The organism is Afifella sp. IM 167, assembly GCF_020144925.1.
In the GTDB taxonomy this organism is placed as follows: Bacteria; Pseudomonadota; Alphaproteobacteria; order Rhizobiales; family Afifellaceae; genus Afifella.
Genome location: NZ_NSLC01000005.1, coordinates 334,811 through 392,006, shown reverse-complemented (window position 1 = coordinate 392,006; position 57,196 = coordinate 334,811). Strand labels below are relative to the sequence as shown.

The following is a 57,196-nucleotide window of genomic DNA, read 5'->3' as shown; positions in this document are numbered from 1 at the left end:
CTGAGCGTTTCGCCGCGCCGGCCTTCCGCTCGGATTTTCCGCGCATTTGCGCCAAAATCCGGCAAGATTTCGGAACACGCTCCGCCAAAATACATTGAACATGCGCGCCGCAGGCGTGTTCGGTTGACGGAGAAGCGGGCGCCCGTACCGCGACGAAAACAGGGTTTGGCAGCACCCATGAACAGCTTTTTTCCGAAACATTTTGTCGCCTGGCTCGGCCCCATCTTCGCCGCCTACGTGGCGGGCGCGATCGTCGCGGGGATCATCGTCGTCAGCGGCGCGGTGAATCTTGCCGCCTCGATCCCGCATCCGGAAGGCTGGGCGAACCTCCTCCACTATTCCTTCGAGCGCTCGGTCGCGACGCATGCGGGCGAACTTACCAAGCCCGACGATTTCGACGCCGACTGGCGGGTCGCGCAGGGCGCGGCGCATTACGGGCATGTGTGCATCACCTGCCACGGCGCGCCGCAGACCGGGCAGAACGTCGTGGCGCTGCAGATGCGCCCCCAGCCGCAATACCTGCCGGCCGTCGTCAAGCAGTTCAGCGACAACGAGCTTGCCTGGATCGTCCTGCACGGCGTGAAATATACCGGCATGCCTTCGTGGAGCGACGCGAGCCGGGCGGACGAGGCCTGGTCGATGGCGGCGTTCCTGAGGAAGCTGCCGGAGCTCGACTATGAGGGCTTCAGGAAACTCGCCTACGGCAATGACGGCAAGCTGATCGACGCCAAGTTGCCGGCCGAATATGCCGGCTTCCAGCCGAGCCCGACCGAGACGGCAACGCCCGATGCCGAAACGCACGACACCAGCGAGCCGGCGACCGGATTTTCCGACTTCGCCATGAACAACAACATCCTGTCGATGTGCGGGCGCTGCCACGGGGCCGATGGTGTGGGGCGCGGCATCGGCGCCTTCCCGAACCTTTCGATCCAGGATCGCGAATATCTCCGCCGCACGCTGAAGGCCTTCGCCGCCGGCGAGCGCCACAGCGGCTTCATGCGGCCGATAGCGGCCCAGCTCACCGACGAGCAGATCATGGCGGTCTCCGCCTATTACGCCATGCAGGAGAAGAAGCAGTCGCCGGGGGCGGACAAGCTCGATCCGCAGATGATTGCGGCCGGCAGGGAGATCGCCGAGAACGGCATTCCCGATCGCAAGGTCACGGCCTGCCTTTCCTGCCACGAGCAGACCAAGTTCACCTCGCGGCTCTTCCCGCATCTCGACGGGCAGTACGCGATCTATATCGAGAACCAGCTGAAGCTCTTCCAGCACGGCGAGCGCGGCTATGCGGGCGATTACGACCCGATGGACCGGCTGGCGCATCAGCTCACCCCTGACGAAATGAAAGCGGTCGCGGCCTATTTCAACGCCGAGCAGCCCGCCGTGCTCGACAATACGCCGGCGGACGGCGGCCCCAATGCCAGCGCGGATGCCCCCGGCACGGGCGAGCCTCCCGCCTCCGCATCGCCCGCTGCCACGAACACGGGCGCAACCGCCAACTGATCGCCGACGAGAGAAGGCGGCTGCCCGGGCGAGCGACACGCCGCGCTAGTTGCGGCGGAAGACCACGCCGGCGATCCAGCCGGTGAGAACGGCGATCATCACCGCGAAGAGACCGTAGAAGAGGGGCTGCTGCGCGGCGAAGCGCGCGATGCGGTCGGAGAAGCCGCTCTTCTCGACAAGAAGGCTCTGCACCTGGGCGGCGATCAGCTTTTCCTGGCGGAAGAGATAGACGGAGACGTGATAGGTGCCGACCGGGATCGCCGACGGCAGGCCGAAGGAGGTGCGGAAGACCGTCGGAGAAAGGAACTCCACGGCATTCTCACGCCGCGCGTAGAGCTGCTCGCGTTCCTTGATGTCTACCAGCGCGGCGGCGAAGGCCTGATCCTCCGGCTTGTAGCTGGCGCCGCGGGCAAAGCCGAGATCGGAAAAATCGAGCTTGTAGCGGGCGAGAAGATCGCGGCTCGCGGAGTTCGACAGATTCTCGCTCAGATGGATGACGTAGAAGCTCGGCACGCTGTAGAAATCGCGCGAGCCCGTGTTGATCCAGAACCCCGCGACACGGCCCTTCTTGCGCACCGTGAGCGGCAGGTCCGGGCCGGCAACGACGATGGCAACCTGGTATTCGCCCTCCTTGACGAAACGATCGCTGTCCTCCTCCACGGCGCCGAAGACGGTGATGTGGGAGCCGGTGAAGTTGGACGTGATCTCGACGGAATCGTTGGACAGCGTGGAGACGAGCTTTTCGGCCGAGGCGGGGCCTGCGAACAGAAGCAGCGCGAGGGCAAGGAGCGCGCCCATCAGGCGAGCCCGCGCAGCAGCGTGATGGAATAAAGGTCGTCCGGCGTCAAAAAGAGGTTCAGCAGGAACCGGATCGCGACGCCGAGAACGAGGAGCGCCAGGAACAGGCGAAGCTGCTCGCCCTTCATCGCCTGACCCAGCTGGGCGCCGAACTGGGCGCCAATGACGCCTCCGATCATCAGCAGGAACGCCAGCATCAGGTCGACCGAGCCGTTGGCGACCGCATGCAGCACCGTCGCCAGCGCCATGGTGAAGAGGATGTAGCCGAGCGAGGTGCCGATGACGACGTTGGTCGGCATGCGCAGGAGATAGATCAGCGCCGGGACCATGATGAAGCCGCCGCCGATGCCGAGCACGGTGCCGAGGAAGCCGATCGACAGGCCGAGGCCGATCACCGGCACGATGCTGACATAGAGCTTGGAGCGGCGGAAGCGCACCTTGAGCGGCAGGCCGGAAATCCAGAGATGGTGGGTGCCGCTGCGCGCCGGCCGGCCGCGCTTGGCACGGAAGTAGGTGCGCAGCGCCTCGCGCAGCATCAGCCCGCCAATCAGGCCGAGGAAGGTGACGTAGGAGAGCGAGATGATGAGATCGAGCTGGCCGAGCGAGCGCAGCATGCGGAAAACCACAACACCGAGCGCCGAGCCCGTCATGCCCCCGAAGAGCAGGAAGAGCGTCATCTTCGGATCGATCATCCCCCGCCGCCAGTAGGAGATGGCGGCCGAGGTGGAGGAAGCGACGATCTGCGGCGTCACGGTTGCGACCGCCACCGCCGGCGCGATGCCCGAGAAGATGAGGAGAGGCGTGAGAAGAAAGCCGCCGCCGACGCCGAACATGCCGGATATGAAGCCCACGGCCGCACCCATCCCCAGATACAGGAAGATGTTGACCGTCAGTTCGGCGATCGGAAGGTAAAGCTGCACGCAGGGTCAGTCCCGGTGGCGGTAGCGGGGCGATCGGCGGCGCTGCCGAGTGCCCTGTCAAACACCGGGCACCGCCGAAGCGCAAGGCGGAAGTTACATATCCTTGTTCTGAAGCGCCTTGATTAGGCCAGTATCGATCTCTCCGCTGACCTCCAGGCCGTTGTCACGCTGAAAATCGCCGATCGCCTGACGCGTCTTCTCGCCGAAAACGCCGTCGGCGGGGCCGGGATCGTAGCCATGGGCGATCAGGAGGTCCTGGGCGCGCTGGACGAGGCCGGGCGCGCCGACATGCAGCGTCTCGCCCGTCGTCTCTTCCCAGCCGCCCTCGGGGGCGAAAACCATATTGGCCTGCGGATCGACCGGCAAGGGCTTGAACGCGGAGGCGGCGGTGCGTGCCTTGGGCAGAAGCTCGGGCGGCAGGGCCTTCTCGATCTCGTCCTGGCGCTGCCTGGACTGCTGGTCGCCGGAGCGGGCCGAGACCGCGAACCACTTATAGGCCTGGACAAGATCCTGCGGCACGCCGAGGCCGCGCGCATAAAGGACGCCGATATTGAACTGGCTGTCGCGCACGCCGCGCTCGGCGGCGCGCTCGAAGAGGTTCGCGGCCTTTTCGAGGTCGGGAGAGCCCGCCGCGCCCTCGGCGTAAAGGACGGCGAGGTTGTGCATCGCCTTCACGTTCCCGGCGTCGGAGGCCTTCTTGTACCATTCGAAAGCGCGGTCGATGTCCTTGGGGACACCGCGTCCCTTCTCGTAGATGGAGCCGAGGCGGTACTGCGCCGGGGCAAGGTCGGAGCGGGCCGCGCGCTCGTACCAGCGGACCGCCTCGGCCGGATTGCGCACGACGCCGCGTCCCTCGGCATAGCGGGAGGCGATCTCGAACTGCGCCTCGGCGACACCGGTCTCGGCAGCGCGGCGCAGCTTGTCGGAGCCGATGGCGAGCGGCAGCATGGAATCGGCGGAAGGCGCGTCGCCGGACGAGACGGCTGCCGGCGTCGCCGGGGCGCTCGCCGTCTCGATCGCCTCCTCGCCGCGTAGCGCTCCATCGGAAGGCGTGGCCATAGACGCCGAGGGCGAAGCCGACGGGGAAGCGGAGGGAGAAATCGCGTCCGTTCGGCTCTCCATGTCGGACGAGGCGGCAGGCTGGGCCGGCTTGCCGGGGGCCGGCGCATTTCCGAGGGGGGCGAGCGTGGTGAGGGAATTAGAGAAGGCGGTCGTGCGGTCGGGAGCCGGCATCGGAGCCGCAGCGCCGCCCGTTCCGGAAGTCGGCTCGACAAGGCTCATGCCGGAGGAAGTATCCGTGCCGGCCGGAGCCTCCATCTCGATCGCCGGGCGATTGTCAGCCGTGACGGGTTCGGAGCCACGCTGCTTGATGAACTGCACAGCCGCGAAGGCGACGGCCAGCGCCACGGCGCCGGCAAGAAGCATGCGGCGGCGGGCCTTCAGGAAATCGAGGACCGAGGTGGAGCCCCCTGCCCTGGCGTCCTCTGCATCGCGCTCGGCCGCGGCGGCTTCCTCCGCGGCAGCGCGGGCGGCACGGCGGGCGGCATTGAGGAAGTCGCCGGAACCGGCATCTCCTGAGCGTCCCTGCGTGCGGAAATCCTCGTAGGCACGGGCAAGGGCGGCCTCGGAGGTCGGACGGCGCCGGTCGCCGCGCGCGGAGGCGGCGCTCGCATAGGCGCTGGCCGAGGTCGGGGCGCCGGAAAGATCGGAATTGAGCGGCTCGCCTGTTCCGGGCTCCAGAAGCGAATCAATGCCGGCGTCCGTCTCTTCGATCTGCGGGGAGAAGGATTCGGCGCGCCCGCCCGTGGCCCGCTTCAGGAGCTGCGAGGCCGAGATCCGGCCAAGCAGGCCGGAACCGGCAGAACCCTCCGTCTGCTGCGGCTGCGTCGGCCGGCTCTCCGGCGCGGGCGACCAGGACGAGGGCACGGGGCCCTCTTCGACACGGGGCAGACGGTCGGCGGATGCCGGCTGCGCACTGCCCGCCGTCATCGCCGCGTGCGAGGCGCCAGCCAGGCCGCCGGTATCGCCCGGGCCGGAAGCATGCCGGTCGCGCTCCAGGAAGGCCATGCGCTTGACGACCGCCTCGAGCGTGCCGTGCACGGCCTCCAGCGACTGGCGGGTTCGCTCCTCGGCGGCCTGTGCGCCGGATTTGAGCTCGCCGAGGTCGTTCTGCAGGGCGCTGGCGAGACGCATCAGCGCTTCGGAGCCGCTTCCTTCGCCCTCTTCCCCGGAGCCGGCGGCCTGCCAGGTCGCCGCCTTGAGATGCTGCTCCTGCGCGTCCAGACGCGCGGTGATGCCGATAAGCGCCGTCTCCAGACGGCCGAGCGTCTCCGATTCGGCAGCGGGCCGATCGAGCATCGTCGAGATGCGGCCGATCTGGGCCTCCAGCTCGCGATTGAAGGTCGCCGGCTCCGCGGGCAGACGGTCGAGGCGCTCGCGGATCTCGCGGATCGCCGGCTGCAGGGTGCGCAGGGCCCCTTCCGGTGTCGGCGGTGCATGGCGGATATCGGCGCGCAGCTCGGCGATCTCGGTCCTGAGATTGACGATGTCTTCGACGAAGCTTCCGTCGTCATGCTGGCCGAAGTTATCGCCGAGACTGGAGATTTTCTCTTCCAGCGCGCTGAGGCGCTCCGAGGGCGCATCGGCGACGGAAGCCTCCATGCGCTCCACGATGGCCGACAATTGATCAAGGTCGACGCGTCCCGCATCGAAGCGCTCGTCGAGGGCGGAAAGCCGGTCGAGAACCGGCTGAAGCGATGCCCCCCGCTCGCCCTCCGCCAGAAAGCCGGAGATCTCGCCCGCAAGCCGATCGAGCCGGTCGGTGATCTCGGAAGGGTCGAACGGGGCAGGCTGCGCCTGAATGCTCTCGCTGATCGCCGCAAGGCGGCTGTTGATCTCCGTCGTGTCGAAGCTGGGCGGCTGCACCGAAAGGTTCTCGGTGAGCGCGGCAAGGCGCTCCTCCAGCACCGCGAACTGGGCGCCGGTGTCGGTGGATTCCTCCAGCCGGCCGGCGATTTCGGCCAGACGCTCTTCCAGCGGGGAGAGGTCGACGGCCGGCATGGTGCCGGCCTGCTCGATGCGGGCGGCGAGGCGATCGAGCTGGCGGGCCAGCTCGCCGACGGCGCCGGAGCGGTTCTCCCGGATGCGCTCCACGGCGTCGCCCAGAATGTCGAGCCGGCTTTCGAGGCGCGAGAGGATCTCCGTATCGGCGGAGGGTTCGGCCATGCGGTCGAAGCGACGGCCGAGCTCGGCGATGCGATTCTCGATCTCCCGCAGCCCGCGGCCGGAGGTAAGGCTTTCCAGGCCATGACGGATGGCGGCGATCTCGCCGATCAATTCCTGCGGCGGCTCGCGCCGCTCCGAAAGGTCCTGATGCAGCCAGCGCAGCCGCTCGTCGATGTCGCTCACACGGTGCTGGATGGCCGAGATGCCTTCGCCGGAACGGTGCATGCCGTCGACGCGGCCACGCAGGTCGCGCACCTCCGACAGCACGTCGGCAATGAGGCTTTCCAGACCGGCCGTCGAAAAGGCCGGCGGGGGAGCGGCCGGTGCGATCGGCTCCGGTTCCGGCTCGCGGCGGCCGCCGCCAAGCTCACGGGCGAAATCGGCAAGGCCGCCGGCAAAGGGCGCCTGGCGCTTCGGTGCGGCGCGCGGCGGCTGAAAGGTGCGGTTGTCCGCCGGTCGGGGATGCGGGGCCTGCGCGCGGGCGCTGCCGGAGCGGCTCATGGCCTCCAGCCGGCTTTCCAGCACGTCGAGACGATCGAGGAGCTCGCTTGCCGGATCCTTCCGGGGGGCGCTCTCGCGCGCCGGGGATTTGGGTGATCTGGGCTGCTGCGTTCTGGGCTGGGGCGCTCTGGTCTGGGTCTGGGGGAAACCTTCTTCCGGCGCACGCGATTCGGCTGCCTCGATCCGCTCGGCAAGGGCCTCTACCGCGGCCTGCAGATGCTCCTTCGACATTTCGGGTTCGTCATGCGCATGCGCGGCAGCCTCATCGGCGTAATGCGGCGCGTGAATGATATTCCCTTGCTCGTCGAAGCGCGCATTCATCAGCGCGCGCAATGCGTCCTCGTCTCCGCCCGGCGTGGTGCCGGCGGAACCATATCTGCCTCTCCAGGACGTGCGGGCTTTCATTTATTCTCCTCGGAGATGAAGAGGAACTTCGACCTGCCCTCGCGAAAGGTCGAACCGCTTTGGCCATCCGGAAAAGGTTAACGGCGCTTATGGTAAACATGTCGTTAACTCTGCCTTGATTTTGTCTTCTTCTTCTGGTGATCGGGCTCCAGAAGCGGCTGGACAGCGGCGTCGATGTGTACAAGCCTCGGCTGTGACACGACGCCACCGGTGGGCTAGCGATAGCCGGACCTTATATTCCTGTCCGAAGAGCTGCGTTTTCATCCCCGTGGATAGTCTTTCTGCCACCCGGGCTCGCATGCCCGCAATCGTGGCCGATGACGGAAAGTGGACGCAAATGACATACAGCATCGGAGACTTGTCGCGTGAGTTCGGCGTAACGCTGAGGACACTGCGATTTTATGAGGACAAGGGGCTCCTGGGCCCGCGGCGCGAGGGCCTCAACCGAATCTATTCCAGGCGCGATCGCGCGCGCCTCAAGCTCGTGCTGCTTGGCAAGAAGGTCGGTTTCTCCCTCGTGGAGATCAAGGAAATGATCGACCTCTACGACCTGAAGGACGGACAGATCCGCCAGATGGAGGTCGCGCTCGACAAGTTCGAGAACCAGGTCGCGGTGCTGAAGCGCCAGCGCGACGAGATCGACCAGGCGATCAGCGAGCTGAACGGCACGATGCAGATCGTCCGCGGCATGCTGAACGAAAAGCAGATGAAAGAGCGCGCCGGCGAGCCGGTCGCGTAAGCAGCGGCGAAAGCATCGCGGACCAGCGGCCCCGGGTGCGTGCCCGGCCGCTTCCGCGGGAGCTTTGCCGCGGTGTGCCTTGCCTCTCCTCGACGGGCAAAGCAGCCGGCCAGCTTGAAAAAAGCGGCAACCGACGGTAGACCGGCATCAACAAACATGCCGCTTACGTTAAGGTAAGGTCGAGGAAATGCCTGACTATCATCCGCCCGTGCGGGATACGCTTTTCGTGCTCCACGAGCTTCTCGGCGTGGAGCGCCTTTCCAATCTTCCCGGCTTTGCCGAGGCGAGCCCGGAGACCGTCGAAGCGGTGCTCGAAGAGGGCGCCCGCTTCTGCCGCGAGGTGCTGACGCCGCTCAACCGCGTCGGCGACCGGCAAGGCTGCACACGCCATGCGGACGGGCAGGTTACGACGCCTTCCGGCTTCAAGGACGCCTACAGGCTTTACGCGGAGGGCGGATGGGTCGGACTTTCGGCCGATCCGGAACATGGCGGCCAGGGCCTTCCCTTCTTTCTCGCCGCGGCGATGAACGAATTTGCCGCCACCGCCAACATGGCCTGGGCGATGTATCCGGGCCTGGCGCAGGGCGCGATCGCCGCGCTCACGGTGCATGGCGGCGAGATGCACAAGAGGGACTACCTTCCGCGCATCGTCTCCGGCGAATGGCTCGCCACGATGAACCTGACGGAACCGCATTGCGGCACCGATCTCGGCCTCATCCGCACCAGGGCGGCGCCAGCCGAGGATGGAAGCTACCGGATCACCGGCCAGAAGATCTTCATTTCCGGCGGCGAGCACGACCTCACCGACAACATCATCCATCTCGTCCTTGCCCGCATCGAGGGCGCGCCGGCCGGCGTGAAGGGCATCTCCCTCTTCCTCGTGCCGAAGCGGCTGCCCGATGCGGCCGGCGCACCCGGCGAGGCGAACGGCGTCTCCTGCGGGGCGCTGGAAGAGAAGATGGGCATCCACGGCAATGCCACCTGCGTGATGAACTACGAAGAGGCGAAGGGTTGGCTCGTCGGCGAGCCGCACAAGGGGCTCAAAGCCATGTTCACGATGATGAACGAGGCGCGGCTCGGCGTCGGCATCCAGGGCCTTGCCCAGTCGGAGGTCGCCTACCAGAACGCCGTGGCCTATGCGCGCGAGCGGCGCCAGGGCCGCCCTCTCCATGCCAAAGCGGAGGCGAACGGCGCCGCCCCGGCCCCCGCGCCGATCATCGTCCATCCCGACATCCGGCGCACGCTGATGGGCATCCGCTCCTTCAACGAGGCGGCGCGCGCCCTCGTGCTGACGGCGGCGCTCACCGGCGACATCGCCGCCCGCTCGCCCGACGCGGCGGCGCGCGAGCAGGCGGAGGACTGGCTGGCGCTCATCACCCCGGTCATCAAGGGCGTCCTCACGGACAGGGGCTTTGAGAATACGGTCGCGGCGCAGCAGGTGTTCGGCGGGCATGGCTACATCGCCGAGCACGGCATGGAGCAGTTCGTGCGCGATGCGCGCATCGCGATGATCTACGAGGGCGCCAACGGCATCCAGGCGCTCGACCTCGTCGGCCGCAAGCTCGCCATGAACAACGGGCGCGCCGTGCAGGCCTATTTCGCCGAGCTTGCCGGCTTTGTCTCAGAGAACGAAGAGAACGAGGCGCTGGCGCCGCTCCTCGCCCCGCTCAAGGAAGGCATCGAGCACCTGCAGAAGGCGACGATGTGGCTCGCCAAAAACGGCGCGGCGGACCCGAACGATGCCGGCGCCGGCGCCAGCGACTACATGCATCTTTTCGGCCTCGTCGCCCTCGGCCATATCTGGGCGAAGATGGCGAAGGTCGCGGCCGAAAAGCTCTCCGAAGGGGCGGGCGAGACATCTTTCTACGAGACGAAACTCGCCCTTGCCCGCTACTACATGGAGCGCACCATGCCGGAGACCGGCATGCGGCTGAAACGGATCGCAACCGGCGCGGGCGCGACGATGGCGCTGCCGGCGGAGGCTTTCTGATCCGTCACACCGGCGCCACGGACGGCGCCCAAGAAACACGGACGGACGGGCCCGGGCCCTCCGCCAGGGAACGGGCAGGAGACCTTTATGCCTGAGGCATTCATCTACGACCATGTGAGGACGCCGCGCGGGCGCGGCAAGAAGGACGGGGCGCTGCACACCGTGCCGACCGTGCGGCTGGCCGCGACCGTGCTGGAAGCGACGGCCGAGCGCAACGGCCTCGACACGGGGCTCGTCGACGACGTCATCCTCGGCTGCGTCGACCCGGTCGGCGAGGCGGGCGGCAACGTGGCGCGCGCCGCCGTCTTCGCCGCCGGCTGGCACAATTCGGTTCCCGGCATGCAGATCAACCGCTTCTGCGCCTCCGGCCTCGACGCGGTGAACATCGCCGCCGGCCAGGTGGAAACGGGCCACCACCATCTCGTCGTCGCGGGCGGGGTGGAATCGATGTCGCGCGTCGGCATCGGATCATCGGGCGGAGCGTGGCCGGTCGATCCGGAAGTCGCCGTGCCAGCCTATTTCATGCCGCAGGGCGTCTCGGCCGACCTCATCGCCACCAAATACGGCTTCTCGCGCGACGATTGCGACGCCTATGCGGTCGAAAGCCAGAAGCGCACCGCCGAGGCCTGGGCCGAGGGCCGCTTTGCCCCCTCCATCGCGCCGGTGCGCGATCCGAATGGCCTGCCGCTGCTGGAGCGCGACGAGCATCCGCGCGCCGACACCAACATGCAGTCGCTCGCGGCGCTGAAGCCTTCCTTCGCCATGGTGGGCGAGATGGGCGGCTTCGACGCCGTCGCCATCCAGGCGCATCCGGAAGTCGAGCGGGTCAACCACGTGCACCATGCCGGCAATTCCTCGGGCATCGTCGACGGGGCGGCGGCGATCCTCATCGGCAACAAGAAGGGCGGCAAGGCGGCAGGCCTGAAGCCGCGGGCCCGCATCCGCGCTTTCGCCAATATCGGCTCGGAGCCGGCGCTGATGCTGACGGGGCCGGTGGACGTGACGAAGAAGCTCCTGAAGCGCGCCAAGATGAAGATGTCGGACATTGACCTCATCGAGATCAACGAGGCCTTCGCCTCCGTCGTCCTGCGCTACCAACAGGCTTTCGAACTCGATCCGGCACGGGTCAACGTCAATGGCGGGGCGATCGCCATGGGCCACCCGCTCGGCGCGACCGGCGCCATGATCCTCGGTACGGTGCTCGACGAGCTGGAGCGGCGCGACCTCAACACGGCTCTGGTGACTTTGTGCATCGGCGCCGGCATGGGGACGGCCACCATCATCGAAAGGGTCTGATGATGCCGAAGCTCGATCTGGCCGCGATCCCGGAAGACAATTCCTGCTCCTATCCCGCGCCCTTCAACGAGATCGCCAGGGGCCGCTTCCGCAAGAAGCTCGGCGATGCGGGCGGGCTGACGCAGTTCGGCGTCAGTCTCTGCCGGCTTGAGAGCGGCTCGGCCTCCTCGCAGCGCCACTGGCACGAGAGGGAAGAGGAGATGGTCTACATCCTCGACGGCGAGGTCGTTCTCGTGGAGGACGAGGGCGAGACGATCCTGCGGCCCGGCGATGCCGCCGTCTTCAAGCCCGGCGTCGCCAATGGCCACCACCTGGTCAATCGCTCCGGCAGGGATGCGCTCTTCCTGGAGATCGGCACGCGGCCGCAGACCGAGGTCGTGCACTATTGCGACATCGATCTCCTCAATATCGACGAGGGCGACGGCGACCGCTTCACCCGGCGCGACGGCACCCCCTACTGACGGACCAGTTTCAGGCGCGCCGCCGGCGCGGGCGCCCAAAGAATTCGGAGAACGCCATGAGCGAGACGAATTTCCACTTCGAGACCGACGGCGAGGGCTTCGCCATCATCACCTGGGACATGCCCGGCCGTTCGATGAACCTCATCTCTCTTGCGGCTATGGAGGAGCTGGCTGAGGCCGTCGAGCGCGTCGCCTCCGACGAGAGCATCAAGGGCGCGATCATCACCAGCGCCAAGAAGGATTTCACCGGCGGGGCCGACATCACGATGCTCGCCTCGCTCTTCGGCGCCTACGAGGAAAAGTTCGCCGCCGACGAGAAGGCGGCGCGCGCCGAGCTTCTGGGACAGTCTTCCAGGCTGTCGCGCATCTTCCGGCGGCTGGAAACCTGCGGAAAGCCCTTCGTCGCGGCGGTCAAAGGCACCTCGATGGGTGGCGGCACGGAGCTGATGCTCGCCTGCCACGGCCGCGTCGTCGCCGACAAGGGCACCAAGATCGGCCTGCCGGAGGTGAAGATCGGAATCTTTCCCGGCGCCGGCGGCACGCAGCGCGTCATGCGCATGGTCGATGCGCAGGCCGGCCTGCAATTCCTCCTGCAGGGCCGCACGCTGGACGCTGCCAAGGCGAAGGCGATGGGCCTCGTCGACGAGGTCGTGGCCGAGGAGGACCTTCTGGCCTGCGCCAGGGAAATGCTGCGCGGCGGCCTCTCGCCGGTGAAGCCCTGGGACGAAGAAAAATACCGCCTCAAGGGCCCGGCCGCGATCTTCACGCCGGCCGGCTTCCAGTTCTGGCCGGCGGCGAACGCCCTCTACCGCAAGGAGACGCAGGACAATTACCCGGCGGCACGGCTGATCATGCAATCGGTCTTCGAGGGCCTGCAGTTGCCCATGGACCAGGCGCTCGACGTGGAAAGCCGCTACTTCGCCAAGGTGCTGACGACGAAGGAGGCGCGGGCGATGATCCGCTCGCTCTTCGTCTCGCTGCAGGAGCTCAACAAGGGCGCCCGCCGGCCCGAAGGCGTGCCGCCGACGCAGTTTTCCAAGATCGGCGTCATCGGCGCCGGCTTCATGGGTGCGGGCATCGCCTATGTCTCGGCGCGCGCCGGCATGGAAGTCGTCCTCATCGACCGCGAGATGGAGGCGGCCGAAAAGGGCAAGGCGCATTGCGAAAGCCTCCTTGCGAAGGAGGTCGAGCGCGGACGCATGAGCGAGGCGGCGGCCGGCGAGGTGCTGGCGCGCATTCACACGACGACGGAATATTCCGCGCTCGCGGAGGCCGAACTCGTCATTGAGGCCGTCTTCGAGAACCGGCAGGTGAAGGCGGACGTGACCCAAGGCGTCGCCAACCATCTCGGCGAGAACGGCATCATGGCCTCCAACACCTCGACACTGCCGATCACCTCGCTCGCCGAGGCGTACCGCGAGCCGGCCGAGTTCGTCGGCATCCATTTCTTCTCGCCGGTCGACAAGATGCTGCTCGTCGAAGTGATCCTCGGCGAGAAGACGGGCGAGAAGGCGCTCGCCGTCGCGCTCGATTATGTGCGCGCGATCCGGAAGACGCCGATCGTCGTCAACGATTCGCGCGGCTTCTACGCCAATCGCTGCGTCACGGCCTATCTCCTGGAAGGCCATCTGATGCTGACGGAAGGCGTGCCGGCGGCGATGATCGAAAATGCCGGGAAGATGGCCGGCATGCCGGTCGGGCCCCTTTCCCTCAACGACGAGGTCGGCCTCGATCTCGGCTGGAAGATCGTCCAGGCGACGGAAGCCGATCTCGGCCCGGAGGCCGTGTCGGCCGAGCAGAAGGCGCTTCTTGAAGAACTCGTCGAAAGGCGCCAGCGCTTCGGGCGCAAGAACGGCAAGGGCTTTTACGACTACGAGGGCCGGGAAAAGCGGCTCTGGCCGGGCCTTGCCGATATCGCGGCGCCGAGAAACGCGGAAAAGTTCGACATCGCCGAACTGAAGCAGCGCCTCCTCGTCACGCAGGCGCTGGAAGCGGCGCGCACGGTGGAGGAAGGCGTCATCACCGATCCGCGCGAGGCCGATCTCGGCTCCATTCTCGGCTTCGGCTTTGCCCCGTTCACCGGCGGCACGCTCTCCTATATCGACTTCATGGGGGTGGGCGCCTTCGTGAAGCTCGCCGAGAAGCTGGCCGAAAAGCACGGGCCCCGCTTCAAGCCGAACAAGCTGCTGCGCGAGATGGCGAAGAAGGGCGAGACCTTCTACGGCCGCTTCGGGGCGGACGAGAGCAAAGCCGCCTGAACGATGTATGTCTGGGGACGCATCCTGGCGCTCGCCGCCGCGGCCAGGTCGCGCACGCCGCTCGATGCGCCCTTCGGCGTCTCGGAACTCTCCTTCCGCGCCTGGCCATGGGACTGCGACAACAACCTGCACATCACCAACGGCCGCTACCTGATGCTGGCCGATATCGGCCGCTTCGACCTTTTCCTGCGCTTCGGCCTCTGGTCGGAGGCGATGAAGCGCGGCTGGGCGCCGATGCTGGGCGGCGTCAACATCGTCTTCCGCAAGGAAATCCGCCTGTGGCAGACCTTCCGGCTGAAATCGCGCCTCGTCACATGGCAGGAGACGAGCGTCGTCGGCGAGCATCTCTTCCTGGCGGAGAAGAACGGCGAGGAGGTCGTCGCCGCGCAGGCGCTGACCTGGGGCGGCATCTACGACCGGAAGGGGCGCCGCTTCGTTTCGCCGGAGGAGATTTTCGCCATCCTCGGCATTTCGGCCGAAGCGCCGGAGCCCGACGCGGACGTCGCCGCGTTCCTCGCCGCCCAGGGCGCGGTGCGCGATCGGGCCAAGGCAATGGAAGCCGGCGCGCGCCCAACTTTCTGATCGGTCGCGCCTGCCGGGCGCCTCCCGACACTTTGGGGGGAAGAAAGGTGCGACCGGTTGTCTTCTCCCGGCTTTCAGGACTATATTCCTTGATCTGACAGAGGGCGGGGATGCCGCTCGGATATGTCCTGGACCCATTCCACCGTCTGGAGCGCCATCGACGCGCTCGCCAGCCGCTACGGGCTCACCGCCTCGGCGCTCGCCCGCAAGGCAGGGCTCGACCCGACGGCGTTCAACCGCTCCAAGCGGCTTTCCGCCGACGGGCGGCCACGCTGGCCATCGACGGAATCGGTGGCCAAGATCCTCAATGCGACCGGCGCTTCGCTCGACGAATTCATCTCGCTGGTGGATGCGCGGGCACGCGAGGCCGGCGCGCCTTCGGGCAGTCTGCTCGGTGCGGAACTGGAAGGGCGCCTGCCAGCCCCGGCACAGGTGCCGCTCCTCGGCCTTGCCCAGGCGGGGGCGGGCGGCTTCTTCGACGATGGCGGCTTTCCCGTCGGCCAGGGCCTGGATGAAATTCCGCTCCCCTCGGCCCATGCCGAGGGCTCCTATGCGCTGGAGGTGAGCGGGGATTCCATGCTGCCGGTCTACCGCGACGGCGACGTCATCATCGTCGCCCCCGGCGCGCAGCTGCGGCGCGGCGACCGTGTTGTCGTCAGGACGGTGGACGGGGAGGTGATGGCCAAGGTGCTGAAGCGGCAGACGACGAAGGCCGTGGAACTCGTCTCGCTCAATCCCGAGCATCCCGACCGCACGCTCCCGCTCACCGAGATCGAATGGATCGCAAGGATCATCTGGGCCAGCCAGTGACCACGAAAGTCACCTGATGCGGATCGTCGCCCTGGCCGCCATTGCCCTGGTCGCGGCCGGCCTCGCCGCCTTTCTCCTGTTGCCGAGCGGGCCGCGGGTGAGCGAGCCGACGCCCCCCGCCGAAATGACGGCGACGGAGGCGGGCGGCAAGGTGGCGCGCGAGACGCCTTCCGAAGTGCCCCCCGAGCCGACCATTGCCGCAGGTGGCGAAGGCCCTTCGCCTGGCGATCCGTCCGCCCTTCCCGCTTCCGGCAATCTCCTCGACGGCCAGGAGGTGCCGCCCGCCGCACGCGACGTGACCCCGCGCGGCTTCACCCGCGGGCCGGAGGTGACGGGGCCCCTGACGCGCGTCGTGCCGCCCGCCCCTCCTGCCCCGCCGGAGCCGGAGGCCCCGAAGGAGGCGCGCACCGAAAAGCTCTTCCGCCCGGTGGCGGTATCTGCCGGCAGGCTGAAGGCACGCGAAGCGGAGGTGGCGCTCGCAGGCATCGACGCGCCGGCGCCGGAGGCCACCTGCGGCGACGACAATTGGCCGTGCGGGCAGATGGCGCGCGCGGCGCTCCGCCGCCTCATCCGCGCCCGCGCCGTCGACTGCGTCGTGCCGGCCGGCGAGCGGAAACTGCCGGCGGCGACCGAATGCCGGCTCGGCGAGACGGAGCTCGGAGAATGGCTGGTGCGCCGCGGCTGGGCGCGCGCCGCGGCCGAGCGCTACCGCAAGGCCGAAGACGACGCCCGCCAGGAAAAGCTCGGCATCTGGAGCCCGACGCGGCCCGGGCCCATCGGCACGAGCCCCGAGATTTCGGCGCCGGCGCCGATCGGGCCGATTGGCGTAACGCGCGAGACGCCCCAAGAACCGGAGCCTGTGCCCCTGCCCGCCGCCCCCACGCCCAGCGACCCCGCAGCCGGCACTCCTCAACCGAACCTCGTGCCGGGACTGCCGGCGCAATAGGCGCAAAGCCACGGCGCCAGGCCCCGCCATAAAGAGAAAGAGCGGCGCGTTCGACGCGGAGGGGTTCAGCCTCGAAAATGCTTGGAGAGCTTGAGGGCCTGGCCCTGGTAGTTGGAGCTGAGCCCGGCGCCATAGAGCGCGGTGGGGAGAGCCGCCATCTTCTCGTAGACGAGGCGCCCGACCGTCTGGCCATGCTCCAGGATGAAGGGCACTTCGCGGCTTCTCACTTCCAGCACCGCGCGGCTGCCCGAACCGCCGGCCGCGACATGGCCGAAGCCCGGATCGAAGAAGCCGGCATAGTGGACGCGAAACTCGCCGACGAGCGGATCGAAGGGCACCATTTCAGCCGCCGTCTCTGGCGGGACACTGACCGCTTCGCGCGAGGCGAGGATGTAGAACTGGTCCGGATCGAGGATGAGGCCGGCATCGGCGCTCGGCCTCAGCTCTTCCCAGAAATCGGCGACGGCGTAGGCGCCCGGCTTGTCGACATCGATGACGCCGGTGTGGCGCTTGGCGCGGTAGCCGATCAGGCTTCCCCCCTCGCCGGCAAGATCGATGGAGACCGGCAGACCGCCGGCAAAACGCGGCTCGCCCGTCGTCACCGGCGTGCGGGCATGCAGTTCGGCGAGCTCGCCGTCGGAGAGCCGGGTGCGCCCGCGCCGGAAGCGGATCTGCGACAGGCGCGAGCCGGTGCGCACCAGGATCGGGAAGGTTCGCGGCGAGATCTCCAGATAGAGCGGGCCCTGATAGCCGGGCGGCACCTGATCGAAGGCGCGAGCCCGGTCGGCGATGACGCGGGTGAAGACGTCGAGCCGGCCCGTGGAGCTCTTCGGATTGGCGCTCGCCTCGATCTCGGCCGGCAAAGCGAGGCTTTCCAGCAGCGGCACGATATAGACGCAGCCGGTCTCCAGCACGGCGCCCTCGGAGAGGTCGAAGGCATGCAGGGCGAAGCGCTCCAGTTTTTCGGAGACGCTGTGCGCCGGGCCCGGCAGGAAGCTGGCGCGCACGCGGAAGGCGCGCGTGCCGAGGCGAAGGTCGAGGCTCGCCGGCTGCACCTGGTTCTCGGCGGGCGGGCGGGCAAGCGCGATCGCGCCGGCCTCCATAAGACGGCCGATCCCTTCGTCGGGCAGAATGCCCTCCGCCCCGCTGTCGCTGATGCCCCACGCGTCCATCCTGAATGCGTTAGCCGATGGCGGCATTGACGCCAAGGCGGCTCGGAGGTAAGCGCTTCGATATCCCGTGGTGATTTGGCCGGCCGGCTTGCAGCCACGTTAAACAACTCGCTAAAAGGTCGGGGTGTGTTCACCCGGTCTGGCGGCGGCCCGGCCGGGTTTTTTGTTGCGAGCGAGAATGCACCGATGACCGAGAACGACAAGCTCCGCCCCGCCACCCGCCTCGTCCATGGAGGCACGACGCGCTCTCCCTTTGGCGAGACGTCGGAGGCGCTCTTCCTGACCCAGGGTTTCGTCTATCCGAGCGCGGAGGCCGCCGAGGCCCGCTTCAACGGCGAGGATCCCGGCTTCGTCTATTCGCGCTACGCCAATCCGACCGTGGCGATGTTCGAGGAGCGCATGGCGCTGCTGGAGGGCGCGGAGGCGGCCAAGGCGACGGCTTCGGGCATGGCCGCGGTGACGGCCGCTCTCATCTGCGACATCGCCGCGGGCGATCATATCGTCGCCGCGCGGGCGCTCTTCGGCTCCTGTCTCTACGTCGTCTCGCAGTTCCTGCCGCGGCTCGGCGTTTCCTGCACGCTGGTGGACGGGCCGGATCTCGACCAGTGGCGCGCCGCCGTGCGGCCGGAGACGAAGGCCTTCTTCCTGGAAAGCCCCGCCAATCCGACGATCGAACTGATCGACATCGCCGGGGTCGCCGAGATCGCCCGGGCGGCGGGCGCCCGGCTCGTCGTCGACAACGTCTTCGCCACCCCCATCCTGCAGAAGCCCCTGGAGCTCGGCGCCCATACCGTCGTCTATTCGGCGACGAAGCATATCGACGGGCACGGACGCTGCCTCGGCGGCGTGGTGCTCTCCAATGCCGAATGGGTGGAGGAGAAGCTCCTGCCCTATCTCAAGCATACCGGGCCGGCGATCAGCCCCTTCAATGCCTGGGTGCTGGTGAAGTCGCTGGAGACGCTGGAGCTGCGCGTCACGCGTCAGGCCGATACGGCCGCGAGCCTTGCGGAGGTCCTCGCCATGCACCCGGCGGTCAAGCGCGTCGCCTATCCCGGCCGGCCCGACCACCCGCAATTCGCCCTCGCCTGCCGGCAGATGCGCTCCGGCGGCACGATGATCGCGATCGAGCTTGCCGGCGGCAAGGAGGCGGCCTTCCGCTTCGCCAACGCGCTTTCCATCATCAAGCTCTCCAACAATCTCGGCGACGCCAAGAGCCTCATCACGCACCCGGCGACGACGACGCATCAGAGCGTCGCCGAAGAGGACCGGATCAAGCTCGGCATCACCGACGGCATGCTCAGGCTTTCGGTGGGGCTCGAAGATCCGGCCGATCTGGCCGAGGACATTGCCGCCGCGCTCGATGCGGTGGCCGCAGAAGCCCCGCCCGCCCGCGCCGCCTCGTAACGAAGCGCTCCCCGCCTTCCCCCCAAGGGGGAGAGAGGGAGAAGCCCTAGAACGTCCGCCAGGCCAGCAGAATGCGGGCGCCGGCGGTGACGAAGCACATCAGCGCGAAGATCAGAGCGAGCGGCGCAAAGGCGCCGGGAAACAGGCAGAAGAGGCAGAAGGCGATGATCGTCTCCACCCCTTCCGCCAGCCCGGTGGTGAAATAGAGCGACTTCTGCCCGCGCCGGTCAGTCGAAAGACCCTTCTTTTCCGCCATCACCGCGTAGGCGAGGAAGCTCGCTCCGTTGACATAGAAGGAGAGCAGGAGGATCGCGGCGGCGGCGGCATTCTCGCCGGGATCGGCAAGCGCGAAGGCCGCCGGGACGAGGCCGTAGAAGGCGAAGTCGAGGGTGATGTCGAGGAAGCCGCCGCGGTCCGTCGGCATCGTGGCGCGCGCCACGGCCCCGTCGAGCCCGTCGGCGAGGCGGCTCATAAGAATGAGGACCAGCGCGAGCGCATAGGCTTCCGCGACGATGGCGAGGCCGGAAAAGAGCGCGATGACGAAAGCGCCGATCGTCACCTGGTCGGCGCCGATACCGAGGCGCACGAGCGCAATACCCAGCCGGTCGAGCGCCGGCTCGATATTCTTCCGGATGACGCCGTCGAGCATGCCTACCCCTTTCAGCCTTCTTCTCGGATTCGCGCCGAACCTAGCCGTTCCCTCCCGGACGCACTATGAACGGTTCTGAGATTCGCCGTGACCGCCCGATGCAAAAGCCGAGAATCCTCTTCCTCCTCAGCCTTCTCGCCCTCGTCGCGGCCGGCATCGCCCGCGCGCAGGAGCCGGTCATTCCCAATTTCTGGGACCCGCGCTCGCGCATCGAGCGGCCCAACACCGACACGATCGGTCCGATCCGCTTTCTGGCCACCAACGATTTTCCGCCCTTTTCCTACCGCGACCGGCGCGGCGCGCTGATCGGCTTCGACATCGACCTCGTCAGGGCCGTCTGCGAGGTGCTGGAGGCCGAATGCGCGATCCAGACCCGCCCCTTCGACACGCTGGAGAAGGCGCTGCGCGACAAGGAGGGCGACGCCGTCATCGCCGGGCTCTCGCCCGACCCCGAGGCGAAGCAGCCGCTGCTCGCCACGCGGCCCTACCTCAAGGTCCCGGCGCGCTTCGTCTCGCTTTCAGATGCCGCCTTCGATCCGGACAAAGCGGAGGGCGATTTCGTGGGGGTGGTCTGCCACAGCGCCCATCAGGCCTATCTGGAGCGTTATTTTCCCGACCTTGCCGTCGCCTGCTACCCGAATCTCGGAGACGCCCTCGCCTCGCTGAAGGAAAAGCGATTGAAGGCCGTCTTCGGCGACGCGCTGCGGCTTTCCTTCTGGATCCACGGCGAAACATCCGGCGCCTGCTGCGCCTTCTCGAGTGGGCCCTATCTCAACGACAATTATTTCGGCGACGGGCTGAAGATCGTCGTCAGGCCTAATGAGAGCGAGCTCAAGAGCGCGCTCGACTACGCCCTGCGCGAGGTCTACCGCAAGGGCACCTATGCGGAACTCTATCTGCGCTATTTCCCGGTGAGCCTTTTCTAGCTTTCAGCTCTCCTCGCGCCAGAGCTCGGGCTGCTCCAGCGTTTGCGCGCAGCGCACCTTCCCCGTCACCTCGCCCAGCAGCCCGTCCTTGAGTGCGACGACCATCCACGCATCTTGAAACTCCGGCAGGATGGGATGGGGCGGCAACAGCCCTTCCGGCATCGCCGGCGAGAAGCCAAAGCGCGGATAATAGCCTGGATGGCCGAGGACGAAGACGAGGCCGGTTCCGGCCGCCCGAAGGCGCTCCAGCCCCTCGCGGATGAGAGCCCCGCCGCAGCCCTTGTTCTCGAATTGCGGCAGCACGGCCAGCGGCGCGAGGACGGCACAGCGTAGCTCGCTTTCCTCCACGCGGCCGGCGCTGAAGAGGATATGACCGACGAGCCGGCCGTCCATCTCGGCTAGGAGCGACAGGCAGGGCGCGGCCGTCGGATCGGCGAGGAGATCGACGACCAGCCTTGCCTCCTCCTCGCGGCCGAAGGCGCGGCGCTCGATATCGAGCACGGCGTCAAAGTCGGCCGAGCCCGTCTCGCGGATCTTCATGTCTCCCCTCCTCTCCGCTCAGGCGCCGCGGCGGAACGGATAGATGAGCGTCCAGAAGAACCGGGACGGCAACTCGTCCTGATGCGCCGAAAGGCCGAGCCGCATGGCCGTCTGTCCCGCCTCCGGGTCTTCCGTATAGACGCGGAAGAGCCGGTCCCAGATGGAGAAGTTGAAGCCGTAATTGCTGTCGGTCTCGCGCCGCTCCACCGAATGGTGGATGCGGTGCATGTCGGGCGTCACGATCAGCCAGCGGAGCGCCCGGTCGACGCTTTCCGGCAGGCGCACATTCGAGTGGTTGAACATCGCCGCGCCGTTCAGGACGATCTCGAAAAGGAGGACGGCCAGAACGGGCGCGCCGAGGAGAACCACGAAGGCCGCCTTCAGGCACATGGAAAGGACGATCTCGATCGGATGGAAGCGCAGCGCCGTCGTCACATCGACATCGACATCGGCGTGATGGACCCGGTGGACGCGCCACAAAAGAGGGATCTTGTGGAAGGCCACATGCTCTGCCCAGACGGAGAAATCGAGCAGGAGGAAAGCAAGGATACCGGCCAGAAGAGGGTCGAGGCCGATGATGCGGAAGAGCCCCCAACCCTGGCTCTCGGCAAAGAGCGCGGCGCCGACCGCCGCCATCGGGAAGAGAACGCGCAGGACCGCGACGTCGAGAAGCAGGATGGCGAGATTCGTTGCCCAACGCCGGCCCTTGAGGGGATGGGCGTCGCGCCGCGGAAAGGCGAGTTCGAAGGCGGCCATGGCGCCGAAGATGCCGAAGAAGGCGAGAAGCCGGATGCCGGCCTCGGTGAAGAGGAAGCCGAAACTCATGCCGTTCCTCTCAGCCTTCCTTCGGCGTCCGCGTCAGGCATGGCGGTAGCGCGCCGTCGCCGATCTCTCCAGAGCCGCGGCGGTCAACTTGTCGATATCGAGCCGGTCGCGCAGGAGCTGGAGAAAGCGCAATTCCTCCTGCGGCAGGTTCCGGTCGGCGATGGCGACCTCCACGGCAAGCGCATAGAGCGTGTCGTGAAGCCGGGCCGGCACGGTGGCCTCAAGGAGCTGGAGCATGTTCTCCAGCCCCGCCTCGTCGGCGAGGATTTCGGCCGCGACGCCCGCCACCTTGGGCAGCAGCGCGCCGTCGTAGTCGGCGAAGACGGGCAGGGTGTCGACAAGCTCGCCGATCGTCTTCAGCTCCGGATCGGCCATTTCGGCATCGGCGGCCGAGACGGTGATCATGGCATAGACGAGGGCGTCCTGGACGGAAACGGAGGGCATTTCGGGCTCCAGCCTTGAGGGCCCCGGCCTTCCGGGGCATCGGTTCATGAGCTAGCTAGGTTCGCCGCCCGGGCACCGCAAGGCTTTGCGCGGTTTTGCGCCCTCTATCGACCTTCACGCCCGGCTGGGCTAGACCGCCGCTGAAAGGGACGCCGCGCCACGGGCTGCCGCGCCCCATGACGATCCGCAACGGGACAAACGACATGGAAAACCTGCCGGAGGAATGGCTGGAAGCCGCACGCGTCTCCAAGGCCTGGCCCTTCGAGGAGGCGCGAAAGCTGATTGCGCGCCTGGAAAAGAGCGGCGGTTCGGAGGTCCTCTTCGAGACCGGCTACGGCCCCTCGGGCCTGCCGCATATCGGCACCTTCGGCGAAGTGGCCCGCACGACGATGGTGCGTCATGCCTTCCGCATCCTGACCAAGGACGCCGTGCCGACCCGGCTCCTGTGCTTTTCGGACGATATGGACGGGCTCCGCAAGGTGCCGGACAACGTGCCGAACAAGGAGATGATGCGAGAAAACCTCGGCAAGCCGCTGACGGAGATCCCCGACCCGTTCGGCTCCGAGCATGGCAGTTTCGGCGCGGCCAACAATGCGCGCCTCAGGGCCTTTCTCGACCGCTTCGGCTTCGAATACGAGTTTGCCTCGGCAACCGACTACTACAAGAGCGGGCGCTTCGACGAAACGCTCCTCAAGATGCTCTCCGTCTACGAGGAGGTGCGCGACATCATCCTGCCGACGCTCGGGCCGGAGCGGCGCGCCACCTATTCGCCCTTCCTGCCGATCTGCCCGCGCACCGGCATCGTCCTGCAGGTGCCGACGATCGCGCGCGACCCTGCGGCCGGCACCATCACCTATATCGATCCGGAGACGGACGAGGAGGTGAGCGTCGCCGTCACGGGCGGTCGGGTGAAGTGCCAGTGGAAGGCCGACTGGGCGATGCGCTGGGCGGCGCTATCCGTCGATTACGAGATGTCCGGCAAGGACCTCATCGATTCGGTCCGCCTTTCCTCGCAGATCTGCCGGGCGCTCGGCGCGCGCCCGCCTGAGGGCTTCAACTACGAGCTCTTCCTCGACGAGAACGGCGAGAAGATCTCGAAGTCGCGCGGCAACGGGCTGACCATCGAGGACTGGCTCGCCTATGCATCGCCGGAGAGCCTTGCGCTCTACATGTACACCAAGCCGAAGTCGGCCAAGCGGCTCTTCTTCGATGTCATTCCGCGGGCGGTGGACGACTATTTCAGCCACCTGACGGCCTATCCCGGACAGGCGGCGGAGCAGAAGATCGTCAATCCGGTCTGGCACATCCATTCCGGCGAGCCGCCCGAACTCGACGTGCCGGTCTCCTTCGGCATGCTGCTCAATCTCGTCTCGGCCTCCAATTCGGAGGATGCGCGCGTGCTGTGGGGCTTCATCTCGAGATACGCGCCGGGGGCGACGGCGGAAAACCATCCCAAGCTCGACGAACTGGTCGGCTACGCGATCCGCTACTACCACGACTTCGTCAGGCCGACGAAAAGCTTCCGAGCGCCCAGCGAGACGGAGAAGGCGGCTCTCGCCGACCTCGATGCGCGGCTTGAAAAGCTGCCGGCGGATGCGGATGGCGAGGCCATCCAGAACGAGGTCTATGCGGTCGGCAAGGAGCACGATTTCGCCAATCTGCGCGACTGGTTCCAGGGGCTCTACCAGGTACTCCTCGGCCAGGATCAGGGACCGCGCTTCGGTTCCTTCGTCGCCCTTTACGGCCTCGAAGAGACCCGCGCGCTGATCAAGACGGCGCTCGACGGCAAGCTCGCCGCCTAGGGACGGGGTGGATGAAGATGTGCGCGGGCCCAAGACAAAAAGTCCGGCCCATGCATCACCGCACAAGCTGCTTGACGAGGCCCCCTCGCCTCGCCACTTTGCCGGACGGCTGCGGGCGTAGTTCAGTGGTAGAACGTCAGCTTCCCAAGCTGAATGTCGTCGGTTCGATCCCGATCGCCCGCTCCATTCCTTTTCCCGTGAAACAGAGCCTCCCGCGCCGCCTTGCGGGATTGTCTCGCGGTCACTTCCAGCCGCCGACCATGTGCGTGGCGAGGCTCCCGGCCTCGTAATAGGCCTCCTTCAGCCTCGAAAAGGCTTCGCCCTTCGGCTGCGAAAGCTTCAACGGGAAGCGATCCTCGGCACCGGTCAGAACCCATTCGGCCGCCGCCTTGCCGAAGAGCGTGCCCGGCCCGATGCCGCGGCCGCTATAGCCGAAGATGGAGACGGCGTTCGGGCCGATCCGCGCCACACGCGGCAGGTGGTCCCCCGTCATGGCAATGCGCCCGCTCCAGGCGAACTGGAAAGACAGCTCGCCAAGGAAGGGGTAGAGCTTCTTCATCTTGCGCCGCGCCCAGCCAAGATGCAGGCCTCGCCCGGCCCATTCCAGGCTTCCAACACCGCCGACGACGAGGCGGCCCGCCGCGTCGAGGCGGATCGACGACATCACCGTCGCCGTATCCCAGCAGCCCTGACGCCCGGGCAGGATTTTCTCCAGTTGATCGGGAGCGAGCGGCGGCGTCGCCGCCTGGAGATAGCTGACGGGCGTGAAGGGGGGCGGGGCAAGCAGGACCGAATAGCCGTTGGTGGCGCGGATCAGATGCCTCGCCACCACCGGGCCCAGAGGCGTTTCCACCACCCATTCGCCGTTCTCGTGCCGCACGGCGAGAGCCGGGCTTTCCTGGTGAAGCCGCGCGCCCGCCGCCTGCGCCGCCCGTGCCAGACCGCGCGCATAGGCGAGCGGCTGGATCGTGCCGGCCCGATTGTCGAGAAGGGCGCCCTCAAAGCTTTCGGAGCCGGTGCGGGCGGCGGTCTGCCTCGCATCCAGAAGCTCGACAGGCGCGCCGCGCTTCACCTGCTGGGCGTGCCGCCGCTCAAGGTCGCGCAGCCCGGCCGGCGAATGCGCCAGATGCAGCGTGCCGGCCCGCACCGCCTCGCAGGCGATGCCGTGCTTCTCCACGAGGCTGAAGACCAGCGAAGGGGCGCTGGCGAGGGCGGCGTTCAGCCTTGCCCCCTCTTCCTTCCCCAGAAGCGCTTCCACCTCGTCGGGCGGGGTCCATAGCCCGGCATTGACGAGGCCGACATTCCGCCCCGAGCCGCCATAGCCGATGCTGCGGGCCTCCAGGAGGCAGGTATCGACGCCTGCCTCCGCCAGATGCAGCGCCGCGCTGAGGCCAGTGAAGCCGCCGCCGACGATGACGGCGCCGGCCCGAACTTCCCCCTCCAGAGGCGGCGCGACGACGGGTGCGCCGGCCGTCGCCTCCCAGAGATTCAGCGCTGGCACCATCGCAGCCTCACACGTCGAACTTGATGCCCTGTGCGAGAGGCAGGGCGCGCGACCAGTTCACCGTGTTGGTCTGGCGGCGCATATAGCCCTTCCAGGCATCCGAGCCGCTCTCACGCCCGCCGCCGGTATCCTTCTCGCCGCCGAAGGCGCCGCCGATCTCTGCGCCCGAGGGGCCGATATTGACATTGGCGATGCCGCAATCCGATCCGATGGCGGACAGGAACTGCTCGCTCTCGCGCACATCGGTGGAGAAGATGCACGAGGAGAGCCCCTGCGGCACGGCATTGTGCATGGCGATCGCCTCGTCCAGCTCGCGATACTTCATGGCGTAGAGGATCGGCGCGAAGGTCTCGTGGTGGACGATGTCGCTCTGCCCCGGCATTTCCACGATGGCCGGATGGACATAGGCCGCTTCCGGCTTCTCGCCCTGAAGCGCGCGGCCGCCGCCGTGCACAACGCCGCCTTCGGCCTTCGCCGTTTCCAGCGCCGCCTGCATGGCCTTCATGGCATCGAGGTCGATGAGCGGTCCGACCAGCGTGCCATCGGCGAGGGGATCGCCGATCGGCAGGCCCTCATAAGCCGCGATCAGCCGCGGGACGAGCTCGTCGTAGACGCTCTCATGGACGATCAGCCGCCGCAGCGAGGTGCAGCGCTGGCCGGCCGTACCGACAGCGGAAAAGACGATGGCGCGCACCGCCATCTCCAGATCGGCCGAGGGGGCGACGATCATGGCGTTGTTGCCGCCGAGCTCCAGGATGCAGCGCCCGAGCCGTTCGGCCATCGCCGCCGCGACCTTCTTGCCCATCGGCACGGAGCCGGTGGCGGAGACGATGGCGACATCCTTCGAAGCGGTCATCGCCTGGCCGAGCTCGGCGCCGCCGACGAGAACCTGGATGAGCCCATCCGGCGCATCGGAGCCGAACTTCTTCATCACCCGCTCGCAGATCGCCTGCACCGCCAGACCGCACAGAGGCGCCTTCTCCGAAGGCTTCCAGAGGATGGGATCGCCGCAGACGAGCGCCAGAGAGGCGTTCCAGCACCAGGGGGCGACCGGGAAGTTGAACGCCGTGATGATGCCGCACACGCCCATCGGATGCCATGTCTCGCGCATGGAATGGCCCGGCCGCTCGCTGGCGATCGTCAGGCCATAGAGCTGGCGCGACAGGCCGACGGCGAAGTCGCAGATGTCGATCATCTCCTGAACTTCGCCGAGCCCTTCCTGATAGATCTTGCCGCATTCGAGGCTGACGAGGCGGCCGAGATTCTCCTTTTCGGCACGCAGCTCCTCGCCGAGGAGGCGGACGAACTCACCCCGCCGGGGCGCGGGCACCTGCCGCCAGGCCCGGAAAGCCTCGGCCGCCTTGCCGATCATCGTCTCGGCGTCTTCTTTCGAATGGGTCTTCAGGCGCGCAATCACCGAGCCGTCGACCGGCGTCGTCACGGCCAGAGCGCCGCCACCGGTCTCTTCCTCCGTCAGGCCGCAGGCCTTCAGGATGTCGCTATAGGTCATGAAATCCTCTCCGTGTGTCGCCGAAGCCTGCAGTCGCGCGCCCCCCTCGCACCCGCAGTCCCGAGTTCCGAGTATGGAGCCGCAGACCGCGCCCCGGCAGAATCACTCTTGTCGCAGACCGCCCCTCAGGGGCAAGCGGGTGTTTGCCCCGCATGCCTGCCCGTCGTCACCGATCAGGCAGGCATGCACAGGCCGCCAGCGGAAGGCCGCGCATGGCACGGCCGCTCAGGCGTAGCGAAGCTCGAGCGTGGAAGCGATCACGCGCAGCCAATTGCGCACGTGCGAGAAGACGAGGAAATCGGCGTGGACGCGCTGCTGCGCGCTGGAACCGAAAGCCTCCCTTTGCGCCTGGTCCTGCAGAAGGCCCTTCAGCGCCGCGGCGATCTCATGCGGGTCCTCCGGGTTCTTGACCAGGCAGCCGTCGAGATCGGGCCGGATCTGCTGGCGAAGGCCCGCCGCCGAGGAGCCGAGGATCGCCGCGTGCTTCCACATCGCCTCCGTCACGGTGAGGCCGAAGCCTTCCTGGATGGAGTTCTGCACGACGACATCTGAGCAGCGCTGCAGCGCATTGACGAGCAGGGCGTTGTTGCGCCTGGAGGCCATCGGCAGGGAGATGATCGCGATCGCCTCGCGAAGATCCGGAGAGAGGGCGCAATAGGCCTCGCGCACCTCCTGGAGCGCGGCAAGCCCCTCCGGATCGTCGGTCACCGATTTCGGATCGGGCCCCGCGAGGACGAGGCGGGCAAGCTCCAGGGGCCGGCGCCTCTCGGGCGAGAGGCCGGCACCGTCGGCCTTCAGCGTCTCCTTCATGGACACAAAAGCCTGCATCAGCGGCAGATAGCCCTTGAGCCGGTCCCAGCGGGAAATCTGCGTGACGATGGGCCGGAAGAGGAGACCGAGATCCTCCGGCTCCGTCGCCGGAGCCCAGCTTCCGTCCGCCTGCATGCGCTCGGCAATCTCCGGATAGGCCTCCGTGACAGTCGGGCTCGAAGTGCGCACCAGCCCGCCATTGGCGAGGATGCCGACGATCTTGCGCACCGACAGGTCGCGGTTCTTGTCTGCGAGCGGGTCGATGGAGGGATGGATGACCGTCGCCCGCCCGGCGAGACAGGCAGGGATATATTCCGGCGCGGTGAAGACGGAATGGTCGTACGGGCCGGCCCATTCCTCCAAAAAGCCCCAGGCGGCGCGGGTCTCATCGGTCTCGTCGTCTAGGCCGATATGGCAGCGCCAGATGGCGGTGATATCCATCTCCTGGCGCAGGAGCGCGCCGGCGCCCATCGGCTGCGGGTCGTGCACGACAAGGATATCGCCGGGCCTCAAATGTTCGCGGATCCGGCCGGCGGCCTTGCGGCTCACCTCCTCGTAAAGGGCGCGCTCGCCGTTTCCGAGGTCGGCATCGCCGTGGCCGTGGATGAGGTTATGGATGCGCTTCGTCAGCGCGAAAAACTCCGGCTCCTCGGCCTGCATGACGAGCCAGTTAGCATCGATGCCGAGGTCGCGCATCAGGGTGATGAGGCCGGGCAGCAGCTCGGCGACGCCGCCGCCCTGGGCGGTGCTGTTGACCATGAAGACGCGACGGCCGCCGAGCCTCGGCAGAAGCGTTTCGGCCTCCGCCTTCATCTCGCGCACGCCGAAGCCGAGATGGGGGATACGCTCGTAATCGTCGAGCGATGCGTGATGGGTGGATTGGACGAGCTGTGCCATGCCCCTCTTTCGGGTTTGCTTGCCGGAGGCGCGCCACAGGGACGCCGGTACGGGCGACCGCCGGCCATCTTCTGTCTCGGGATGGTCCCAGCAAGCGCCGGGCCAAGGCGGGAATACGGCCGGGGATATCCCGGCCGGCGACGGCTGGGTTCTAGCACCCCCCTTTGGAAAGCCTCAACCGCCGGGGCGCTACCGAGGCGGCGCGGCGGCGGCACTGCGGGCAGGATGCGAGCCGGTTCGGCGGGCGCGGGAGAGGCCGTGCTCGGTCTTTTCCCAGAGGAAGGGAGTGCGCAGGAGCTGGAACAGCGCCTGCCACGCGGCGAGCGACATCGCCAGCCAGTAGAGCGGCAGGAGCGGCACCAGCGGCATAAGGTCCGGCCGGCGGATGGCGAGAAGACCGCGCACCGCCATGACGGCCGAAAAAACGACGAGAAGTATGCCGTTGAGCAGGCTGAAGCCCATCAGCGCTCCGACCAGGGGCGTCTCGGGCGGCGGGATCTCGCCGAAGAGCAGGAAGACGATGGCGAGCATGGCGAGGACGAGCGGATAGACGAGAAAGCCGGCAACGCCTGTGCCGAGTATCGCCATGACGGCGAGCGCGTCGGAAAACGTCAGGCGCGGCACGCCGGGACCGGCGGGGCGGAAGGCGACGAGCAGGGTCTGCATCCAGCCCTTCAGCCAGCGGCGGCGCTGCGCCATCCATTGCCGGCGTCCGACCGGAGCTTCCTCGAAAGTGCGCGAGGCAATCGTCTTCGTGTGATAGCCGAAGCGGGCAAGGCGGAGGCCGAGATCGGCATCCTCGGTGACGTTGAAGGGATCCCAGGCGCCGATGCGCTTCAGCACCCGCATCGGAAAATGGTTGGACGTGCCGCCGAGCGGGATCGGCATCCGCCAGGCGGCAAGCGCCGGCAGCAGGACGTCGAAATTGGCGGCATATTCGATGGCGAAGAGAGCCGAGACGAGGTTTTCGGTGTTGTCCGTCGTCAGCCGGGCCTGGACGCAGCCCAGCTCAGGGTCCACGGCGAAGAGGGCGGCGGCCTTGCGCAGCTGGTCGGGCTCCGGCCGGTCCTCCGCATCGAAGACGACGCAGTAGCGGCCGGCGGCGAAGGAGAGCCCATAGACCAGGGCGCGCGGCTTGGTGCGCGGCGCTCCCGTCGGCACGACGACGACCTGAAAGCGCGGGTCGTGCGCATGACGGGCGGCCGCTTCCAGCGTCTCCTCGTCGCCCCTCTCGATAAGGAGGAGGCACTGGAGCTTGGAGGCCGGATAGTCGATCGCCGCCAGGTGGCGCACGAGATCCGGCATCACGGCGGCCTCGCGATGCAGCGGCACGAGCACCGTATAGGGCGGCAGATCCGCGTCGCGCAGCGGCGGTGGCTCCAGCCGCGCCGGGCGGGCGAGCGCCGCCACGCCCTTGAACAGGATGGCCAGGAAAAAGAAGGCGCACAGACAAAGCCCGACGAGCGCGCCGGAGGGAAAGGGCGAGAAGGCGGCAGCGGCCACAAAGAACGCGGCCGAGCCGCCCACGGCGATGCGCGCCGGGCGCGAGCCCGTCTGCATGGCCGAGGCGGTGGGCGCAGCACGTGCCAGGCGATGGGTGGCGGCGTAGGAGAGCGCCTCGGCGCTGCGCGAAAGCAGGATCTTGCGGATCGTCTCCGGGGCGGCGATGGCGATGCGCGCCCTCAGTTCGGGCACGGCCCGAAGGCGCGCGGCAAGATCGGCGACCTTCGCCGCATCGGTGGGCGCGACGAGAAGAAGCGAAGCGCCGTCCTTGATGACGAGGACACGCTCGGCCCTTGCGGCGATGCGCGCCTCGACCGGACGTGCTCCCGGATACGGCCCGACCTCGGCCGCATCGGAGACAAAGGCGATGCCGAGGTCGCGGGCGAGCAGCCGCCAGTAAAGCGCCGGGTCGAAGCTCCTGAGGGCGAAGAGCTCCCGCCTCGCCGAAGTGCGCCGGAGCCGCGCCAGCCTTGCCGCCAGTAGGAGGACGCCCGGCTGGATCCCGGCGCGGGCGAGGAAGGCGACATCGGCCGGCAGAGGGGCGGGAGACTGGAGCGGCTCTTGGTCGCGGGAAGGCAGACGAACCCGGCGGGCAGCGGGCTCGGAGCCCAGCCGGCCGATACCGCTTGCAGCCGCGCGGCCGCTCTCCGAGGCCCCCCCGATCGCCAAACCGCTGCCCCCCATCGGCTCGCGTACGCAGATTCCCGCCCGCCGCCGCAGAGGCGAGCCGGCGCTGACGATTCAACTTTTCGAAGATTTTTTCAACTGTCGAGTGCGACCGCACACCAAAGCAACCGTGGCGCAAAGCGCTTGCCAGAAAAGGCCGGCTCAAGCAGAAGAGGCGCGAAGGAGCCTCCCGCCGAAGATGTACCGCGCCACGACCCGCAACATCACTGTCTCCGTCGAGCCGGAGTTTCTGGAGAAGGAATCAAACCCGAAGGCAGGGCGTTTCTTCTGGGCCTACACGGTCGAGATCGCCAACGAGGGCTCCGAACGGGTACAGCTCCTGCGTCGGCACTGGCAGATCACCGACGGGGTCGGCCGGGTGGAGGAAGTCCACGGGGCAGGCGTCGTCGGCGAACAGCCGGAGATCGAACCCGGCAAGTCCTACCGCTACACGAGCGGCTGTCCGCTGGCGACCTCCTCCGGCATCATGGTCGGCAGCTACGACATGGTGGGCGAGGACGGCTCGACCTTCTCCATTGCCATCCCCGCCTTCTCGCTCGACCTGCCCGGCGGGCGCACGCTGCTCAACTGAGCGGCGGCGCCGGCACCCTTATTCCTCGATACCGCAGCGCTTGAGGAAATCCTCCGGGATATCGGCAAGCTTCTGGCCGACGAAGGCGAAGTAATAGAGCGGGAGGCCCTCCATGGAGAGACGGTGGCGGTAGCGTTCCAGGTGGTGGATGTCGACGTATTGCGAGAAGATCAGCTCGCGGATGAACCGTGAGAAGCCCGACTGGTCGGCGCTGGAGAGAAAGCTCTCCTTGATGTTGAAGGCGACCCAGCCGCCATCGGCGACGAGGCGCAGCGCCTGCAGGAAGGCCTTTACCGGGATGTCGTCGAAGCCGAGGGCGGCGACGGAGGTGAGGCAGTCGAACGACCAGCCCTCCAGATCCTCCAGCATTTCCGGCGCCAGATCGGTGAAGTCGGCCACGTAATATTCGTCGTAGACGCCCGGCCGGTCGCGCTCGGCCGCCTGCCTTGCCTCTTCGATGATGTCGACGGCGACGAGGCGGGCGACGCCATAGGATTTCAGCACTTCGCCCATGATGCCGTTGCCGGCGCCGAGATCGAGGACGCGCCGCTCCGTCAGGTGGAGACCATTGGCGTCGAGCGCGGATTTCAGGATCTCGCCGACCTTCCGCGGCGAAGAGCATTTCAGCCGGTCGTAGAAGAGCTGCTCGTAGAGGCCGGGCCTGCCGTAGATCGCATCATAGTCGTGAAAGCGCAGGCGCCGCTCCTCATCGCCCTCCACGAGAAAGAAGAAAGCCTCGCTCTGGGACAGCGACTTGCTCTCGGCGGCGGGGAAACGGATGCGGTGGCGGGGGGTCATGTGCTCTCCTGCGGGGCGGTTCTTCCCGCCCCGTCGATGATCTTGTTGTGTGACGGCAAAGCGTTTGTGACACAGCCGGCCGCCACGCTCAAATTCCACGCAGCGACGAGCCGGGTATCTAGTGCGCGGGGACGTGCGCCCGGCGGCCCGCGGCATATCGGAAAAGGCCGCCGATATCGCCGCCGATGCCGATGAGGGCCGGCACCAGGAAGAGAACGAGGCAGGTGGCGAAGGCCAGACCGAAGACCATGGTGATGGCCATCGGCAGAAGGAACTGCGCCTGCAGGCTGGTTTCGGTAAGGAGCGGGGCAAGCCCGCCGATCGTCGTCAGCGAGGTGAGGAGCACCGCGCGCAGGCGATCGCAGCTTGCCCCGATCGCCGCTTCGCCGAGGCTATCGCCGTCCTTCAGGCGCTCGTCCAGCCGGGCGACGAGGATGATGGAATCGTTGACGAGGATGCCCGCGAGCCCGAGCAGGCCGAAGAGCGAGAGAATGGTGAGATCAAAGCCCATCGCGTAATGGCCGAAAGTGGCGCCGGCGAAGCCGAAGGGGATGATGAGCATCACCGCCACGGGCCTCAGATAAGAGCCGAAGACCCAGGCGAGCATGATGTAGATGACGCCGAGGGCGAGGATGGCGCCGAGGCGCAGGTCGGCGAAGGCGTCCTGCCTTTCCTCGGCGCGGCCGGAGAAGACGGTCTCGACGCCGTATTTCGTCGCGATGCGGTCGATCGCGCCGGCCTGGCGCAGCTGCGAGAGCACCTCGCCGGGATTGGTGACGCCGAGGTCGATATCGGCGGTGACGGAAACGGTCGACTTGCCGTTGGTGCGCTGGATGGCGGCAAAGCCCTGACGCTCGCCCAAGGTCGCCACCTCCTCCAGCGGCACGTAGAAACCGTCCGGCGTGCGCAGCTCCAGCGCTCGCAGTGAGGCGCTGCCTTCGCCCCGCAGCTTGCGCTGGACGCGGATCGTGACTTCCTCGTCGCCCTTGGCGAAGCGGCGCGGGATCGCCCCTTCGAGCGCGTTGCGCACCTGGCGGCCGACCTCCTCGTTGGTGAAGCCGAGCGCGGCGCCGCGCGGGGTCAGGCGGATGACGAATTCGGGCTTGCCGTAGGGCAGGTCGTCGGCGACACCCGAGACGCCGGGATAGCCGGAAAGCACCTCCTGCGCCTCCTCGGCGGCGGCCTTCAGGCTCGCCGCGTCGGCGCCGCGGAAGCGGATGTCGACGTCGCGTCCGGGAGGGCCCCCGCGCATCTCGTAGATGGCGAAGCGCTTGACGCCCGGCAGGTCGGGCGCGGCCTCCTGCCAGGCCTTGACGATCTCCGGCGTGCGGATGTCCCGCTTTTCGGAGGTCACGAGCTGGACACGGAACTCGGCGAGGTTGTCGCCTTCCGAGCGCCCGGCCGAGCCGATGGTGGTGAAGGAGGCGACGATCAGAGGCTTGTCGGGGGAAAGGCGCTCGCTCGCCTCCCACAGGGCGCCCTCCAGCCTGGTGACGGCGTCCTCCACTTCCTGTTGCGGCGTGCCGGCGTTGAACTCCACGCGGCCCCGCAAGGTCTCCGCTTCCGGCGAGGGAAAGAAGACGAAGGAGACACGCCCGCCCATGACAAGGCCGGCGGCGACGATGAGGCTTGCCATGGCCAGCGCGACCGTGACGTAGCGCCAGCGATAGGCGAGTGTGACGAGGCCGTAGAAAGGGCCGGCGCGCAGCCATTCGAAGCCGTTGTCGAGCCCCCGGCGGATGGCGCTGCGCCGGTGCGTGCTCCTCGCCCGGCGGCGGGCGAGGAAGGCAAGGACGAGTTCCGTCAGGGCGCCCAGAGCGACGGCTGCCAGTGCGATCAGAACCGTCTGCACCATGCCGCCGAAGCCGGAGAAGGCGCTTTCGAGGCCCTGAAGCCAAGGCTGGCCGAGCATCTCGGCGGTGCCGGGCCGCAGCGCAAGGATCAGCGCGGCGGCGAAGAAGAGCGCGGCGAAGACCCAGCGCCACATCGACCAGCCGGTGCTCGCCTGGCGCCTCAGAGAATGGGCGAGATGGCCGGGCAGAACGAGGAAGCACTCCACCAGGCTCGCCAGGATGACGGCGATAACGACGAGCGGGAGCGTCTGGATGAAGGTGCCGATGCCGCCGCGCACCAGGAAGAGCGGCGCGAAGGCGGCCACGGTCGTCAGGCTCGCGGCCATCACCGGCGAGATCATGTGGCCGGCGCCGCGTGTGGCGGCGGTCAGCCCGTCATCGCCCATGGCGGAGCGCGTGGCGGTGTGCTCGCCGACGACGATGGCGTCGTCGACGATGATCCCGAGCATCATGATGAGCGCGAAGAGCGACATCATGTTGAGCGTCTGGCCGGTGACATACATGATGCCGAGCGTCGTCATCATGGCGACGGGAATGCCCGCCGCCACCCAGAAGGCGATCCGGCCGTTGAGGAAGACGAAGAGGATGCCGACGACGAGGACGAGGCCCTGCAGGCCATTCCTCACCAGAAGCATGATGCGGTCGGCCACCGTATCGGCGTTGACGTCGTATTTGAGAATTTCCACGCCCGGCGGAAGCGTCGGCCGCACCTTGGCGAGGTAGCCGTCCATCAGCCGGGCTGTGGCCAGCGTATCGGCGCCCGCCGAGCGCTCGACATAAAGCTCGATCGCTCTCTGGCCGCGGGCGAGGCCTTCCTTGTCGTCCGGATCGAAGCGCTCGCGAATATCGGCGATATCGCCGAGGCGGATGCGCTCGCCGGTCGAAAAGGCCTTCACCTCGATATCCCTCAGCGCGGCCGGGTCGCTCGCGTCGGAAAGAGCGCGGATCTGGCGCGAGACGGTCGTCTCCAGCTTGCCGGAGGGAAGGTCGCGGCTGTTGCCGGAGATGGCGGTGGAGATATCGCCGATCGAAAGGCCGAGGCGGCGCAATTCGCGCTCCGGCACGGTGACGAGGAGTTCCTCGCTCCTGAGGCCCGTATAGGTGACGCTGTCGATACCGGCATCGATCAGCCCGTCATGCACCCGCTTGGCGATGGCCTTGAGGGAAGCCTCCGAATAGGGGCCGGTGACGGCCAGCCGCGCCACGGCCTCGCGCCACTGGCGAAAGGCGATCTTCGGCTCGTCGGCATCCTCCGGCAGCGTGGAGATCGCGGCCACGGCCGCCTCCACGTCGGCGAGCGCCTTCTGCATGTCGGCGCCCTCCTGGAATTCCAGGGTGATGGAGCCGCTTCCCTCGCGGGCATAGGAGCGCATCTCGTCGACGCCGTCGAGGAAGCGCACCGCCGGTTCCACCACGTCGAGGATATTGGCCTCCACGTCCTCCGCACTCGCCCCCGACCAGGGGATGGTGACGGTGATGGAATCGGCCTCCATCGAGGGGAAGAACTGCGTGTTGATTTTGACGAGTGCGAAGATGCCGAAGAGGATCATCAGCACCATGAGGAGGTTCGCCGCGTTGTTGTGGCGGGCGAAGAGCTCCACGATCGGAATGGCGTCCCGGTCGCGCGGGACGCCGGAGCCGGCGTCCGGACTGCTCACGATCCGTGCCCCATGCCCTGGGCGGGCGCGGCGCGCATATGTTCGCCGGGGGCGGCGACCTTGAGGCCGTCGCGGGCATCGGCGATCTGGGTCGTCATCACCTCCTCGCCCGGCTTCAGCCCGGAAGCGATGACGATGTCGGCGCCGTCATAGGCTGCCACCTCGACCGGCCTCCGGCGCATGCGCCCATCCTCCACGACGAATACGGAATTGCCGCCGTAAAGCGCCGTCTCCGGCAGGCGGATCGCCTGACGGTAGAGCTTGTCGGGAACCGTCACCTCGACGAAGGCGCCGGGGCGGAGCGTCACTTTCGGGTTTTCCTCGGTGATGCGGGCAAAGAGCTCCACGCCGCCGCGATCGGCAAGGACCTCCGCGCCGATGCGGTCGATCTCGCCCTGATAGGTGACGGCCGCGCCGCCGACGGTCCAGGTCACCTCGACCGGGCGTCCGACAACGCCATCGCTGTCGGACAGAAGGCGGCCGAACTGCCGGTCGCTGACGATGAAGCGGGCCTCGACGGAGCCCTCCCGGTAGAGCTGGACGACGACGTCGCTGGCGCTCACCTTGCGCCCGATGCCGGCCGTCTCGCTGACGACCACGCCGTCGAAGGGTGCCTTCAATTCGGTATCGGCGAGGTTCTTCTCCGCCTCCTCCAGCTTCCAGGCGAGGCGGTCGTTGACGGCGCGCTGCTGCTCGGCGCGGGCGCGCTCGACCTCGAGGCTCGCCTCGGCCTGCTCGACGGCAGCAGCGCGCTGGCTGACGATGAGCTGGCGCTCCTCGAGCCCCTGCTGGGTGGTGTTGCCGCGCTGGCGAAGCTGCTCGGCGCGCTGCAGGTCGTTACGGGCAAGTTCCAGCTGCTCCCTTGCCCGCTTCAGGGCCGTCTCCTGGGCGGAAATGCTCGCCTCGCGCTCGGCAAGGCTCGCCTCGGCCTCGCGCATATTGGCCCGGGCCTCGGTGACGGCGCCACGATAGGCGAAGGGGTCGATGGTGGCGAGCACCTGGCCGGCCTTGACGTGGCGGCCGGCTTCGAGTTCCGGCGCGACGGAGGCGATCTCGCCGGAGACGAGGGCGCGCAGCTCCACGCTCTCGTTCGCGACCGTGCCGCCGAAGACGGAAAAGCTCGGGCGGGTGTCGCCGAGCGCCACCGTCTGCCGCTCGATGGTGTAGACCTGCTCGGTGGCCGGGCGGCTCGGCGCCTTCGGCTTGCTGGCTGTCAGATAGCGCATGCCGGCGACGGAGGCAGCAAGCACCGCGACGACGAGAACGAGTTGGACGATGCCGCGCAGAAAAGGATGGCCGGTGCGGGCCCTGAGCGGCGCCGTCGGCTCGTCCGGGCGCGGCACACGGCGTGCGGGAGCACGGCGGGGCCCAGGCTCGCGCACAGGGTGCCGAACCTCTTCCGATCCCGGATCGGACAAGGGCTCGTCGCGCAGCGGTTCCGCCGCGTCGACGACCAGCCGTGGCTTTTTGGCCTTGTCGCTCAGCTTCCTGTCCCTCTTCAGGCGGCGGCCGGAGAGCGGCACGCCATGCCCAACCCTAGCGCAACAGCGTGAACCGGTGCTGAACCGCTACGGTGGCCGAACCTTCTCGACAACTTAAAGATTGGTCAGGCGCGGCCCGTGCCCACCTCGTCCGGGGCGAAACGGTATTCCTTGCCGCAGAATTCGCAGCGCACGCCGATGACGCCGTCGGCGGCGGCTTCTGCCAGTTCCTCGGGCGGCAGCTGCTCCAGCACGTTCTCGATGCGCTCGCGCGAGCAGGTGCAGTGATCCTGCAGCCGCGTTGCGTCAAAGACGCGCACCCCGCGCTCATGAAAGAGACGCACCAGCAGCCGCTCGGCCGGAACGGAAGGGTCGATCAGTTCCACGTCCTCGACGGTGTCGACCAGGGCCGCCGCCTCCACCCAGGCGTCGTCCTCCTTGTGCGCATCCGGCAGTTCCGCCTCTTCAGGCGCATCGCCCGGATGCAGGTCGCGCACCTTGATGCGGTCCGGCGAGCGGGGAAGGAACTGGGCAATCAGGCCGCCCGCGCGCCACGCCTGGCGGGCCTCGCCCGTCTCGGCGCGATCCATCACCTCGGCGACCGCCAGGCGCACGCGCGTCGGGATCTGCTCCGACTGGCGAAAATAGGCATGGGCGGCCGCTTCCAGGTTCTCGTGCTCGAGCGGCACGAAACCCTGATAGCGGTGGCCGCCGCGCCCCTGCTCGATCGTCATCGCCAGCGTGCCGCGGCCGAGAAGGTCGGCGCTGGAGGCGCGGCCGGCCTCGGTGACGGCCTCGACACGCTCGCGGTTGCAGGTGGCGGTGGCGCGGATCTGGCCGGGCGTGCGGATGTCGACGACGAGCAGCGAGACGGGGCCGTCCGTCTCGGCCTGCATGATGAAGCGGCCGGTATCCTTGAGCGAGGTCGCCAGAAGCGAGGCGAGCGCCACCGCTTCGCCCAGCAGCACCTTGACGGGCCGCGGCAGGTCATGGCGGGCAAGGATGGCATCGAGGGCCGGGCCGAGCGTCACCACGCGGCCGCGCACGTCGAGCGGATCGACCTGGAAGGGCAGTGCCCGGTCGTCCGGACCTTCGATCGGTTGAACCTCTTCTGCGCTCACTTCTGCTCCGAAAGACACCAGGCGAGGATCGCCTTTTGCGCGTGCAGACGGTTTTCCGCCTCGTCGAAGACGACGGATTGCGGGCCATCGATCACGCTTGCGGTCACCTCCTCGCCGCGATGGGCGGGAAGGCAATGCATAAATATGGCGTCCTTCTTGGCAGATTCCATGATCCGGTCGTTGACCTGATAGGGCTTGAGGAGGTTGTGGCGCCTGCCGCCCTCGTCGTCGCCCATGGAAACCCAGGTATCGGTGACGAGGCAGTCGGCATCGGCGGCCGCCGCCTGCGGATCGTCCAGAAAGCGCACCTTCGCGCCGTGCTCCTGCGCCCAGGCGATGGCGCCGTCCTGCGGGGCAAGCTCCGGCGGGCTCGCCACGTCGAGGGCGAAATCGAAGCGCTTGGCGGCGTGAATCCAGGAATAGAGGACGTTGTTGGCGTCCCCCAGCCAGGCGAACTTCTTGCCCTTCACCGGGCCGCGATGCTCCTCGAAGGTCATGAGGTCGGCCATCAGCTGGCACGGATGGGACCGGCGCGTCAGACCGTTGATGACCGGGATCGTGGCATGCTCGGCGAGCGCGGCCACCATGTCGTGGTCGAGGGTGCGGATCATGATGATGTCGACGTAGCGCGACAGGACCTTGGCCGTGTCGGAGACGCTCTCGCCGCGGCCGAGCTGCATGTCGCGGCCCGACAGGAGGAGCGCGTCGCCGCCGAGCTGGCGCATGGCGACGTCGAAGGAAATGCGCGTGCGCGTCGAAGGCTGGTCGAAGATCATCGCCAGCATCTTGCCGTCGAGCGGACGCGACTTGCTGCCGCTCCGCCGTTCGGCCTTGAGCCGCTTGCCGTCATCGAGGATGGCGCGCAGCTCGTCGGAAGAGACCTCGGAAAGGTCCAGGAAATGCCGTAGCCCCATTGCGCCCTCCCCTAAGCCGCCGCGGCGGAAGCGGAGGCCAGCGCCGCCTCCATGCGCGCGATGCCTTCGTCCATCTCCGCCTCGGAGATGACGAGAGCCGGCAGGAGGCGCACCACGTTGTCGCCGGCGCCGACGGTGAGCACGCCGTGATCGCGGAAGTGAGCGACAATGTCGGCCGGCGCGCCCTTCACCTTGAGGCCCAGCATCATGCCCTCGCCACGGACGCCTTCGATCAGCTCCGGATGACCGTCGGCGAGGCCGGCGAGCTTCTGCTTGAAGAGCAGGCCCTTGCGGCGCACCTCCGGCAGGAACTCTTCGTCGAGGACGAGGTCGAGGACGGCGTTGCCAACGGCCATGGCGAGCGGATTGCCGCCATAGGTCGAACCGTGCGTGCCGACAATCATCGCGTCGGAGGCCTCGGCCGTCGCCAGGCAGGCGCCGAGCGGAAAGCCGCCGCCGATCGCCTTGGCGATCGCCATCACGTCCGGGCGAATGCCGGCCCATTCATGGGCAAAAAGCCTGCCGGTACGACCCATGCCGCACTGGATCTCGTCGAGGACCATGAGAATTCCGTGCTCGTCGCAGAGATCGCGGATGAAGCGCATGAAGTCGTAGGGGACGGGACGGATGCCGCCCTCGCCCTGGATAGGCTCGATCAGGATCGCCGCCGTCTCGGGGCCGATCGCGGCCTTCAGCGCATCACGGTCGCCGAGCGGCACCTGGTCGAAGCCCGGCACGACGGGTCCGAAGCCCTCCAGATACTTCTTCTGGCCGCCCGCGGCGATGGTCGCCAGCGTGCGGCCATGGAAGGCGCCTTCGAAGGTGACGATGCGGTGCCGCTCCGGCGCGCCCTTGGCGAAATGATAGCGGCGCGCCGTCTTGATGGCGCATTCCATCGCCTCGCCGCCGGAATTGGTGAAGAAGACGCGCTCGGCGAAGCTTGCCTCGCACAGGCGCCGGCCAAGCTCTTCCTGACCGGGAATCTTGAAGATGTTGGAGACGTGCCAGAGCTTCTCCGCCTGCTCCTTCAGCGCCTTCACCAGATGCGGGTTGGCGTGGCCGAAAGCGTTGACGGCGATACCGCCCATCAGATCGAGATATCGCTCGCCCGAGGCCGTCTCGAGCCAGACGCCCTCGCCTCGCTCGAAGGCGAGGTCCGCCCGAGCGTAGGTTGCGTAAAGAGGCGACGAAACAGGTTCTGCGGCCGTCATGGCTTTCGTCCGTTCGAAATGGGGGTGAAAAAAACGAAAAGCCGCCCTCAAGGCGGCTCATCATCTTTACCATGAGGCCCGTTCGGCGCGCAATCCGGGCTCTCTGATGCCAGAGGCGGCCGCTTCTGTGGCATTCCGGACTCACTTTTGCCCGATAGCGGGGGAAAAGACACCAAATGGCGTTCGGACTCTTGTGGGCGAGTCACGCGATCTGTAGCTTAATAAATCGTTAAAGCACGATATCTCGTGCGACGGGCATAGTTCTCCCACTAGTTCTTGCGTCAGCGCAGGCCCTGCGGGTCCTGTGGCGGCAGAGGGATTCCGTCTCACACCGATGATGAGGGAGCCAAGACACCATGTCCTGGACCGATGAACGAGTCGATCTCCTCAAGAAGCTCTGGCAGGAAGGCCTGAGTGCCAGCCAGATCGCCGGCGAGCTCGGCGGCGTGACGCGCAATGCGGTGATCGGCAAGATCCACCGGCTCGGCCTTTCCGGCCGCGGCCAGCCGACTTCGACGATCAAGCGCTCGAGGCGCGCCCGCACCGCTCCGGCCGTGCGCCAGCGCCGCACGGTGACGATCGGCGCGACCGCGCTGCAGGCGGAGGAAGAAATCGAGATCGCCGCCGAGGTTCGGCCGACGCATTCCGTGGTCGTGCCCATTTCCAAGCGCCTCTCGATCGAGAAGCTCACCGAACGCACCTGCAAATGGCCGATCGGCGATCCGAGCGAGGAGGACTTCTACTTCTGCGGCTGCGATTCCCTCGAGGGCGTGCCGTACTGCGAGTATCACGCCGGGGTCGCCTATCAGGGCTCCGACCCGCGCCGGAAGCTCAAGCGAACGGCGCACGGCTAGGACAGCTCCTCCCTAAGACTGGCGTAACAAACTGGCGGGGCCTCGGCCCCGCCTTGTTTTTTCGGGGCTCGCCTATCGTGCGGGCCTAAACCTCCGCCGGCTCCTGCGCGCCGACCTGCCCGCCGCTGGGCGGCTGGGCTTCCGGGCCGGCTTCTGCCGCAGCGAGACTGACGCGGAAGGTGGCGCCCCTGCCGAGCGTGCTGTCGATGTCGAGACGGGCGCGGTGGCGCGTGAGGATGTGCTTGACGATGGCAAGGCCGAGACCCGTGCCCTGCTTCTCGCGGCTCGAGGCGACGTCGACCCGGTAGAAGCGCTCCGTCAGGCGGGGCAGATGCTCCTTCGATATGCCCGGGCCGAAATCGGTCACGCTCGCCACGACAAGTCCCCCGGCAGCGGAGGGAATGCGCTTCATCGCGACCTCAAGCCGTTCTCCGGAAGAGCCGTATTTCAGCCCGTTCTCGATCAGATTTTCGAAGACCTGGTGCAGTTCGTCCTCGTCGCCGAGGACCATGAGCGGCTCGCCTTCCGCATCAAGGGAGATGGCGACGCCGAGATCGGCCGCGAGCGGCTTCATGCCGTCGACCACGCGGCGCAGCACCTGGCCGAGGTCGACCTGCGTGCTCGGCCGCTGGTGCGCCCGCATTTCCAGCCGCGACAGCGACAGCAAGTCGTCGAGCAAGCGGCGCATGCGCTCGGCCTGTTCGTGCATGATGGCAAGGAAGCGGTCCTGGGCGACCGGATCGTCCTTCGCCGCGCCACGCAACGTGTCGATGATGGCCGAGACGGCGGCGAGCGGCGTGCGCAGCTCATGGCTCGCATTGGCGACGAAGTCGGCCCGCATGCGGGCGATCGCCTGGCGCTCGGTCACGTCCTCGAAAAGGACGAGAATGAAGGGCCCGCTGGCGGCGGCGTGATGCACGTGGCGCACGGAAACGACGTAGACGAGCTCGGCGCCGCTTCTTTCACGGAATTCGAACGTGGTCTCCTGCCCGGCCGCCGCCAGCCTCAGCGCCTCGCGCAGCCTCGGCGAGCGGATGGTCATCGACAGGGCGTCGCCGGCCCGCGCCTGGGCGAAGGCCTGCGACGCCGCCGCATTCGCAAAGCGCACGATGCCCCCGGTATCGAGAATGAAGGTGGGATGGGGCAGCGACTGGGCGACGGCCTTCATGCCCGTATCGGGCCAGAGGATGCGCGGGCGGGCGCCGCCGGAAAAGCGCCGGCCATTCCTTGGCTGTCGCGGCGCCATCGCCGTCGCCAGAGCGATGAGCAGGAAAGCGGCGAGCGAGAGAAGCGGCGGAACCTTGAAATAGACACTCGCCAGCACCGCCGCGAGCGCCGTCAGAAGCAGAGGCAGCCTTGCAGCTGCGAGCCGCATCAGCGGGGCCGGTCCCGTTTCCTCGACGTCGCCAGCGGATTCAGGATCTTCAGCCAATTGCATCGCTCTCGAAAAGGTCCGCGCGGCTGTGTAAACAAGCTGCGTGACAGGCTAGCGTCATCGAATCAACCTCGACAAGAAATAGCATGAACTCGCCGCTCTTCGATCTCGATGCACCCGAACCACCTGCCTGGGTGCGCGAGGGCGCCCTTACTTCGGGCAACTATCCCTACGCGAAGAAAATGAAGCGCCGCGCCTACGAGCAGGAGCTGCACCAGCTGCAGCACGAGCTGGTGAAAGTGCTGTCCTGGGTGCAGGCCAGGGAACAGCGCATCGTCCTCCTCTTCGAGGGACGCGACGCGGCCGGCAAGGGCGGCGCCATCAAGGTGGTGCGCGAATATCTCAACCCACGCCATGCCCGCATCGTGGCGCTGGCGGCGCCGACGGAGCGCGAGCGCGGCCAGTGGTACTTCCAGCGCTATGTGGAGGAATTGCCCGCCCGCGGTGAAATGGTCCTCTTCGACCGGTCCTGGTACAACCGCGCGGTCGTCGAGCCGGTGATGGGCTTCTGCACGAAGGCAGAATCGGAAAGCTTCCTGCGCGAGGCGCCCGACTTCGAGCGCATGCTGGTGCGCGACGGCGTCTACCTCTTCAAGTTCTGGCTGAATATCGGGCGGGAGATGCAGATGCTGCGTTTCCACGAACGGCGCCACAATCCGCTCAAATCCTGGAAGATCTCGCCCGTCGACATGGCGGCCGTCGGAGCCTGGGACGAGTTCTCGGCGGCGCGCGACAAAATGCTGGAGACGACGCACACCAACTATGCCCCCTGGTATGTGGTGCGGGCGAACGACAAGCGGCGCGCGCGTCTCAACCTCATCCGGCTGGTGCTGCAGGAGCTGCCGTACGACGGCAAGGAGCCTGAGACGATCGGCAAGGTCGACGATCAGGTCATCGGCGCAGGCGCCGGCTTCCTGCGGCAGAAGGAGGCCGGGCCGCAGCCGCTGGAAACATAGCGAGCTGGAGCCTTTTCGGCGGAAGCTCCGTTTGAGTGCAGCCCCTCAGGCGGCGCTGCGGGTTTCTTCCACCGCGCTACGCCGTTGATTGAGCGCCTCGAAATAGATCCGCTCGATCTGCTCGACCATGCCCTCGAGCGAGAAGCGCTCGCGCACCCCTAGACGTCGCTCGGCGGCTTCCGCCGCCAGCCGCGTCTCGTCGTCGAGCGCATCCTGAAGCGCACGGACAAGCGCATCGACATTGCCGGGCTCGATGAGGCGCTCATCCTCGCCAAGAAAGATCTCGGGGATGCCGCCGACATTCGTCGCCACCATCGGCATGCCGCCCGCAGCAGCCTCGAGCACGACATAGGGAAGCGATTCCGCCAGCGAGGGAACGACGATGGTGCGCGCCTTGGCAAAGGCCTCGCGGGCGGGCATCGGCGTGTGAAAGCTCACCTCCTCCAGCCCGTTGTCACGGGCAAAGCCCTTGCTGGCGGCGACCGCCTCCTCCTTGCCTCCGCCGACGATATGCGCCGTGATGGGCCGGCCGGCCTGCTTCAGCATCAGGAGCGCCTGAAGGAAAATCTCCACGCCCTTGGCGGCGCGCAGCTCGCCGAAATAGAGAAAGTCCGCCGGATCCCCGACCTTCTCGATCGGCCGGAATTCCTCCGGCTTCAACCCGTTATGAATGACATGCGCCGGGCAGCGCGGAACGCCGACCTTTTCGCGATAGGTCGCCGCCTCGAATGCGGAGACGTGGATGAGCCCGTCCGTCACCCTCTCCAGCAGCCGTTCAACGCCGAAGTAGAGGCGGCCAGGCGTCGAACGCGGGTCGAAATTGAGACTGCCGGCGTGGAGGGTGTAGAAGGTCGCGACAGAGCGGCCGGCGCGCCGTTCGGAGACCGCCGCCAGACGTGCAAAGACGCCCCCCTTGGCGCCGTGGCCGTGGATGATGTCGGGTTTCAGCGCGGCCGCATGCGCCCGCACGCGCACGAAGGCGCCAAGGTCGTTCGGGCGGATCGGCCGGTCCATCGGCGTGCGTTCCAGGCCGAGGGAGAGGAACTTGCGGATCTCGGCGAGCTTCTCGCATTCGAACGGGCCGCCGGTGATGGAATCGCAGATGATGCCGACATCGTGGCCCGCGGCGGCCTGCATCTCGGCAAGGTCGCAGACATGCCGGAAGACGCCGCCGACCGGCGCACGGAAGACGTGAAGGATTTTCAGTTTCTGCGCCGGCATCGCCCTATCCTCTCGATTGGGCGGCCATTATCGACAGGGTGCGATAAGAGCACGTTAATCGGCAGAGCCGGCCGGTGAGCGGCGCGGCAGGGAGCGGAAGATGGGTGCAACTGCGGCACGGAGCGAAAGCCACGACAGGGGCGCGCGCTTCGCCGACATGCTTGAGGGCTGGCGAGCCGACGAGAAGGCGTCGCGCATGCCGATCCTGATGGGGATCATCAACGCGACGCCGGATTCCTTTTCCGACGGCGGAGTGAATTTCGAGCGCTCCCACGCCGTCGCCACCGGGCGCCGGCTTGTCGAGGAGGGCGCGGAGATCCTTGATATCGGCGGGGAATCGACCCGGCCCGGGGGCGAGCGCGTCCCCGCGGAGGAAGAGGAGAGGCGCATCCTGCCGGTGCTTTCCGCGCTCGCCGGCGGCAGGGCGATCCTCTCGGTCGACACGGTAAAGGCTAAAGTGGCGGAGGCCGCGCTCCAGGCCGGCGCCGAGATCGTCAACGACGTACAGGGACTGAAGGGCGAGCCGGAGCTCGCCGAAGTAGCCGCCTCCTCGGGTGCCGGCCTCGTCATCATGCACAATCCCGCCCTTTTCGGCGCAAGAACGGGCACACAGGGCGATCCGGTCGCCGCCTGCCTCGCCTTCTTCGAGGGTTCGCTTGAAATCGCGGCCCGCGCCGGTGTGAAGGAGGACCGGATCGCGCTCGATCCCGGCTTCGGCTTCGGCAAGAGCGTGGAGCAGAACCTGGCGCTTCTCGCCCGGCTCGCCGAGCTTTCGCCGCTCGGCTTTCCACTCCTCGTCGGCACGTCGCGAAAGACCTTCATCGGCCGGGTCACCGGCCGCGAGGTCGATGCGCGCCTCTTCGGCACGCTGGCGACCGGCATCGCCGCGGCCGAAAGGGGCGCGGCGATCCTGCGCGTCCACGACGTCGCCGCCCATGCGGACGCGCTGAAGATGATCTCTGCTATCGAGAGCGAGGCGGGGCCGTGGCGGGAGCGGTGAAGGCCGTCCTCGGGCTCGGCGGCAATCTCGGCGATCCGGCGGAGGCTTTTCGGCAGGCGGCGGAGCTGCTTGCAACAGAAGAGGGGATCGAAATCCTCGCCTCGGCGCCGCTCTACCGGTCGGCGCCCTGGGGCAATACGGACCAACCGGAATTCCTGAACAGCGCGCTTCTGGTGGAAACGGAGCTTTCGCCACGGCAGATGCTGAAGACGATCCTCAAGGTGGAGCAGAAGCTCGGGCGCGTGCGCAGCGAACGCTGGGGGCCGCGACTCATCGACATTGATGTCCTCGTCTGGGACGAGGCGGAGATCTCGGAGGAAGCGCTCGCCATCCCGCATCCGCATCTCAGCGAGCGCGGCTTCGCGCTGAAGCCGCTCGCGGATCTGTGGCCGGAAGCGAAGGTGAAGGGACGGACCGCGCGCGCGTTGTTGGCGGAGGTCGACACCTCGGATCTCGTCGAGGCCGCGCCGGGCGGCTGGCACCGCGGCTGATTTCCCCCGCGCCCGCGTGCCCAAATGGGGCGCCCACGCGCGGGAAAAATCATAAAACAAGATGCCAGAGTGCGGGCGAGGCATATCCCTCATCCCGCTTCCTCCGGCAGCTACCCTCCCCCTCAAGGGGAGAGGGCGATGCGCCTATACGGTGCGCAGGGCAGTCGTCCCGGCTACATGCCGAGACCGCCGATGCAGACGTATTTGATCTCCAGATAGTCGTCGATGCCGTATTTGGAGCCCTCGCGGCCGAGACCGGATTCCTTCATCCCGCCGAAGGGTGCGACCTCGGTGGTGATCACGCCCTCGTTGACGCCGACGAGGCCGTATTCGAGCGCCTCGGAGACACGGAAGGTGCGGCCGAGATCCTGCGTATAGAAATAGCAGGCAAGGCCGAAATCCGTGTCATTGGCGAGCCGGATACCCTCTTCCTCGGTCTCGAACTTGAAGAGCGGCGAGACCGGGCCAAAGATCTCTTCCTTGGAGAAGCGCATGTCCGGGGTGGCGCCGGCGATCACGGTCGGCTCGAAGAAGCTGCCGCCGAGCTCGTGGCGCTTGCCGCCGGCGACGATGTTGCCGCCCTTGTCGACGGCATCGGCGATCAGCTCCTCGACCTTCTCGACCGCGCCTTCATCGATGAGCGGGCCCTGCTGCGTGCCTTCCTCCAGGCCGGAACCGACCTTCAGTTCCTTGGCGGCGGCGGCGAATTTCTCCGCGAAGCGGTCATAGATGCCGGCCTGCACGTAGAAGCGGTTGGTGCAGACGCAGGTCTGACCGGAATTCCTGTACTTGGCGGCGATGCCGCCGGCGACGGCACGGTCGATGTCGGCGTCGTCGAAGACCAGGAACGGCGCGTTGCCGCCCAGCTCCATGGAGACCTTCTTGACCGTATCGGCGGCCTGCTTGAGGAGCACCTTGCCGACATCGGTGGAGCCAGTGAAGGTCACCTTCTTCACCACCGGGCTCTCCATGATGGCGCCGCCGATCTCGCGGGCCGAACCGGTGACGATGTTGACGACGCCGTCGGGGATGCCGACCTCCTGGCACAGCGCACCCCAGGCGAGGCCCGAATAGGGCGTCGCGGTCGCCGGCTTGACCACCGCCGTGCAACCGGCCGCGATTGCCGGGCCGATCTTGCGCGACAGCATCGAGGACGGGAAATTCCAAGGGGTGATGGCGGCGATGACGCCCACCGGCTGCTTGGTCACCATGATGCGGCGGTCGGCCCAGGGCGAAGGCACCATGTCGCCGTAGACGCGGCGCGCCTCCTCGGCAAACCACAGGACATAGGCGGCGCTCATGCCGACCTCGCCCCTCGATTCGGCGAGCGGCTTGCCCTGCTCCATCGTCAGAAGCTCGGCGAGCGGATCCTGGTTGTCCATGATGGCGTCGTGGAGGTCCCGCAGAAGCTTGGCGCGCTCGGCAGCCGTCGTCTTCCTGAAGCTCTCGAAGGCTTTTTCGGCCGCGGCGATCGCCCGCTCGGTTTCCGCCTTGCCGGCATTCGGCACCGTGCCGATGGTCTCGCCCGTGGCCGGATTGACGACGTCGATGGTCTTGCCTGAATCGGCACCGACCCATTCGCCGCCGATAAGGTTGGCTTCGCGCTTCCAGAAATGCGCCTTCTGCAACATGTGGTCCTACTCCTGTTTCATTGCGGTGATCGCATCGGCCTCGGCGATCAATTCGTCGGAGATCTCGATACCATTCTTTTCGGCCTCGCGTCGAAGCGCCTGCCTGCGGCGACCCGGAACGCGCGCCTCGCCGTCACCGGCGATCTGACCGGCAAGCTCGGCGAAGCGCGCCGTGGCGCCCGCCCCGAGCGAGGCCGGATCGATGGCGATGATGAGCTGGCCGACGCCCGGCGAGCTCCCCTCCGCATCGAAGAAGGAGCTTGCCTCGGAGGCGTAATTGGAGCCCGTCAGGCCCGCGGCAAGCATCTCCACCATCAGCGCAAGCGCCGTGCCCTTGGCCTCGCCCAGCGGCGCCATGGTGCCCGCCAGACCCTCGGCCGGATCGGTCGTCGGCCTTCCCTGGCGATCGAAGGCCCAGCCTTCCGGGATCCGGCCGCCCTGCTGTTTGGCCGCCATGACCTTGCCGCGCGCCACCTTCGAGAGGGAAAGGTCGATCACGACCGGTTCCTCGCCCGCAACCGGCGCGGCAAAGCCGATCGGATTGGTGCCGAAGAGAGGCTTCTTGCCGCCCCAGGGCGCCATGGCGCCGGGGGTGTTGGCGAACATCAGGGCGATCAGCCCCTTCTCGGCAAAGGCCTCCACGACGAGGCCGACGACGCCACAATGGCCCGAGCGGCGGATGCCGGCGAGCGCAACGCCCTGCCGGCGCGCCATCTCGGGAAGTTCCTCCAGCGCAAGATCGATCGCCGGGTAGGCAAAGCCGCTGGCGGCATCAATGGCAAGGACGCCCGGACGCATGCTCTCGCCGCGCGGGACGGCGTTGCCGTCGACCTTGCCGGAGCGCGCCTGCGCCGCATAGGCGGACAGACGGCGCATGCCGTGCCCGGCCTGCCCCGCGGCCTCCGCGCCGGTCAGCGCCCGCGCCACGGAAGCGGCGTTCGTCTCGTTGGTGCGAGAGGCGACGAGGGCGCGGCGGATGAGGTCGTCGATCTCGGAGAGGGAAAGGCGCGCCATCACCTGGCCCCTTCAAGATGAGCGAGCACCTTGTCGGCCGTGACACCGGAGACGCGGGTGTTGGATTCCACCGTCAGGCCGGCGATGTGCGGGGTCAGGATGACGTTGGGCAGGCCGGCGAATCTGGCTCCCGCCGCAGCGGTCAGCGGCTCGTTCTCGAAGACGTCGAGCGCGGCGCCGGAGAGTTGGCCTGCCTCCAGCGCCTCGGCGAGGGCCTCTTCGTCGACGACGCCGCCGCGGGCGGCATTGATGAGGATCGCGCCTGCTTTCATTTTCGAAATCGCCTCGCGGCCGAGGAGATGGCGCGTCTCGCCCGTCAGCGGCACATGCAGGCTGACGACATCGGCCTCGGCGAGAAGCGCCGGCAGCTCGGCGCGGCGCGCTTCGTTCCAGGCCTTGCTGGTGGCCGGAATGTGCGGGTCGAAGGCGACGATCTCCATGCCGAGGGCGCGGGCGCGCGTGGCCGTGGCGCGGGCGATGGCGCCGAAGCCGACGAGGCCCAGCACCTTGCCGCTCATTTCGCGGCCGGACATCAGCGCCTGCCGCGGCCAGTCCCCGGCGGCGACGGAGGCGGCGTCGGCATAGGCACCGCGCAGAAGGACGAGCGTGCAGGTGACGACGTATTCGGCGACGGAAAGGTCGTTGGCACCGGTCGCCGGATAGACGGCGATGCCGCGGCGCTTGCAGGCCTTCGTATCGATGTTGTCGAGCCCGACGCCGAGGCGGCCGACGCATTCGAGCCCGTCGGCCTCGGCGATCAGCGCCTCGGTGACCTGCGTGCGGTTGCGCACGATGAGGGCACGCGCCTCGGCGAGCTCGGCCTTCAGCCGCTCCGGCGCATCGACCAGTCCCGGATCGTAGAGGGTGGAATAACGGGCGGTGAGGCGCGCGACGGCAACCTCGTCCATGAATTCGGCAATAACGATGTCAGGCATGGTCTCTCAGAACAGGCGGGCCTCAGGCAGAGGCACATAGAGCGCATAACGGAAGAGCGCGGTGAATGCGACAACCGTCAGGATGCCGGCGAGCGGAAAAATGATCGCCCGACGGGGCGTCCACGGATCGTGCATGGCGATCAGGATGATCGCCATGAAGGCGACGAGCATGGTGGCGAGGAAGCCGGTCCATGGCAGAAGGAGGGCGGCCGCCAGCATGACGAGGAGCAGCGCGACGCGCCGCACGGTCGAGCCCGAACGGGGCGCGGAGCGGTTGCGGATGCCGAACAGCGCCCGCGCCACGGCCCCCAGGGAGGCCACGATCAGGACGATGGCGACGGCACGCGGGAAGACTGCCGAATCCGGATCGGTGTAGCCCGCCGCGTCGACGAGCGTGACGATGCCGGCGCCAGCGAGAATCAGCCCGACGACGACCGAGGCGATATCGACCGGGCCGCGCTCCACCGTCGGCGCGAGGATCATGCCGACACCGGGATCTTCCTTCCAGCGGCCGAGGCGCGTCTTCACGAAAGGCCAGAACAGCGACAGGAGGGTGAAGGCGATGATGGCGAGGGAAATCGGCCGGCCGAAGAACATCGACGGCACGTCGCCGATCGCCGTGCCGATGGTCCAGGCCTGGACGAAGCCCTGCTCGGCGATCGGCCCGAGGATGAGGCCGAGGACGATCGGCGAAACGCCGAAGCCGAAACGCGACAGGGCCCAGCCGATCGCCCCGAGGACAACCATGATGGTCACGTCCGCGCTGTTGTTGCGGATGGCGTAGGTGCCGATCACCGTCATGAAGGCGACGGCGGGAACCAGCATCGCCTTCGGGATGGTGACGATGGTCTTGTAGGCGTAGCGCCCGATGAGGAGCCCTGCCGGCAGCATCAGGATGGTGGCGAGAAAGAGCCCCCAGATGAAGGTGTAGACCACGGCGCCCTGCGCCTCGAAGAGCTGCGGGCCGGTCCGCACGCCCTGAACGAGCAGCGCGCCGAGAATGACGGCGTCGGGCGGGGTGCCGGGAATGCCGAGAACCAGCGTCGGGATGAAGCCGCCGCCGACCGTGGCGTTGTTGGCGGATTCGGTGGCGAGCACGCCGCCCGGCTCGCCCTTGCCGTATTCCTCGCCCTTCCTTGCCGTGCGGCGGGCCTCCGAATAGGCGACGAGGCCGGCCACGGAGCCGCCCGCGCCCGGCAGGACGCCGACGAGGGTGCCGATAACGGAGGAGCGGATGAGATTGACCTTGTTCCTCAGGACCGTCCGCCAGGCCTCGCCGAGGCGGAAGCCGCGCGCCTCGGCCTCCACCCTCAGATGGCGGTCGGGGGTGGCAACGAGGTCGATGAGAACGGGGATGCAGTAAAGGCCGATCAGGGCGGCCACGACCTGGATGCCGCCGATCATCACCTGCGCGCCGAAGGTGAGGCGCACATCTGCCGAGACCTCGGCGACGCCGATGGTCGACAGGAGCAGGCCGAGCGCGCCGCCGGCGATGCCCTTCAGCAGGCTGCCTTCCGACAGCGCGGCGATGAGCGACAGGCCGAAGATCGCCAGCCAGAAATACTCCACCGGCCCGAAGGCGAGCGCAAATCGCGACAGGGGCGGGGCGAGCGTCAGCAGGAAGAGCGCGCCGACGAGACCGCCGCAGACCGAGGCTAGGCAGGCGAGCGTGACGGCAAGGTCGCCATCGCCCTTCCTGGCCATCGGGTAGCCGTCGAATGTGGTGGCGATGGCCGACGGGGTGCCCGGCGTGTTGAGCAGGATCGCCGAATAGGCGCCGCCGTAAATAGCGCCGGTATAGATCGCGCCGAGGAGGATCAGCGCCGAGGCAGGCGCCAGCGTGAAGGTGAGCGGCACGAGCACGGCGACGGCCATGGTCGCCGTGAGGCCCGGTATCGAGCCGATCACGGTTCCCGCCATGACGCCGAAGAGCGCGAAGGCAAGGTTGAGCGGCGTCAGCGCCTCGATGAAATGGTCAAATCCTGGCATGTGCGGGACCGGCTCGCATCCGGGGCGTGGAACGCTGCCTGGGCGGCAGCCGCGTGAGGCGGAAACCCTCCCGCAAGGCGCGGGAGGGCGGGGGCGCGAAGAGGCGCCTTACTTGACGATGCCGGCATCCTTGGCGGCGGCGAGATAGGCGTCCTTGCGCTCCTGCATCCAGGCGTCCATCTCGTCATAGGGCACGTCGATGAGGGCAAAGCCGCCGTCCAGCATCTGCTTCTTAAAGTCCGAATCGGCATTGATCTTGCCGATCATGTCGGACCAGGCCTTGCGCTTCTCCTCCGAAACGCCTTCCGGCACGGCGATGCCACGATAGGCGCCCCCCACCTGGTCGAAGCCGAGTTCCTTGAAGGTCGGCACGTCCGGGAAGAGCGGATGGCGCTCCTGCATGGAGACGGCGAGGAGACGCACCTGGTCGCCCTGCTGGGAGCCGACGGTGGTGTAGCCCCATTCGGCCTGCACTTGGTTGCCGAGGAGCGCCTGAACGGCGGCGCCCGTGCCCTTGAACGGCACGTAGGTGGTCTTGATGCCGGCGAGCTTGTCGAAGTTCACCTGCGCCAGATGGTTCGCGGTGCCCTTGCCGGAGCCGGAGAAGGTGAGCCGGCCCGGATTTTCCTTGGCATAGCCGATGAGGTCGTCGAGCGTCTTGAAGTCGCTGTCGGCCCTGACGACGATGGCATCCGGCGTGTAGTGGAACCAGTAGATCGGCACGAGGCCGTCGGTGGTGTAGCCGACATCCTTCTGCGCCGGCTGGATGACGATGTGCGGCAGGTTCACGCCCATGATGGTGTAGCCGTCATCGGACATGGCGTTGAGCTGCGACCAGCCGACGGCGCCGCCGCCGCCCTCCTTGTAGGAGATGACCAGGTCCTGGCCGAACATCTTCTTGAAATAGGGCTGCTGCAGGCGGGCCGAGATATCGGATTCACCGCCCGGGCCGAAGGGGATGACGTAGTCGACGGGCTTGGAGGGAAAATCCTGCGCACCCGCCTGGGTGCCCATGCCGGCGGCAAGGCCGACGGCGAGGGCGATACCCGTCCAGATCGATTTTTTCATGCATTCCTCCCGTTTCTGGTTTCGGTTCGATGGCCGGCCGGCACATGCCGGCTGCCGCCGGCACGGCCGCACCGCCGCGATCCAAGGCGCGTGATTTTCACTGTCACCTCCGGATTGGTGTGCGTGCCCAAGGCAACACGTTCTGCCCGCGCCTCTGCCGGATGCGGGAAAGGACCCGGCCCCTGCCAGTCTAGGCGAGGCGCGCGGGGCCTCCAAAGCAAGAAGCTGCTGCAAAGGCGCCGGCGCGTAGACAAAACTGCCTCGCGGGCACTCTTTCGCGGACGCCTCGATGCGCCCTCCCCGCAGCGCGACAAAGGGAAGCAGCGCGCGGCGGAACAGGCCCTCTTGAGCGGATGCGGAGCGCGCCGATCCCAGGTTTGACCTCGATCAAGGCGGCTAATCAGGCGCTTGCGGAGGATGCAGGCATGGTTCCTGATCTCGTCCACAAATACTCCTCGCCGGTCCCACGCTATACCAGCTACCCGACCGCCCCGCATTTCACCGATGAGGTGGATGGAGACATCGCGCGCGCCTGGCTCACGGAGCTGAAGCCGGGCACGAGCGCCTCGCTCTACCTGCACATCCCGTTCTGCGACACGCTGTGCTGGTTCTGCGGCTGCACGACCCGGCATGTGCTGCGCTACGACCCGATCAAGCCGTATCTGAAGACGCTGCAGGCGGAGCTGAAGCTCGTCGCCGAGTTCGCGCCCGACCTGAAGGTGGAAAAGGTGCATTGGGGCGGCGGCTCGCCGACGCTGCTGCGGCCGGACGACATCGTCGGGCTCGCCGGCATGGTCCGCGACGCCTTCCCGAGCGCCGCCGACGCTGAATTCTCCGTCGAGATCGATCCGCGCGAATTCGACGACGAACGCGTCGCCGCGATCGGCGAGGCAGGCTTCACCCGCGCCTCGATCGGCGTGCAGGATTTCTCCAAGAAGGTGCAGACGACGATCAATCGGATGCAGAGCTTCGAGGAAACGAAATCGGCGGCCGACCGGCTGCGGGCCGTCGGCATCACCTCGATCAACGTCGACCTCGTCTACGGCCTGCCCTTCCAGACCCGCGCCAACCTCATCAGCACGGTGAAGAAGATCCTGCAGCTGAAGCCGGACCGGGTGGCGCTCTTCGGCTACGCGCATGTGCCGAATGTCATCCCGCGCCAGAAAATGATCCCGACCGACGCGCTGCCGGACGTTCTGGAGCGCTTCGCCCAGGCGAACCGGGCGGCGACGCTGTTCACCGGCGCCGGCTACCAGCGCATCGGCTTCGACCATTTCGCCCTGCCGGAAGATTCGCTTGCCGTCGCCGCCTGGGAAGGCCGGCTGCACCGCAACTTCCAGGGCTACACGAACGACCAGGCCGAGGCCCTGATCGGCTTCGGCGCCTCCTCGATCAGCCAGCTGCCGCAGGGCTACCTGCAGAACGAGAAGACCAACCGGCGCTACACGGCGGCCGTCGAGGAAGGCAAGCTCGCCACCGTGCGCGGCTTCAAGCTTTCCAACGCGGACCGGGTGCGCGCCTTCGTCATCGAGCGGCTGTTGTGCGACTTCGCCTTCTCCGGCGCGGCTTTGAAGAGCCGCTTCGGCGCGCTCGCCGATCCGGTCATCAACGATGCGCGCTACTTCGCCGAGGCCGATCCGGACGGCCTCTTCACCCGCGTCGGCGACCGCTTCGTGGTGACGGATCGCGGGCGGCCCTTCGTACGCTCGATCGCCGCCTCGTTCGATGCCTATTTCGGCACGCGCGCGGCGACGCACTCGACCGCCGTCTGACTGGCGGCGGCCGGACGGCCGCCGTCGTTCGGGGGGGGCCCGGTCGGCCCTGGGGCGGGCCGACCGGTCCAGTTTCACCTCCATGAGAGACGAGGCGACCGCAGCCAAAGCTCAGGCGCTGCGGTAGAGCTTGGTCATGACGAATTCGCGGTGGCCGAGCGCCTCCGCGGCGGTCTTGCGGCCGTTGGCTGTGCGCCGGATCATGTCGATCAGGCTGTCGCCGGCCTCGTCGATCGTCATGTCGCGGCGCAGGATGCCCGTGACGTCCACGTCGATATGCTCCGACATGGTGCGCACGGTGCGCGGATTGGCCGAAATCTTGATGACGGGGACGATCGGGTTGCCGACGACGTTGCCCTGCCCTGTCGGAAAGGTGTGGATGACGTAGCCGCCGGCCGCCATCAGCGTGACGCATTCGGCTGCGGCGGAGGAGGAATCCATAAAGTAGAGGCCGGGACCCTTGGCGGGCTGCTCGGCCGGCTCCAGGATGTCGATGTAGCGGCATTCGCGGCCGATCTTTTCCAGATTGCCGAGCGCCTTCTCCTCGATGGTCGTCAGGCCGCCCTCGATATTGCCCTTGGTCGGCTGGCTCTCGGAGAGGTCGTCGACCTTGTTCGCCTCGATGACGTCGTCCTGATAGGCCTTCCACATCTTGTACCAGCGTTCGCCGGTCTCCGGATCGGCGGCGCGCTCCTTGCAGATGTGCTCCGCGCCGGTGATCTCGGAGGTCTCGCCGAAGACGCCGTAGATACCTTCCGGAATCAGCTTGTCATACATGTTGCCGACGGTCGGGCAGGAGCCGAGGCCCGTGGTGGTGTCGCTCTCGCCGCATTTGGTGGAGATCCACAGATCGGAAATCGGGCATTCGACGCGCGGCAGCTCGGAAGCCCAATGGACGAACTCCTTGGCCTTGCGCGAGGCGTCCATGATCGTCTTCAGGTCGCCGTTCTGCTCGATGGAGAAGCCCTCCACCGGCTTGCCGGTCTTGGCGATGCCGTCGACGATGCGCTTCGTCCAGCCCGGCTCGATGCCGATGACGATGACGGCGGCGACATTCGGGTTCGAGCCGGTGCCGATCATGGTGCGGAAATGCAGGTCCAGATCCTCGCCGAACTGCAGGCGCCCATAAGAATGCGGCAGGGCGATCGTGCCCTTGATATTGTTGGCGACCGATTCGCAGGCGGCGTTGGAAATGTCATCCACCGGCAGGATGACGACATAGTTGCGCACGCCGACGCGGTCGTTCTCGCGACGATAGGCAAGCACCGTCGAATTGCCGTTCAAGGCCATCAGTTTGTCTCCCTGTGATTTCGACCGGCCGAGGGCTCGCTGCGCGCCCGCGATCGGGCGGGCAAGACCGGACCGGTGGCGGCGTTCACCAGCGCTTGGTCTTCAGATTCTGGACGTGCACATGGCCGCCCTTTTCGACATCGGCGACGAAGCGGCCGATATCCTCGCCGTACTTGATCGCGGTATCGCCCGACTTCAGGTCGGAGAGCGCGATCTTGTGCCCGATCGGCACATCGGCCTTGGCGGTCAGATTGAAGGACGAATTGTCGGCCGTGACGACACACAGCATGTCCGTGCCGGCCTTGAGGCCTTCGACGACGACCACGCCCACATTATCCTTGTGTTCGTGGACGAGAAGATGCGGCTCGCTCATTTGTCCTCCCAAAGCGTAGCGGTAGCAGCTCTTTCCGGGTCGGGCGGGCGCCCATCCGGCGCGCCGCTTTGCTTGCGGCGCGAAGTCTTATATAAGACATAAGACATGGTGCAAGGAAGCGTCAAGCGGGGGGCCGAACCAACGGCCGCGGAAACGGGCAGCGGCGCCGGGCTCGGCTTCCGGCCGCTATATCTGCAGGTGCGCGAGAAGCTGACGGAGCGCATGATCGGCGGCCTGTGGCCGCCCGGCATGCTCCTGCCGAGCGAGCAGCGCCTCGCCGCCGAGCTCGGCGTCAGCCAGGGAACGGTGCGCAAGGCCCTCGACGCGATGGCCGCCGACCACCTTCTGGTGCGCCGGCAGGGACGCGGCACCTTCGTCGCCGAGCAGGAAGAGGGGCGCATCCTTTTCCAGTTCTTCCGCCTTCGCCCCGATGACGGGCGCGCGCCGTTTCCC

47 protein-coding genes, 1 tRNA gene and 1 riboswitch (2 of these 49 cut by a window edge) are annotated in these 57,196 nt (G+C 67.4%); of the genes, 21 read left to right on the top strand and 27 right to left on the bottom strand.

Annotation, left to right across the window (positions count from 1 at the left end):
- Together pdeM and CLD20_RS11540 are read left to right on the top strand one after the other, a co-directional pair.
- Positions 1–4 carry the 3' end of a ligase-associated DNA damage response endonuclease PdeM gene (pdeM, locus tag CLD20_RS11545; protein ID WP_224406767.1) on the top strand. Its footprint begins 695 nt before the window's first position, so the window shows 4 of its 699 coding nt (coding positions 696–699); its start codon lies off the left edge, out of view; the stop codon is at positions 2–4.
- A gap of 173 nt (positions 5–177) precedes the next feature.
- Entirely contained in the window at positions 178–1,503 is a 1,326-nt protein-coding gene (locus tag CLD20_RS11540) for a c-type cytochrome (protein WP_224406766.1), read from the top strand.
- Between the two features lie 45 nt (positions 1,504–1,548).
- On the opposite strand, the gene CLD20_RS11535 is transcribed toward CLD20_RS11540, so the two are convergent.
- The 3 genes from CLD20_RS11535 to CLD20_RS11525 form a co-directional block, all read right to left on the bottom strand.
- On the bottom strand, positions 1,549–2,301 hold the full coding sequence (locus CLD20_RS11535) for a TIGR02186 family protein (protein ID WP_224406765.1): 753 nt from the start codon (positions 2,299–2,301) through the stop codon (positions 1,549–1,551).
- Complete coding sequence (locus tag CLD20_RS11530) at positions 2,301–3,221, bottom strand: sulfite exporter TauE/SafE family protein (RefSeq protein WP_224406764.1); 921 nt, start codon at positions 3,219–3,221, stop codon at positions 2,301–2,303. The genes CLD20_RS11535 and CLD20_RS11530 overlap by 1 nt, the downstream gene beginning before the upstream one ends.
- Positions 3,222–3,314: 93 nt before the next feature.
- On the bottom strand, positions 3,315–7,352 hold the full coding sequence (locus CLD20_RS11525) for a peptidoglycan-binding protein (RefSeq protein ID WP_224406763.1): 4,038 nt from the start codon (positions 7,350–7,352) through the stop codon (positions 3,315–3,317).
- A gap of 337 nt (positions 7,353–7,689) precedes the next feature.
- Here CLD20_RS11525 and CLD20_RS11520 point away from each other — a divergent pair, with 337 nt between their 5' ends.
- The 8 genes from CLD20_RS11520 (at position 7,690) to CLD20_RS11485 (ending at position 16,434) form a co-directional block, all read left to right on the top strand.
- A complete protein-coding gene (locus CLD20_RS11520; protein WP_224406762.1) occupies positions 7,690–8,091 on the top strand; it encodes a MerR family DNA-binding transcriptional regulator in 402 nt (133 codons plus the stop codon).
- 187 nt (positions 8,092–8,278) lie between these two features.
- The gene (locus CLD20_RS11515; protein ID WP_224406761.1) at positions 8,279–10,081 is read left to right on the top strand and encodes an acyl-CoA dehydrogenase C-terminal domain-containing protein; all 1,803 of its coding nucleotides are present in this window, start codon (positions 8,279–8,281) and stop codon (positions 10,079–10,081) included.
- 87 nt (positions 10,082–10,168) lie between these two features.
- A complete protein-coding gene (locus CLD20_RS11510; protein ID WP_224406760.1) occupies positions 10,169–11,377 on the top strand; it encodes an acetyl-CoA C-acetyltransferase in 1,209 nt (402 codons plus the stop codon).
- 2 nt (positions 11,378–11,379) lie between these two features.
- Entirely contained in the window at positions 11,380–11,838 is a 459-nt protein-coding gene (locus tag CLD20_RS11505; protein WP_224406759.1) for a cupin domain-containing protein, read from the top strand.
- Between the two features lie 56 nt (positions 11,839–11,894).
- A complete protein-coding gene (locus CLD20_RS11500; RefSeq protein WP_224406758.1) occupies positions 11,895–14,096 on the top strand; it encodes a 3-hydroxyacyl-CoA dehydrogenase NAD-binding domain-containing protein in 2,202 nt (733 codons plus the stop codon).
- Between the two features lie 3 nt (positions 14,097–14,099).
- Positions 14,100–14,678, top strand: a complete 579-nt coding sequence (locus CLD20_RS11495) for a thioesterase family protein (RefSeq protein ID WP_224406757.1) — start codon at positions 14,100–14,102, stop codon at positions 14,676–14,678.
- Between the two features lie 123 nt (positions 14,679–14,801).
- Entirely contained in the window at positions 14,802–15,488 is a 687-nt protein-coding gene (locus CLD20_RS11490) for a helix-turn-helix transcriptional regulator (RefSeq protein WP_224406756.1), read from the top strand.
- A gap of 16 nt (positions 15,489–15,504) precedes the next feature.
- Entirely contained in the window at positions 15,505–16,434 is a 930-nt protein-coding gene (locus CLD20_RS11485; protein WP_224406755.1) for a thermonuclease family protein, read from the top strand.
- Positions 16,435–16,499: 65 nt separating this feature from the next.
- Here the strand turns inward: CLD20_RS11485 and CLD20_RS11480 are convergent, their stop codons facing one another.
- Positions 16,500–17,606, bottom strand: coding sequence for a 2'-deoxycytidine 5'-triphosphate deaminase (locus CLD20_RS11480; protein WP_224406754.1), 1,107 nt, complete (start codon positions 17,604–17,606; stop codon positions 16,500–16,502).
- A 57-nt stretch (positions 17,607–17,663) separates the two neighbouring features.
- Positions 17,664–17,741, top strand: a riboswitch (SAM riboswitch).
- Positions 17,742–17,792: 51 nt separating this feature from the next.
- On the opposite strand from CLD20_RS11480, the gene CLD20_RS11475 reads away from it, so the two are divergent.
- The gene (locus CLD20_RS11475; RefSeq protein ID WP_224406753.1) at positions 17,793–19,010 is read left to right on the top strand and encodes an O-succinylhomoserine sulfhydrylase; all 1,218 of its coding nucleotides are present in this window, start codon (positions 17,793–17,795) and stop codon (positions 19,008–19,010) included.
- Positions 19,011–19,056: 46 nt separating this feature from the next.
- On the opposite strand, the gene CLD20_RS11470 is transcribed toward CLD20_RS11475, so the two are convergent.
- Positions 19,057–19,659, bottom strand: coding sequence for a CDP-alcohol phosphatidyltransferase family protein (locus tag CLD20_RS11470; protein ID WP_224406752.1), 603 nt, complete (start codon positions 19,657–19,659; stop codon positions 19,057–19,059).
- 98 nt (positions 19,660–19,757) lie between these two features.
- Here CLD20_RS11470 and CLD20_RS11465 point away from each other — a divergent pair, with 98 nt between their 5' ends.
- Positions 19,758–20,585, top strand: coding sequence for a transporter substrate-binding domain-containing protein (locus tag CLD20_RS11465; protein ID WP_224406751.1), 828 nt, complete (start codon positions 19,758–19,760; stop codon positions 20,583–20,585).
- Between the two features lie 3 nt (positions 20,586–20,588).
- Here the strand turns inward: CLD20_RS11465 and CLD20_RS11460 are convergent, their stop codons facing one another.
- Genes CLD20_RS11460 through CLD20_RS11450 form a run of 3 tightly spaced genes read right to left on the bottom strand, consistent with a single transcriptional unit; the run spans position 20,589 to position 22,394 of the window.
- Entirely contained in the window at positions 20,589–21,125 is a 537-nt protein-coding gene (locus CLD20_RS11460; protein WP_224406750.1) for a GNAT family N-acetyltransferase, read from the bottom strand.
- An 18-nt stretch (positions 21,126–21,143) separates the two neighbouring features.
- Positions 21,144–21,950: a sterol desaturase family protein gene (locus CLD20_RS11455; RefSeq protein WP_224406749.1), complete on the bottom strand. Its 807-nt coding sequence runs from the start codon at positions 21,948–21,950 to the stop codon at positions 21,144–21,146.
- A gap of 33 nt (positions 21,951–21,983) precedes the next feature.
- Positions 21,984–22,394: a tellurite resistance TerB family protein gene (locus tag CLD20_RS11450; RefSeq protein ID WP_224406748.1), complete on the bottom strand. Its 411-nt coding sequence runs from the start codon at positions 22,392–22,394 to the stop codon at positions 21,984–21,986.
- A gap of 176 nt (positions 22,395–22,570) precedes the next feature.
- Between CLD20_RS11450 and CLD20_RS11445 the strand changes: the two genes are divergently transcribed.
- Both CLD20_RS11445 and CLD20_RS11440 read left to right on the top strand, forming a co-directional pair.
- The gene (locus CLD20_RS11445) at positions 22,571–24,196 is read left to right on the top strand and encodes a lysine--tRNA ligase (protein WP_370636867.1); all 1,626 of its coding nucleotides are present in this window, start codon (positions 22,571–22,573) and stop codon (positions 24,194–24,196) included.
- A 111-nt stretch (positions 24,197–24,307) separates the two neighbouring features.
- Positions 24,308–24,382: transfer RNA gene (locus CLD20_RS11440), tRNA-Gly, on the top strand.
- Positions 24,383–24,437: 55 nt separating this feature from the next.
- Here the strand turns inward: CLD20_RS11440 and CLD20_RS11435 are convergent.
- The 4 genes from CLD20_RS11435 to CLD20_RS11420 form a co-directional block, all read right to left on the bottom strand.
- Entirely contained in the window at positions 24,438–25,700 is a 1,263-nt protein-coding gene (locus CLD20_RS11435) for an FAD-binding oxidoreductase (protein WP_224406747.1), read from the bottom strand.
- Positions 25,701–25,707: 7 nt separating this feature from the next.
- On the bottom strand, positions 25,708–27,210 hold the full coding sequence (locus CLD20_RS11430; protein ID WP_224406746.1) for an aldehyde dehydrogenase family protein: 1,503 nt from the start codon (positions 27,208–27,210) through the stop codon (positions 25,708–25,710).
- 225 nt (positions 27,211–27,435) lie between these two features.
- Positions 27,436–28,917, bottom strand: a complete 1,482-nt coding sequence (locus CLD20_RS11425) for a glycosyltransferase (protein ID WP_224406745.1) — start codon at positions 28,915–28,917, stop codon at positions 27,436–27,438.
- Positions 28,918–29,106: 189 nt separating this feature from the next.
- Positions 29,107–31,089 carry a glycosyltransferase gene (locus CLD20_RS11420; RefSeq protein WP_224406744.1) on the bottom strand — a complete coding sequence of 661 codons (1,983 nt, stop codon included), beginning with the start codon at positions 31,087–31,089 and terminating at the stop codon, positions 29,107–29,109.
- Between the two features lie 196 nt (positions 31,090–31,285).
- Between CLD20_RS11420 and apaG the strand changes: the two genes are divergently transcribed.
- A complete protein-coding gene (gene apaG / locus CLD20_RS11415; protein WP_224406743.1) occupies positions 31,286–31,678 on the top strand; it encodes a Co2+/Mg2+ efflux protein ApaG in 393 nt (130 codons plus the stop codon).
- Between the two features lie 18 nt (positions 31,679–31,696).
- On the opposite strand, the gene CLD20_RS11410 is transcribed toward apaG, so the two are convergent.
- The 6 genes from CLD20_RS11410 to CLD20_RS11385 form a co-directional block, all read right to left on the bottom strand.
- Positions 31,697–32,476, bottom strand: a complete 780-nt coding sequence (locus CLD20_RS11410) for a class I SAM-dependent methyltransferase (protein ID WP_224406742.1) — start codon at positions 32,474–32,476, stop codon at positions 31,697–31,699.
- A 118-nt stretch (positions 32,477–32,594) separates the two neighbouring features.
- A complete protein-coding gene (locus CLD20_RS20395; protein ID WP_224406741.1) occupies positions 32,595–35,987 on the bottom strand; it encodes an efflux RND transporter permease subunit in 3,393 nt (1,130 codons plus the stop codon).
- Positions 35,984–37,510 carry an efflux RND transporter periplasmic adaptor subunit gene (locus tag CLD20_RS11400; RefSeq protein ID WP_224406740.1) on the bottom strand — a complete coding sequence of 509 codons (1,527 nt, stop codon included), beginning with the start codon at positions 37,508–37,510 and terminating at the stop codon, positions 35,984–35,986. Before CLD20_RS11400 ends, CLD20_RS20395 begins: the two co-directional genes overlap by 4 nt.
- A gap of 83 nt (positions 37,511–37,593) precedes the next feature.
- Positions 37,594–38,589, bottom strand: a complete 996-nt coding sequence (locus CLD20_RS11395) for an Hsp33 family molecular chaperone (RefSeq protein ID WP_224406739.1) — start codon at positions 38,587–38,589, stop codon at positions 37,594–37,596.
- Entirely contained in the window at positions 38,586–39,503 is a 918-nt protein-coding gene (argF, locus tag CLD20_RS11390; protein ID WP_224406738.1) for an ornithine carbamoyltransferase, read from the bottom strand. Before argF ends, CLD20_RS11395 begins: the two co-directional genes overlap by 4 nt.
- Before the next feature lie 11 nt (positions 39,504–39,514).
- Positions 39,515–40,714, bottom strand: coding sequence for an aspartate aminotransferase family protein (locus CLD20_RS11385; protein ID WP_224406737.1), 1,200 nt, complete (start codon positions 40,712–40,714; stop codon positions 39,515–39,517).
- A 356-nt stretch (positions 40,715–41,070) separates the two neighbouring features.
- Between CLD20_RS11385 and CLD20_RS11380 the strand changes: the two genes are divergently transcribed.
- Complete coding sequence (locus tag CLD20_RS11380) at positions 41,071–41,568, top strand: GcrA family cell cycle regulator (RefSeq protein ID WP_224406736.1); 498 nt, start codon at positions 41,071–41,073, stop codon at positions 41,566–41,568.
- Positions 41,569–41,653: 85 nt separating this feature from the next.
- Here the strand turns inward: CLD20_RS11380 and CLD20_RS11375 are convergent, their stop codons facing one another.
- Positions 41,654–43,000 (bottom strand): ATP-binding protein, encoded by a 1,347-nt coding sequence (locus CLD20_RS11375; protein ID WP_224406735.1) that lies wholly within the window; start codon positions 42,998–43,000, stop codon positions 41,654–41,656.
- 89 nt (positions 43,001–43,089) lie between these two features.
- On the opposite strand from CLD20_RS11375, the gene ppk2 reads away from it, so the two are divergent.
- Positions 43,090–43,959: a polyphosphate kinase 2 gene (gene ppk2, locus CLD20_RS11370; protein WP_224406734.1), complete on the top strand. Its 870-nt coding sequence runs from the start codon at positions 43,090–43,092 to the stop codon at positions 43,957–43,959.
- Between the two features lie 45 nt (positions 43,960–44,004).
- Here the strand turns inward: ppk2 and CLD20_RS11365 are convergent, their stop codons facing one another.
- Positions 44,005–45,180: a glycosyltransferase family 4 protein gene (locus CLD20_RS11365; RefSeq protein WP_224406733.1), complete on the bottom strand. Its 1,176-nt coding sequence runs from the start codon at positions 45,178–45,180 to the stop codon at positions 44,005–44,007.
- A gap of 100 nt (positions 45,181–45,280) precedes the next feature.
- Here CLD20_RS11365 and folP point away from each other — a divergent pair, with 100 nt between their 5' ends.
- Entirely contained in the window at positions 45,281–46,180 is a 900-nt protein-coding gene (gene folP / locus CLD20_RS11360; protein ID WP_224406732.1) for a dihydropteroate synthase, read from the top strand.
- Positions 46,165–46,671, top strand: a complete 507-nt coding sequence (folK, locus tag CLD20_RS11355; RefSeq protein ID WP_224406731.1) for a 2-amino-4-hydroxy-6-hydroxymethyldihydropteridine diphosphokinase — start codon at positions 46,165–46,167, stop codon at positions 46,669–46,671. Before folP ends, folK begins: the two co-directional genes overlap by 16 nt.
- Positions 46,672–46,844: 173 nt before the next feature.
- Here the strand turns inward: folK and CLD20_RS11350 are convergent, their stop codons facing one another.
- The 5 genes from CLD20_RS11350 to CLD20_RS11330 all read right to left on the bottom strand — a co-directional run bounded on the left by CLD20_RS11350 (position 46,845) and on the right by CLD20_RS11330 (position 53,308).
- The gene (locus CLD20_RS11350; protein WP_224406730.1) at positions 46,845–48,302 is read right to left on the bottom strand and encodes an NAD-dependent succinate-semialdehyde dehydrogenase; all 1,458 of its coding nucleotides are present in this window, start codon (positions 48,300–48,302) and stop codon (positions 46,845–46,847) included.
- Positions 48,303–48,308: 6 nt separating this feature from the next.
- Positions 48,309–49,316 (bottom strand): Ldh family oxidoreductase, encoded by a 1,008-nt coding sequence (locus CLD20_RS11345; RefSeq protein ID WP_224406729.1) that lies wholly within the window; start codon positions 49,314–49,316, stop codon positions 48,309–48,311.
- Positions 49,316–50,251: an NAD(P)-dependent oxidoreductase gene (locus CLD20_RS11340; protein ID WP_224406728.1), complete on the bottom strand. Its 936-nt coding sequence runs from the start codon at positions 50,249–50,251 to the stop codon at positions 49,316–49,318. The genes CLD20_RS11345 and CLD20_RS11340 overlap by 1 nt, the downstream gene beginning before the upstream one ends.
- A gap of 6 nt (positions 50,252–50,257) precedes the next feature.
- Positions 50,258–52,240, bottom strand: coding sequence for a tripartite tricarboxylate transporter permease (locus tag CLD20_RS11335; protein WP_224406727.1), 1,983 nt, complete (start codon positions 52,238–52,240; stop codon positions 50,258–50,260).
- A 108-nt stretch (positions 52,241–52,348) separates the two neighbouring features.
- Positions 52,349–53,308 carry a tripartite tricarboxylate transporter substrate binding protein gene (locus CLD20_RS11330; protein WP_224406726.1) on the bottom strand — a complete coding sequence of 320 codons (960 nt, stop codon included), beginning with the start codon at positions 53,306–53,308 and terminating at the stop codon, positions 52,349–52,351.
- Between the two features lie 425 nt (positions 53,309–53,733).
- Here CLD20_RS11330 and hemN point away from each other — a divergent pair, with 425 nt between their 5' ends.
- Positions 53,734–55,080, top strand: a complete 1,347-nt coding sequence (hemN, locus tag CLD20_RS11325; protein WP_224406725.1) for an oxygen-independent coproporphyrinogen III oxidase — start codon at positions 53,734–53,736, stop codon at positions 55,078–55,080.
- Positions 55,081–55,191: 111 nt separating this feature from the next.
- On the opposite strand, the gene CLD20_RS11320 is transcribed toward hemN, so the two are convergent.
- Positions 55,192–56,370 (bottom strand): UxaA family hydrolase, encoded by a 1,179-nt coding sequence (locus tag CLD20_RS11320; protein ID WP_224406724.1) that lies wholly within the window; start codon positions 56,368–56,370, stop codon positions 55,192–55,194.
- Positions 56,371–56,455: 85 nt separating this feature from the next.
- Entirely contained in the window at positions 56,456–56,743 is a 288-nt protein-coding gene (locus CLD20_RS11315; protein ID WP_224406723.1) for a UxaA family hydrolase, read from the bottom strand.
- Positions 56,744–56,848: 105 nt separating this feature from the next.
- Here CLD20_RS11315 and CLD20_RS11310 point away from each other — a divergent pair, with 105 nt between their 5' ends.
- Positions 56,849–57,196: the 5' end (the start) of a GntR family transcriptional regulator gene (locus CLD20_RS11310; protein ID WP_224406722.1), read on the top strand. It continues 426 nt past the right edge of the window; the window shows 348 of its 774 coding nt (coding positions 1–348); its start codon is at positions 56,849–56,851; its stop codon lies off the right edge, out of view.

What these genes read in the sequence shown, in the direction of transcription:
- CLD20_RS11500 (WP_224406758.1), top strand. Translation starts at nt 11,895, where the DNA reads ATGAGCGAGACGAATTTCCACTTCGAGACCGACGGCGAGGGCTTCGCC.
- CLD20_RS11455 (WP_224406749.1), bottom strand. Translation starts at nt 21,950, where the DNA reads ATGAGTTTCGGCTTCCTCTTCACCGAGGCCGGCATCCGGCTTCTCGCC.
- CLD20_RS11340 (WP_224406728.1), bottom strand. Translation starts at nt 50,251, where the DNA reads ATGCCTGACATCGTTATTGCCGAATTCATGGACGAGGTTGCCGTCGCG.
- CLD20_RS11485 (WP_224406755.1), top strand. Translation starts at nt 15,505, where the DNA reads ATGCGGATCGTCGCCCTGGCCGCCATTGCCCTGGTCGCGGCCGGCCTC.
- CLD20_RS11495 (WP_224406757.1), top strand. Translation starts at nt 14,100, where the DNA reads ATGTATGTCTGGGGACGCATCCTGGCGCTCGCCGCCGCGGCCAGGTCG.
- argF (WP_224406738.1), bottom strand. Translation starts at nt 39,503, where the DNA reads ATGGGGCTACGGCATTTCCTGGACCTTTCCGAGGTCTCTTCCGACGAG.
- CLD20_RS11505 (WP_224406759.1), top strand. Translation starts at nt 11,380, where the DNA reads ATGCCGAAGCTCGATCTGGCCGCGATCCCGGAAGACAATTCCTGCTCC.
- CLD20_RS11450 (WP_224406748.1), bottom strand. Translation starts at nt 22,394, where the DNA reads ATGCCCTCCGTTTCCGTCCAGGACGCCCTCGTCTATGCCATGATCACC.
- CLD20_RS11345 (WP_224406729.1), bottom strand. Translation starts at nt 49,316, where the DNA reads ATGGCGCGCCTTTCCCTCTCCGAGATCGACGACCTCATCCGCCGCGCC.
- CLD20_RS11515 (WP_224406761.1), top strand. Translation starts at nt 8,279, where the DNA reads ATGCCTGACTATCATCCGCCCGTGCGGGATACGCTTTTCGTGCTCCAC.
- CLD20_RS11350 (WP_224406730.1), bottom strand. Translation starts at nt 48,302, where the DNA reads ATGTTGCAGAAGGCGCATTTCTGGAAGCGCGAAGCCAACCTTATCGGC.
- CLD20_RS11465 (WP_224406751.1), top strand. Translation starts at nt 19,758, where the DNA reads ATGCAAAAGCCGAGAATCCTCTTCCTCCTCAGCCTTCTCGCCCTCGTC.
- folP (WP_224406732.1), top strand. Translation starts at nt 45,281, where the DNA reads ATGGGTGCAACTGCGGCACGGAGCGAAAGCCACGACAGGGGCGCGCGC.
- CLD20_RS11380 (WP_224406736.1), top strand. Translation starts at nt 41,071, where the DNA reads ATGTCCTGGACCGATGAACGAGTCGATCTCCTCAAGAAGCTCTGGCAG.
- CLD20_RS11460 (WP_224406750.1), bottom strand. Translation starts at nt 21,125, where the DNA reads ATGAAGATCCGCGAGACGGGCTCGGCCGACTTTGACGCCGTGCTCGAT.
- CLD20_RS11430 (WP_224406746.1), bottom strand. Translation starts at nt 27,210, where the DNA reads ATGACCTATAGCGACATCCTGAAGGCCTGCGGCCTGACGGAGGAAGAG.
- CLD20_RS11525 (WP_224406763.1), bottom strand. Translation starts at nt 7,352, where the DNA reads ATGAAAGCCCGCACGTCCTGGAGAGGCAGATATGGTTCCGCCGGCACC.
- CLD20_RS11520 (WP_224406762.1), top strand. Translation starts at nt 7,690, where the DNA reads ATGACATACAGCATCGGAGACTTGTCGCGTGAGTTCGGCGTAACGCTG.
- CLD20_RS11315 (WP_224406723.1), bottom strand. Translation starts at nt 56,743, where the DNA reads ATGAGCGAGCCGCATCTTCTCGTCCACGAACACAAGGATAATGTGGGC.
- CLD20_RS11435 (WP_224406747.1), bottom strand. Translation starts at nt 25,700, where the DNA reads ATGGTGCCAGCGCTGAATCTCTGGGAGGCGACGGCCGGCGCACCCGTC.
- CLD20_RS11480 (WP_224406754.1), bottom strand. Translation starts at nt 17,606, where the DNA reads ATGGACGCGTGGGGCATCAGCGACAGCGGGGCGGAGGGCATTCTGCCC.
- CLD20_RS11510 (WP_224406760.1), top strand. Translation starts at nt 10,169, where the DNA reads ATGCCTGAGGCATTCATCTACGACCATGTGAGGACGCCGCGCGGGCGC.
- hemN (WP_224406725.1), top strand. Translation starts at nt 53,734, where the DNA reads ATGGTTCCTGATCTCGTCCACAAATACTCCTCGCCGGTCCCACGCTAT.
- CLD20_RS11540 (WP_224406766.1), top strand. Translation starts at nt 178, where the DNA reads ATGAACAGCTTTTTTCCGAAACATTTTGTCGCCTGGCTCGGCCCCATC.
- CLD20_RS11535 (WP_224406765.1), bottom strand. Translation starts at nt 2,301, where the DNA reads ATGGGCGCGCTCCTTGCCCTCGCGCTGCTTCTGTTCGCAGGCCCCGCC.
- CLD20_RS11365 (WP_224406733.1), bottom strand. Translation starts at nt 45,180, where the DNA reads ATGCCGGCGCAGAAACTGAAAATCCTTCACGTCTTCCGTGCGCCGGTC.
- ppk2 (WP_224406734.1), top strand. Translation starts at nt 43,090, where the DNA reads ATGAACTCGCCGCTCTTCGATCTCGATGCACCCGAACCACCTGCCTGG.
- CLD20_RS11490 (WP_224406756.1), top strand. Translation starts at nt 14,802, where the DNA reads ATGTCCTGGACCCATTCCACCGTCTGGAGCGCCATCGACGCGCTCGCC.
- CLD20_RS11425 (WP_224406745.1), bottom strand. Translation starts at nt 28,917, where the DNA reads ATGGCACAGCTCGTCCAATCCACCCATCACGCATCGCTCGACGATTAC.
- apaG (WP_224406743.1), top strand. Translation starts at nt 31,286, where the DNA reads ATGTACCGCGCCACGACCCGCAACATCACTGTCTCCGTCGAGCCGGAG.
- CLD20_RS11470 (WP_224406752.1), bottom strand. Translation starts at nt 19,659, where the DNA reads ATGCTCGACGGCGTCATCCGGAAGAATATCGAGCCGGCGCTCGACCGG.
- CLD20_RS11385 (WP_224406737.1), bottom strand. Translation starts at nt 40,714, where the DNA reads ATGACGGCCGCAGAACCTGTTTCGTCGCCTCTTTACGCAACCTACGCT.
- CLD20_RS11445 (WP_370636867.1), top strand. Translation starts at nt 22,571, where the DNA reads ATGACGATCCGCAACGGGACAAACGACATGGAAAACCTGCCGGAGGAA.
- CLD20_RS11330 (WP_224406726.1), bottom strand. Translation starts at nt 53,308, where the DNA reads ATGAAAAAATCGATCTGGACGGGTATCGCCCTCGCCGTCGGCCTTGCC.
- CLD20_RS11320 (WP_224406724.1), bottom strand. Translation starts at nt 56,370, where the DNA reads ATGGCCTTGAACGGCAATTCGACGGTGCTTGCCTATCGTCGCGAGAAC.
- CLD20_RS11410 (WP_224406742.1), bottom strand. Translation starts at nt 32,476, where the DNA reads ATGACCCCCCGCCACCGCATCCGTTTCCCCGCCGCCGAGAGCAAGTCG.
- CLD20_RS11335 (WP_224406727.1), bottom strand. Translation starts at nt 52,240, where the DNA reads ATGCCAGGATTTGACCATTTCATCGAGGCGCTGACGCCGCTCAACCTT.
- CLD20_RS11475 (WP_224406753.1), top strand. Translation starts at nt 17,793, where the DNA reads ATGACCGAGAACGACAAGCTCCGCCCCGCCACCCGCCTCGTCCATGGA.